This window comes from Streptomyces sp. NPDC014734 (assembly GCF_043083325.1).
Taxonomy (GTDB): domain Bacteria; phylum Actinomycetota; class Actinomycetes; order Streptomycetales; family Streptomycetaceae; genus Streptomyces.
In genome coordinates this window covers 592560-650230 of record NZ_JBIBYN010000001.1, presented here as the reverse complement: position 1 = coordinate 650230, position 57671 = coordinate 592560, and the positions used below count along the sequence as shown (strand labels likewise).

44 protein-coding genes are annotated in these 57671 nt (G+C 71.5%); 31 read left to right on the top strand and 13 right to left on the bottom strand.

What is annotated here, in order from left to right; all coding sequences use genetic code 11:
- Positions 1-455: 455 nt before the first annotated feature.
- Positions 456-1190 carry a ferritin-like fold-containing protein gene (locus tag ACF1CT_RS02805; RefSeq protein ID WP_391781936.1) on the top strand — a complete coding sequence of 245 codons (735 nt, stop codon included), beginning with the start codon at positions 456-458 and terminating at the stop codon, positions 1188-1190.
- 44 nt (positions 1191-1234) lie between these two features.
- Here the strand turns inward: ACF1CT_RS02805 and ACF1CT_RS02800 are convergent, their stop codons facing one another.
- The 4 genes from ACF1CT_RS02800 to ACF1CT_RS02785 form a co-directional block, all read right to left on the bottom strand.
- Positions 1235-1507, bottom strand: coding sequence for a hypothetical protein (locus ACF1CT_RS02800; protein WP_391781935.1), 273 nt, complete (start codon positions 1505-1507; stop codon positions 1235-1237).
- A gap of 308 nt (positions 1508-1815) precedes the next feature.
- Positions 1816-2043 (bottom strand): DUF3107 domain-containing protein, encoded by a 228-nt coding sequence (locus tag ACF1CT_RS02795; RefSeq protein WP_391781934.1) that lies wholly within the window; start codon positions 2041-2043, stop codon positions 1816-1818.
- 142 nt (positions 2044-2185) lie between these two features.
- On the bottom strand, positions 2186-2827 hold the full coding sequence (locus ACF1CT_RS02790; protein ID WP_391781933.1) for a TetR/AcrR family transcriptional regulator: 642 nt from the start codon (positions 2825-2827) through the stop codon (positions 2186-2188).
- 168 nt (positions 2828-2995) lie between these two features.
- A complete protein-coding gene (locus tag ACF1CT_RS02785; RefSeq protein WP_391781932.1) occupies positions 2996-3211 on the bottom strand; it encodes a hypothetical protein in 216 nt (71 codons plus the stop codon).
- A 109-nt stretch (positions 3212-3320) separates the two neighbouring features.
- On the opposite strand from ACF1CT_RS02785, the gene ACF1CT_RS02780 reads away from it, so the two are divergent.
- From ACF1CT_RS02780 to moeZ, 12 genes are all read left to right on the top strand, one after another.
- Complete coding sequence (locus tag ACF1CT_RS02780) at positions 3321-4283, top strand: alpha/beta fold hydrolase (RefSeq protein ID WP_391781931.1); 963 nt, start codon at positions 3321-3323, stop codon at positions 4281-4283.
- Positions 4268-5638, top strand: a complete 1371-nt coding sequence (locus tag ACF1CT_RS02775) for a DUF3152 domain-containing protein (RefSeq protein ID WP_391781930.1) — start codon at positions 4268-4270, stop codon at positions 5636-5638. The genes ACF1CT_RS02780 and ACF1CT_RS02775 overlap by 16 nt, the downstream gene beginning before the upstream one ends.
- 168 nt (positions 5639-5806) lie before the next feature.
- Positions 5807-5902, top strand: coding sequence for an Ms4533A family Cys-rich leader peptide (locus ACF1CT_RS02770; RefSeq protein ID WP_391781929.1), 96 nt, complete (start codon positions 5807-5809; stop codon positions 5900-5902).
- Positions 5903-6242: 340 nt separating this feature from the next.
- On the top strand, positions 6243-7967 hold the full coding sequence (locus ACF1CT_RS02765) for an ABC transporter substrate-binding protein (RefSeq protein ID WP_391781928.1): 1725 nt from the start codon (positions 6243-6245) through the stop codon (positions 7965-7967).
- A gap of 2 nt (positions 7968-7969) precedes the next feature.
- Positions 7970-8953, top strand: coding sequence for an ABC transporter permease (locus ACF1CT_RS02760; RefSeq protein ID WP_391781927.1), 984 nt, complete (start codon positions 7970-7972; stop codon positions 8951-8953).
- Positions 8950-9939 (top strand): ABC transporter permease, encoded by a 990-nt coding sequence (locus ACF1CT_RS02755; RefSeq protein WP_391781926.1) that lies wholly within the window; start codon positions 8950-8952, stop codon positions 9937-9939. The genes ACF1CT_RS02760 and ACF1CT_RS02755 overlap by 4 nt, the downstream gene beginning before the upstream one ends.
- The gene (locus ACF1CT_RS02750) at positions 9936-11750 is read left to right on the top strand and encodes a dipeptide ABC transporter ATP-binding protein (RefSeq protein WP_391781925.1); all 1815 of its coding nucleotides are present in this window, start codon (positions 9936-9938) and stop codon (positions 11748-11750) included. The genes ACF1CT_RS02755 and ACF1CT_RS02750 overlap by 4 nt, the downstream gene beginning before the upstream one ends.
- 190 nt (positions 11751-11940) lie before the next feature.
- On the top strand, positions 11941-13821 hold the full coding sequence (locus ACF1CT_RS02745) for a DUF3492 domain-containing protein (RefSeq protein ID WP_391781924.1): 1881 nt from the start codon (positions 11941-11943) through the stop codon (positions 13819-13821).
- 79 nt (positions 13822-13900) lie between these two features.
- Positions 13901-15187 carry a hypothetical protein gene (locus ACF1CT_RS02740; protein ID WP_391781923.1) on the top strand — a complete coding sequence of 429 codons (1287 nt, stop codon included), beginning with the start codon at positions 13901-13903 and terminating at the stop codon, positions 15185-15187.
- Between the two features lie 200 nt (positions 15188-15387).
- On the top strand, positions 15388-16353 hold the full coding sequence (locus ACF1CT_RS02735) for an NAD-dependent epimerase/dehydratase family protein (protein WP_391781922.1): 966 nt from the start codon (positions 15388-15390) through the stop codon (positions 16351-16353).
- Positions 16341-17285, top strand: coding sequence for a spherulation-specific family 4 protein (locus ACF1CT_RS02730; RefSeq protein ID WP_391781921.1), 945 nt, complete (start codon positions 16341-16343; stop codon positions 17283-17285). Before ACF1CT_RS02735 ends, ACF1CT_RS02730 begins: the two co-directional genes overlap by 13 nt.
- Before the next feature lie 85 nt (positions 17286-17370).
- A complete protein-coding gene (gene moeZ / locus ACF1CT_RS02725; protein WP_391781920.1) occupies positions 17371-18549 on the top strand; it encodes an adenylyltransferase/sulfurtransferase MoeZ in 1179 nt (392 codons plus the stop codon).
- 210 nt (positions 18550-18759) lie between these two features.
- Here moeZ and ACF1CT_RS02720 read toward each other — a convergent pair whose 3' ends face one another.
- The 3 genes from ACF1CT_RS02720 to ACF1CT_RS02710 all read right to left on the bottom strand — a co-directional run bounded on the left by ACF1CT_RS02720 (position 18760) and on the right by ACF1CT_RS02710 (position 25389).
- Complete coding sequence (locus ACF1CT_RS02720; RefSeq protein WP_391781919.1) at positions 18760-20346, bottom strand: alpha/beta hydrolase; 1587 nt, start codon at positions 20344-20346, stop codon at positions 18760-18762.
- Positions 20347-20629: 283 nt separating this feature from the next.
- Positions 20630-22237 (bottom strand): alpha/beta hydrolase, encoded by a 1608-nt coding sequence (locus tag ACF1CT_RS02715; RefSeq protein WP_391781918.1) that lies wholly within the window; start codon positions 22235-22237, stop codon positions 20630-20632.
- Positions 22238-22569: 332 nt separating this feature from the next.
- Entirely contained in the window at positions 22570-25389 is a 2820-nt protein-coding gene (locus tag ACF1CT_RS02710) for a lysylphosphatidylglycerol synthase domain-containing protein (protein ID WP_391781917.1), read from the bottom strand.
- 371 nt (positions 25390-25760) lie between these two features.
- Between ACF1CT_RS02710 and ACF1CT_RS02705 the strand changes: the two genes are divergently transcribed.
- From ACF1CT_RS02705 to nudC, 5 genes are all read left to right on the top strand, one after another.
- Positions 25761-26132 carry an MGMT family protein gene (locus ACF1CT_RS02705; RefSeq protein ID WP_391782171.1) on the top strand — a complete coding sequence of 124 codons (372 nt, stop codon included), beginning with the start codon at positions 25761-25763 and terminating at the stop codon, positions 26130-26132.
- Between the two features lie 550 nt (positions 26133-26682).
- The gene (locus ACF1CT_RS02700) at positions 26683-30189 is read left to right on the top strand and encodes an ATP-dependent helicase (protein ID WP_391781916.1); all 3507 of its coding nucleotides are present in this window, start codon (positions 26683-26685) and stop codon (positions 30187-30189) included.
- A 170-nt stretch (positions 30190-30359) separates the two neighbouring features.
- Complete coding sequence (locus ACF1CT_RS02695; protein ID WP_391781915.1) at positions 30360-34193, top strand: ATP-dependent helicase; 3834 nt, start codon at positions 30360-30362, stop codon at positions 34191-34193.
- Between the two features lie 10 nt (positions 34194-34203).
- On the top strand, positions 34204-35598 hold the full coding sequence (locus tag ACF1CT_RS02690) for a dipeptidase (RefSeq protein ID WP_391781914.1): 1395 nt from the start codon (positions 34204-34206) through the stop codon (positions 35596-35598).
- 43 nt (positions 35599-35641) lie between these two features.
- Positions 35642-36589, top strand: a complete 948-nt coding sequence (nudC, locus tag ACF1CT_RS02685) for an NAD(+) diphosphatase (protein ID WP_391781913.1) — start codon at positions 35642-35644, stop codon at positions 36587-36589.
- A 76-nt stretch (positions 36590-36665) separates the two neighbouring features.
- Here the strand turns inward: nudC and ACF1CT_RS02680 are convergent, their stop codons facing one another.
- A complete protein-coding gene (locus ACF1CT_RS02680; protein WP_391781912.1) occupies positions 36666-36920 on the bottom strand; it encodes a mycoredoxin in 255 nt (84 codons plus the stop codon).
- 406 nt (positions 36921-37326) lie between these two features.
- Here ACF1CT_RS02680 and ACF1CT_RS02675 point away from each other — a divergent pair, with 406 nt between their 5' ends.
- From ACF1CT_RS02675 to ACF1CT_RS02660, 4 genes are all read left to right on the top strand, one after another.
- A complete protein-coding gene (locus ACF1CT_RS02675; protein WP_391781911.1) occupies positions 37327-39525 on the top strand; it encodes an ATP-dependent DNA helicase UvrD2 in 2199 nt (732 codons plus the stop codon).
- Positions 39526-39689: 164 nt separating this feature from the next.
- Positions 39690-40025, top strand: coding sequence for a hypothetical protein (locus ACF1CT_RS02670; protein ID WP_391781910.1), 336 nt, complete (start codon positions 39690-39692; stop codon positions 40023-40025).
- Between the two features lie 173 nt (positions 40026-40198).
- The gene (locus ACF1CT_RS02665) at positions 40199-40567 is read left to right on the top strand and encodes a WhiB family transcriptional regulator (RefSeq protein ID WP_391781909.1); all 369 of its coding nucleotides are present in this window, start codon (positions 40199-40201) and stop codon (positions 40565-40567) included.
- Positions 40564-40923 (top strand): hypothetical protein, encoded by a 360-nt coding sequence (locus tag ACF1CT_RS02660; RefSeq protein WP_391781908.1) that lies wholly within the window; start codon positions 40564-40566, stop codon positions 40921-40923. Before ACF1CT_RS02665 ends, ACF1CT_RS02660 begins: the two co-directional genes overlap by 4 nt.
- Positions 40924-41209: 286 nt before the next feature.
- On the opposite strand, the gene ACF1CT_RS02655 is transcribed toward ACF1CT_RS02660, so the two are convergent.
- Both ACF1CT_RS02655 and ACF1CT_RS02650 read right to left on the bottom strand, forming a co-directional pair.
- Complete coding sequence (locus ACF1CT_RS02655) at positions 41210-42670, bottom strand: ABC1 kinase family protein (RefSeq protein WP_391781907.1); 1461 nt, start codon at positions 42668-42670, stop codon at positions 41210-41212.
- Positions 42671-42711: 41 nt separating this feature from the next.
- Positions 42712-43857 carry a ThiF family adenylyltransferase gene (locus ACF1CT_RS02650; RefSeq protein WP_391781906.1) on the bottom strand — a complete coding sequence of 382 codons (1146 nt, stop codon included), beginning with the start codon at positions 43855-43857 and terminating at the stop codon, positions 42712-42714.
- Between the two features lie 409 nt (positions 43858-44266).
- On the opposite strand from ACF1CT_RS02650, the gene ACF1CT_RS02645 reads away from it, so the two are divergent.
- The 4 genes from ACF1CT_RS02645 to ACF1CT_RS02630 all read left to right on the top strand — a co-directional run bounded on the left by ACF1CT_RS02645 (position 44267) and on the right by ACF1CT_RS02630 (position 48231).
- On the top strand, positions 44267-44890 hold the full coding sequence (locus tag ACF1CT_RS02645) for a M48 family metallopeptidase (RefSeq protein WP_391781905.1): 624 nt from the start codon (positions 44267-44269) through the stop codon (positions 44888-44890).
- A gap of 209 nt (positions 44891-45099) precedes the next feature.
- Positions 45100-46764: a TerD family protein gene (locus ACF1CT_RS02640; protein ID WP_391781904.1), complete on the top strand. Its 1665-nt coding sequence runs from the start codon at positions 45100-45102 to the stop codon at positions 46762-46764.
- A 12-nt stretch (positions 46765-46776) separates the two neighbouring features.
- Complete coding sequence (locus tag ACF1CT_RS02635) at positions 46777-47457, top strand: AIM24 family protein (protein WP_391781903.1); 681 nt, start codon at positions 46777-46779, stop codon at positions 47455-47457.
- Positions 47458-47475: 18 nt separating this feature from the next.
- Entirely contained in the window at positions 47476-48231 is a 756-nt protein-coding gene (locus ACF1CT_RS02630; protein WP_391781902.1) for an AIM24 family protein, read from the top strand.
- A gap of 163 nt (positions 48232-48394) precedes the next feature.
- On the opposite strand, the gene ACF1CT_RS02625 is transcribed toward ACF1CT_RS02630, so the two are convergent.
- The gene (locus tag ACF1CT_RS02625; RefSeq protein ID WP_391781901.1) at positions 48395-48940 is read right to left on the bottom strand and encodes an NUDIX hydrolase; all 546 of its coding nucleotides are present in this window, start codon (positions 48938-48940) and stop codon (positions 48395-48397) included.
- A complete protein-coding gene (locus ACF1CT_RS02620; protein ID WP_391781900.1) occupies positions 48937-50406 on the bottom strand; it encodes a zinc-dependent metalloprotease in 1470 nt (489 codons plus the stop codon). The genes ACF1CT_RS02625 and ACF1CT_RS02620 overlap by 4 nt, the downstream gene beginning before the upstream one ends.
- Before the next feature lie 191 nt (positions 50407-50597).
- On the opposite strand from ACF1CT_RS02620, the gene ACF1CT_RS02615 reads away from it, so the two are divergent.
- From ACF1CT_RS02615 to ACF1CT_RS02600, 4 genes are all read left to right on the top strand, one after another.
- Positions 50598-51740, top strand: a complete 1143-nt coding sequence (locus tag ACF1CT_RS02615) for an SDR family oxidoreductase (RefSeq protein ID WP_391781899.1) — start codon at positions 50598-50600, stop codon at positions 51738-51740.
- Positions 51741-51949: 209 nt separating this feature from the next.
- Positions 51950-52411, top strand: coding sequence for a molybdenum cofactor biosynthesis protein MoaE (locus ACF1CT_RS02610; RefSeq protein ID WP_391781898.1), 462 nt, complete (start codon positions 51950-51952; stop codon positions 52409-52411).
- Between the two features lie 128 nt (positions 52412-52539).
- Complete coding sequence (locus ACF1CT_RS02605; protein ID WP_391781897.1) at positions 52540-52710, top strand: hypothetical protein; 171 nt, start codon at positions 52540-52542, stop codon at positions 52708-52710.
- Positions 52711-52886: 176 nt separating this feature from the next.
- Positions 52887-53975 carry a PDZ domain-containing protein gene (locus tag ACF1CT_RS02600; protein WP_391781896.1) on the top strand — a complete coding sequence of 363 codons (1089 nt, stop codon included), beginning with the start codon at positions 52887-52889 and terminating at the stop codon, positions 53973-53975.
- A 19-nt stretch (positions 53976-53994) separates the two neighbouring features.
- Here ACF1CT_RS02600 and ACF1CT_RS02595 read toward each other — a convergent pair whose 3' ends face one another.
- Positions 53995-54564 carry a PPA1309 family protein gene (locus tag ACF1CT_RS02595; RefSeq protein ID WP_391781895.1) on the bottom strand — a complete coding sequence of 190 codons (570 nt, stop codon included), beginning with the start codon at positions 54562-54564 and terminating at the stop codon, positions 53995-53997.
- 128 nt (positions 54565-54692) lie between these two features.
- On the opposite strand from ACF1CT_RS02595, the gene ACF1CT_RS02590 reads away from it, so the two are divergent.
- The gene (locus ACF1CT_RS02590; protein WP_391782170.1) at positions 54693-57668 is read left to right on the top strand and encodes a UPF0182 family protein; all 2976 of its coding nucleotides are present in this window, start codon (positions 54693-54695) and stop codon (positions 57666-57668) included.
- Positions 57669-57671: the final 3 nt, after the last annotated feature.

Sequence of the window (57671 nt, the reverse complement as noted above, 5' to 3'; positions counted from 1 at the left end):
GCCTCGGCCGTCTCGGGAAGAATCCCGAGTTCTCGAAACGTAGTCAGGGTGCTGCCTCTTCTGTGAGACGCGGTCCGAGGCGAACGAAGGGGGTCGTACCGTGCCGGGGTTGGTCATCCGGCCGCAGATGGGCCGGGTGGCGCGGGACCACTGCCGTCGCTCGAGCGCTCGTGCCGCTGAGGGGGCCCCTCATCTGCGGTCGTACGTGTCGTACGCCTCGCACGGAGGGCTGTCGGGTCGGAGCCGATCGGGCCACCGACCGGGCATCCTCATTTCAATTTCACCAGGGCTTTCACCGAGGTCTGCGCCGCAGGTACGTCCAAAATACTCACTAGGCGCAATACCACTGTACCCCGGATTCGCGCATGTGTGTTGAGTGAATTCGTCGGAACGGTGGGATGTCACTGGTCGGCCAGGCCCTTCCGTCCCTCGGCAGGCGGGCTATTCTGCGCTTCATGGAGACGCCTGACAACGCCAACGAAGCCCCCGTTCTCACCAGAATCGCCGCCCAGGACTGGGCCACCGCGTCCGCGGAGCCGCAGTACCGAGCGGCGGTCGTGGATCTGTTGGGAGCGCTGGCGTACGGGGAGCTGGCGGCCTTCGAGCGGCTTGCCGACGACGCCAAACTCGCGCCGACACTCGCCGACAAGGCCGAGCTGGCGAAGATGGCCTCCGCGGAATTCCAGCACTTCGAGCGGTTGACGGAGCGGCTGACCGCGATCGAGGTGGAGCCCACGGGCGCGATGGAGCCGTTCGCCAGGGCGCTCGACGAATTCCACCGCCAGACCGCCCCCTCCGACTGGCTGGAGGGCCTGGTCAAGGCGTACGTCGGTGATTCGATCGCCAGTGACTTCTACCGTGAGGTCGCCGCCCGGCTGGACTCGGACACCCGCTCCCTCGTCCTCGCCGTCCTCGACGACACGGGCCACGGCAACTTCGCCGTCGAGAAGGTCCGTGCCGCGATCGAGGCCGACCCCCGGGTCGGCGGTCGGCTCGCGCTGTGGGCGCGCCGCCTGATGGGAGAGGCCCTCTCGCAGGCGCAGCGGGTCGTGGCCGACCGCGACGCACTGTCGACGATGCTGGTGGGCGGGGTGGCGGACGGCTTCGACCTCGCGGAGGTCGGGCGGATGTTCTCCCGCATCACCGAGGCGCACACCAAGCGGATGGCCGCGCTGGGCCTCGCCGCGTAGTCGGTTCACCGCCGCCGCCCGGGCCCGCGCGCGCCGGGCGGCCCTCAGGCCGCGGCCGAGCGGCTCAGTCCACGGTGGCTCCGTGGACGGACCAGCAACGAGAGCGTGACCGTCCCGATCAGCGCCGAGCCGACCAGGGCGGCCACCACATGTCCCGGACCCAGCACCGAATGCATGAGGAACACGCCGAACAGAGCTCCCAGCGCGCCGGTGGTGAGGACGGTACGGCGGGACGGGAGCCGGGCCGGCAGCGCGCGGAGCGCCGCCCAGGCCAGGGCGAGTCCGAGCACGACGGAGCCGAGGGGTTCCAGGATCACAGCTGATCACCTCGCGGGTTGCGGGGCGGGTAGAACGGTCATGGCCGTACTACCCGAGGCGCGGTGATCACAACCCTCCCCGGCCGCATCCTCCTGGTGCCGTGACCGGAAGGTCCACCGGCCCGCCGGCCACCCGGCGAACCCTTCCCGTCACGCCGCCGGCGGGTGCACGCCCCGGTGGGCGCACGCGCCCCCGGACACCGGTGCACCCGTGCGGGCGGCGTCGCCCGGGAACGGACCGCACGCGTGACGACGGCCCGGTGGGAAACCCCACCGGGCCGTCGTCACGCCCACGCCGGGCGGAGCGTCTACAGCGCGCCGAAACCCACACGCCGGGTGCTGGGCTCGCCGATCTCCACATACGCGATCCGGTCGGCCGGTACCAGGACCTTCCGGCCCTTCTCGTCCGTGAGGCTGAGCAGCCGCGCCTTACCGGTGAGAGCCTCGGCGACCGCGCTCTCGACCTCTTCGGCGGAAAGCCCGCTCTCCAGAACGATCTCCCGGGGCGTGTGCTGCACCCCGATCTTGACCTCCACGGCTATGTCCCTCCGACGGTCAGTCCCTGCGCGGTCAGCCGCGCCGTACGCAGCACACATTAGCCCGGTGAGGGGAGCCCTCACCGGTCGGCGGGCAACGCCCGCAGCGAACACGGGCGCCGCGGGCACCCCGGTCCTGTGCTCAGTGCTGGTCGATACCGTGCAGCGGGAAGCCCGCGATGCCGCGCCAGGCCAGCGACGTCAGCAGCTGTACCGCCGTGTCGCGCGGGATGGACGACTGGCTGGAGAGCCAGTAGCGGGCGACCACCTGGGAGACCCCGCCCAGGCCGACCGCGAGCAGCATGGACTCGTCCTTCGACAGCCCGGTGTCACCCGCGATCACGTCGGAGATCGCCTCGGCGCACTGCAACGAGACCCGGTCCACGCGCTCGCGCACGGCGGGCTCGTTGGTCAGGTCCGACTCGAAGACCAGCCGGAAGGCGCCGCCCTCGTCCTCGACGTACGCGAAGTACGCGTCCATCGTCGCGGCGACGCGCTGCTTGTTGTCGGTCGTCGACGCCAGTGCCGTACGGACGGCCTGGAGCAGCGACTCGCAGTGCTGGTCGAGCAGCGCCAGATAGAGTTCCAGCTTGCCCGGAAAGTGCTGGTAGAGCACCGGCTTGCTGACCCCGGCGCGCTCCGCGATGTCGTCCATGGCGGCGGAGTGGTACCCCTGCGCCACGAACACCTCCTGCGCGGCGCCCAGCAGCTGGTTGCGTCGGGCGCGGCGAGGCAGTCGGGTGCCTCGTGGACGCGCCGCCTCGGTCTGCTCGATGGCTGTCACGCCGCCTCCCAAAATCGTGATCGGACACGGCCCTTCCGTGCACGCCGCGCCGTACGGCCATCGTACTTTTGGGTAACCCGGGCACGCGCGGCGCGGACGCAGAATTTCACGTACCGGACGACTGCGGTAGCCGCAGGTTCCCAGGTCGTCCGGGCAAATCTGGGCGTACTAGCGGTAATCGTCCTCATCCTGTGTCACAACACGGGCCTGTTCCGCCGCATCCGCCTCGTTGACGCTCTCCCGGTCGATGTCCGTGAGCGGTGCGTCGCGCCGCTGCTGGAGATCGGTCCGCTGCTCGGCGGCGTCCGCGCGGGGTGTCTCCTGGTCCGGTTCGTCCGGCTGGACGTCCTCGAAGGTCTCGGGGTCGCTGGGGTCGACCGTCATGGTGACTCCCTTCCTCGCTCAAAGCGTAGAAGCCGTCCTCCGAAGCCGCTACACGGTCTGTGACCGCGAACACATGAATCGGGGTGTGATCGTCTCGTAACATTGCCGCATGTCTTCGACCGAGCTGCCGGGAGTCCGTGCCGCCGCCGCGGCGGTCCCCACGGTGAGTGTCGTCAGGGCCGCGGAGGGGGAGGAACTGCGCTCCGTCGCGCTGCCCGGGCTGACGCTGACCGTCAGACGTCGGCCGCCGGAGCGGACCGGGCTGCCGCCCGCGCTGTTCGTGCACGGGCTGGGCGGCTCCTCGCAGAACTGGTCGGCGCTGATGCCGCTGCTCCAGGACGTGGTGGACGGCGAGGCGCTCGATCTGCCCGGCTTCGGTGACTCGCCGCCGCCGGACGACGGCAACTACTCGGTCACCGGTCATGCCCGGGCCGTGATCCGCTTCCTGGACGCGGCGGAGCGCGGGCCGGTCCATCTGTTCGGGAACTCGCTCGGCGGCGCCGTCGTCACCCGGGTCGCCGCGGTCCGTTCCGACCTGGTGCGCACCCTCACCCTGGTCTCGCCCGCGCTGCCCGAGATCCGGGTGCAGCGCACTGCCGTGCCCACCGGACTGCTCGCCGTCCCCGGCGTGGTGACGCTGTTCGCCCGGATGACCAGGGACTGGAGCGCGGAGGACCGCACCCGGGGGGTGATGGCGCTCTGCTACGGCGATCCGGCGCGGGTGTCCGAGGCGGGTTTCCGTGCCGCGGTGGCCGAAATGGAGCACCGGCAGGGGTTGCCGTACTTCTGGGACGCGATGGCGCGCTCGGCACGTGGCATCGTCGACGCGTACACGCTCGGCGGGCAGCACGGACTGTGGCGCCAGGCCGAGCGGGTGCTCGCCCCGACCCAGCTCGTGTACGGCGGGCGGGACCAGCTCGTCTCGTACCGGATGGCGCGCAGGGCGTCCGCGGCCTTCCGCGATTCCCGGCTGCTGACCCTGCCCGACGCCGGGCACGTGGCGATGATGGAGTACCCGGAGGCGGTCGCCCAGGCCTTCCGGGATCTGCTCGACGAATGCGGCGGGAGCTGATCCGGGGCGTGGGACGACATAGCCGAAAGGGCCCCAAGCCCGCGGAGGCGGATACCGGGGCCGAACCGGTCGGTGCGGGCATCGGCCGGGAGGGAACCCGCCACGGGCCCGGCAGCGGGCGTCGTCGCAGGGCGGCCGAGGCCCCGGCCGGCGCGGACGGGCACACCCCGTTCGAGCAGACCGGACACGTACGGGGCGGCCATCCCGAACAGCGGGAACCCGGCGGTGGCTGGGGGGCGGGTCCGCAGGCCGGACCGGCCGCCGACGGCGGACGCCCCGCCCCGCGACAGTCGGCGGACCGGGCGCAGGGGGCGCGGCGCGGCGGGCAGTCCGCGGAGCCCGGGCCGCTGATACCGGGCCCGCGGCGCGAGTTCGTCGAGGCCTTCGACGCCCCTCCCGCCCCAACCGGCTCTTCCGTGCCTCCCGCACCGCGAGGACCCGCTGGCCCGTCGGCCGGTGCGAACGCTCCGAAGGGCGCGAACGGCTCCGCCGAGGGGCGGGCCGACGCCACCGAACCGGTCCCCGAGGGGGCATCCGGGGGCGACGACGCCAGGGGCATCAGGGGCCGTACCTTCACCGGCATCGCGGCCGCCGCGGTGACCACCGTGCTCGCGGTGATCGTCGCCGGGCAGGTCGCCCACGACGACGGTGCGAACAGCACCGCGCGGGCCGCGGGCGTCGACCGGGACCAGGGCCGTGACGCGTCCCGCTCGGACGACCGGCCGACCCCGAAGACGGCCGTGGTCAAGCCCCTCTCGTACGAGCAGAAGATGGCAAGGTCCTACCCGCTCGCGGCGAAACTGCAGGGCTCGGGGAAGTTCGACGCCGTTCCGGGAGCGGCGAAGGCGCCGGGCAAGGGACACAAGTACCGCTACCGGATCGATGTCGAGCAGGGTCTCGGGCTCGACGCGCAGCTCTTCGCCCGTGCCGTCCAGGAGACGCTCAACGACGACCGCAGCTGGGCGCACGACGGGGAGATGACGTTCGAGCGGATCTCCTCCGGCGACCCCGACTTCGTGATCACCCTGGCCAGCCCCGGGACCACCGCCGACTGGTGTCGCAAATCGGGCCTGGACACGACCGAGGACAACGTCTCGTGCGACTCCGCCGCGACCGAACGCGTGATGATCAACGCCTATCGCTGGGCGCAGGGGTCGTCGACGTTCGGTCCGGACAAACTCTTCGCCTACCGCCAGATGCTGATCAACCATGAGGTCGGTCACCGGCTGGGGCACAACCATGTGAGTTGCCGCACGCCGGGGAAGCTCGCACCGGTGATGCAGCAACAGACCAAGTCCCTGGACATCGACGGGATCAAGTGTCTTCCCAACCCCTGGGTGCATCCCAGTAGTTGAGGCGACGGGGTGGCGGTCGGCGGATGCGTCGGCCGGCCTCCCCGGGGTGTGCCGGACTCTGCGGGGGCTCGTCCGGACCGTGTCGTCACTCCGAGTGGTGTCCGTATGGTGAGATCGGCGTCTCGAATCGCGTTGACATCCCCCGGACGGTGTTTCATATTTCTCGACATGTCACGCAGCCCCGTCACCGTCGAGCGCGCCGCCATCGAGCTGGCGCTCATCGGCGTGGCCGGGCACAGCGTCGCCGACATCCACTGTTGCTGACGCCCGCCCGCGTGCGCGTCCGCCCGCCGTCCGAGCCCCGAAGCGGCTCGCGCGGCCCCGCCTGACCGTCGCACCCGGGCCCCTTCCGTCCGCGGACGCGGCGGTGGCGGTGTGTTCCGGTCGTTCTTCCCGTACGAAAGTTCCGTACGAATCCCCGTGGCCTGTCGGACCTGTACGAATACCCGTACGGGCCGCAGGGGCTGTACGGATTCCCGTGCGGACCGCAGGGCCCTGCGGATTCCTCGTACGGACCGGTCGTGTGTGCCCGTCTGCCGTTGCCGATCGCGCGGACGTCTTCCCGCCCTCTGCTCCAGGCAGCACACCGAGAGGTCATCTTCCGATGCGTCAACCGTCCGTCATATCGCGCCGCGCGGCAGCGGCCACCGCAGTACTCCTCGTGGTCGCGGGCGCCGCGGCCTGCGGGCCCGAGAAGAAGGAGGTCGGTGACGGCGGCTCCGGCGCGTCGGGGAAGCCCGTCAGGGGCGGCACGCTCACCGTCCTCAACAGCAAGCCGCAGTCGGACTTCGACCCCGCCCGGCTCTACACCTCCGGCGGCGGCAACGTCCCGTCCCTCGTCTTCCGCACCCTCACCACCCGCAACCGCGCGGACGGGGCGGCCGGGGCGAAGGTCGTCCCCGACCTGGCGACCGACCTCGGCACACCGAGCAAGAACGCCACCGTGTGGACGTACACCCTCAAGGACGGCCTGAAGTACGAGGACGGGACCGCGATCACGAGCGCCGACATCAAGTACGGCATCGAGCGCTCCTTCGCCGCCGAACTCTCCGGCGGCGCCCCGTACCTGCGCGACTGGCTGATCGGCGGCGCCGACTACCAGGGCCCGTACAAGGACAAGAAGGGGCTCGACTCGATCGAGACGCCCGACGCGAAGACGATCGTCTTCCACCTCGACAAGCCGGAGGGCGAATTCCCCTTCCTGGCCACCCAGACCCAGACCACCCCGGTCCCGAGGGCCAAGGACACCGGCACGAAGTACGAGGAGCACCCGGTCTCCTCGGGGCCGTACAAGGTCGTGAGGAACGAGGGCGACGGCGAACGCCTCGTCCTGGAGCGCAACCCGCACTGGTCGGCCGACACCGACGAACAGCGCAAGGCGTACCCCGACCGGATCGACGTGCGTTCCGGACTCGACTCCGCCGTCATCAACCAGCGCCTGTCCGCCTCGCGGGGCGCCGACGCCGCCGCCGTCACCACCGACACCAACCTCGGCCCGGCCGAACTCGCCAGGGTCACCGGCGACAAGAAGCTCGCCGCCCGCGTCGGCACCGGCCACTTCGGCTACACCAACTACATCGCCTTCAACCCGAAGGTGAAGCCGTTCGACAACCCGAAGGTGCGTCAGGCGATCGCCTACGCCGTCGACCGCTCCTCCGTGGTCAACGCGGCAGGGGGCTCCTCGCTCGCCGAGCCCGCCACCACCTTCCTGCCCGACCAGGCGGCCTTCGGGCACACGCCGTACGACCACTTCCCGGCCGGGAAGTCCGGCAACCCGGACAAGGCGCGCGAACTGCTCAAGGAGGCCGGATACGCCGACGGGCTTACCGTCACCCTGACGCACTCCAACGACAAGGACTTCGCGACCGGCCCGGAGATCGCCACCGCGCTCCAGGAGGCGCTGCGGAAGGCAGGAATCACCGTCCGGCTCAAGGGTCTGGAGGCCAATGACTACTCCGACACCGTCTACGACGTGAAGAGCGAGCCCGGCTTCTTCCTCGGCGGCTGGGGTGCCGACTGGCCGTCCGGCGGACCGTTCTTCGCTCCGGTCTTCGACGGGCGCCAGATCGTCACCGCCGGGTACAACTTCAACTCCGGCCGGCTGAACGACCCCGCGGTCAACAAGGAGATCGACGAGATCAACAAGCTGACCGACCTGGAGGCCGCCGCCGAGCGCTGGGGCGCGCTCGACAAGAAGGTCGGCGAGCAGGCGCTGACCGTGCCGCTGTTCCACCCCGTCTACAAGCGCCTGTACGGCGAGGCCGTCAAGAACGTCGTGATCAGCGACTGGACCGGCGTGCTCGACGTGTCCCAGGTCGCGGTCAAGTAGCCATGGCCGAAGCACTTCCGGCCGAGGGGGCGGGGACCGTCGCGGTCCCCGCCCCCGGGGCCCATCCGTTCTGGCGGCGGCTGCGCGAGCGGCGCGCCGCACCGGTGGCGGCCGTCGTCGTCGCCCTGCTGGTCCTCGTCGCGCTCGCCGCACCGCTGCTCGCGGGCATCGAGGGCCAGGACCCCACCACGTACCACCCGGACCTCGTCGACTCCGCCACCGGCGGTGTGCCGGTCGGCCCCTTCGGCGGGATCGGGGCCGAGCACTGGCTCGGCGTCGAACCGCTCACCGGACGCGACCTGTTCGCCCGCGTCGTGTACGGCGCCCGGGTCTCCCTCGGGGTCGCGCTCGCCGCGACCCTGCTCCAGGTGGTCATCGGGGTCGTCGTCGGCCTCGCGGCGGGGCTCGGCAACCGCTTCGTCGACCAGGTGCTCAGCCGGGTCACCGATGTCGTGGTCGCGCTCCCCGTCATGGTGATCGCGCTCGGCGCGCTCGCCGTCGTGCCCGCGGGCTTCCCGCGACCGGTCCTGATCTCCGTGATCATCGGCCTGGTCGGCTGGTCCGGCATCTCGAAGATCGTGCGCGCCCGGACGCTCGCGCTCAAGTCCCTCGACCACGTCGCCGCCGCCCGGCTCAGCGGCTGGGGCTCCTGGCAGATCGCCCGGCGCGAACTGCTGCCCGCGCTCGCCGCGCCCGTCATCACCTACGCCGTGCTGCTCTTCCCCGGCAACATCGTCGTCGAGGCGGCCCTGTCCTTCCTCGGGGTCGGCATCAAGCCGCCCACCCCGTCCTGGGGACAGATGCTCAGCGACGCCGACACCTGGTACCAGGCGGCGCCCACGTATCTGCTGATCCCGGCCCTGCTGCTGTTCGTCACCGTGCTGGCGCTCACCGTTCTCGGCGACGGCGTGCGCACCGCGCTGGACCCGCGCGCCGCGTCCCGGCTGAGGATCGGCACCGGCCGGAAGAGGGAGGCCGGAGCATGAGGTGGTTCCTGCTCAGACGCCTGGGCGGGGCGGTCTTCGTCCTGCTCGCGCTCAGCGTCGTCGTGTACGCGGCCTTCTACGTCGCCCCCGGCAACGTCGCACAGATCGCCTGCGGCCCGCGCTGCTCGCCCGCGCAGGTGGCGCAGGTCAGCGAGCAACTGCACCTGGGCGACCCGTTGTACACGCAGTACGCGCACTTCCTCCAGGGCATCTTCGCCGGCCGCGACTACTCGACAGGGACCGGGACGCTGCACTGCCAGGCACCCTGCCTCGGGCTCTCCTACCAGAGCGACCAGCAGGTCACCCGGCTGATCCTGGCCAAGCTCCCGGCCACCGCCTCGCTCGCCGTCGGCGCCTTCGTCCTGTGGATGCTGCTGGGCGTCGGCACCGGACTGCTCTCGGTGTGGCGACGCGGCAGGTTCACCGAGCGCGTGCTCACCGGGATCACCCTGGCCGGCATGGCCACTCCGGTCTTCGTCATCGGGCTGCTGCTGATCATCATCCTGGTCACGGCGCTCCAGGTCCTGCCGTTCCCGGACTACGTCCCGCTCACCGAGGACCCGGAGCAGTGGGCGTGGAACCTGCTGCTGCCGTGGGTCTCGCTGGCCCTGGTGTCCGCCGCCCCGTACGCCCGGATGACCCGGGCGTCGATGCTGGAGACCCTCGCCGAGGACCACGTACGGACCTTCCGGGCGTACGGGGTCGGCGAACGGGCGCTCGTCGGACGGCACGCGCTGCGCGGTGCGCTGGCGCCGGTGATCGCGCTCGGCGCACTGGACATCGGCTCGATGTTCGGCGGCGCCGTCCTCACCGAGTCGCTCTTCGGGATTCCGGGCGTCGGACGCGAACTCGTCGACGCCGTCAAACACGTGGACCTTCCGGTGGTCGTGGGGCTGGTCCTCGTCACCGGACTCTTCGTCGTCCTCGCCAACGCCGTCGCGGACGTTCTCCAGGCGATGGCCGACCGACGGGTGGTACTGGCATGAGCCTTGTCGAAGTCTCCGGACTCTCGATCGCGTTCGGTGACGTGCGCGCGGTGACCGACCTGTCGTTCTCGCTGGAGGCGGGCGGCGCGCTCGGCGTGGTCGGCGAGTCCGGCTCCGGCAAGAGCGCCTCGGCGTACGCCCTGCTCGGGCTGCACCGGGGGACCGGGGCCCGGGTCGACGGCTCGGTCAGGGTCGCCGGGGTCGACGTGAACGCGGCGGACGACGCGGAACTGTGGGCGCTGCGCGGGGCGAGGGCCGCCATGGTCTTCCAGGACCCGCTGTCCTCGCTTGACCCGTACTACGCGGTGGGCGACCAGATCGCCGAGGTGTACCGGGTGCACCACCGGACTTCCCGGCGGGCTGCGCGGGCCCGGGCCGTCGAGGTGCTGGACCGGGTCGGGATTCCCGGCGCGGCACGGCGGTCCCGGTCCCGGCCCCACGAGTTCTCCGGCGGGATGCGCCAGCGGGCACTGATCGCGATGGCCCTGGCCTGCGAGCCCCGGCTGCTGATCGCCGACGAGCCGACGACCGCCCTCGACGTCACCGTCCAGGCCCAGATCCTGGACCTGCTGCACGACCTGCGGCGGGAGACGGGCATGGGGCTGCTGCTGGTCACCCACGACGTGGGGGTGGCCGCCGAATCGGTCGACGAGGTGCTGGTGATGCGGGCGGGGCGGGCGGTCGAACGGGGACCGGTGGGCGAGGTGCTGGTCGCACCGCGCGAGCCGTACACCCGGGCCCTGCTGGCGGCGGTTCCGCGCATCCCGGCCGGTCCGGCGGGCGCGGGCCGGGGGCCGGGGCGGGGCGGGGGTGCCGAGGCCGGTGCTGAGGCCGGTGCTGATTCGGGCGCTCGTTCCGGGGCCGGGGCCGGGGTCGGTTCCGGGGGCGGGGTGGCTTCGGGCGCGGGTGCGAGTGGTGTCACTTCCGGTACGACCGGGGCCGGTGTTGATTCCGGTACGGGTACGGGTGCGGGTACGGGTGCGGGTACGGGCGTCGCTGTCGGCGCCGGTGCGGGGGACGGGTCCGGAGGCCCGCCCGACGGTCCGCCGCTCGTGGAGGCCGTCGACGTCCGGCAGGTCTTCGGCAGAGGCGCGTCCGCACTCGCCGCCGTCGACGGAGTCTCGCTCGTCGTCCGCCGGGGCGAGACGCTCGGCATCGTCGGCGAGAGCGGCAGCGGCAAGACCACCCTCGGGCGGATGCTCGTCGGGCTGCTGGAGCCCACTTCCGGGCGGATCGTCCGCCGTGCCCGGGTGCAGATGGTGTTCCAGGACCCCGTCTCCTCCCTCAACCCCCGCCGTTCGGTCGGTGAATCGGTCGCCGACCCGCTGCGCGCCTCCGGGCGACGTGACGAGGCGGCGATCCGGGCCCGGGTCCGGGACCTGCTGGAGCGGGTGGGGCTCGACCCCGAGCAGTACGACCGCTATCCGCACGAGTTCAGCGGCGGGCAGCGGCAGCGCGTGGGGATCGCGCGGGCGCTCGCCGCCGAACCGGAACTGATCGTCTGCGACGAGGCGGTCTCCGCCCTCGACGTGACGACCCAGGCCCAGGTGACCGACCTGCTGGCCCGGCTCCAGCGGGAACTCGGGCTGGCGCTGGTCTTCATCGCGCACGATCTCGCCGTAGTACGGCAGGTCAGCGACCGGGTCGCCGTCATGCGGCGGGGCCGGATCGTCGAGGAGGGGGACGCCGGCCGGGTGTACACCGACCCACGGGACCCGTACACCAAGCAGCTCCTGGCGGCCGTTCCGGCCCTCGATCCGGCGCTCGCCGCGGTGCGGCGCGCAGCCCGTAAGGAACTGACCTCCGCTTGACCCTGAGTGACGAACCGCTCCCTTAGCGCGATAAAACGCCGTCGTGGAGGGAAAGTTACGACGGTTCACCCCTTTCGGTGGCGCGATGGACAACCGTCCGTCGCGCCACCGGCGTATCCGCTTACGGTCGTGCCGCTGTGAGCCGCCGGGTCGACGGTGGCCGTCCACAAGGGAGATCGGGGGTGCGCTCGTGCGGATCGGATTCCTCACCGACGGTGGCTATCCGTACGCGTCCGGTGAGTCCGGGCTCTGGTGCGACCGCTTGGTGCGCGGCCTCGACCGACACGAGTTCGATCTCTTCGTGCTCAGCCGCTCCGCCGACCAGGAAGAACGCTGCCGGGTCCCGCTCCCGGCGCACGTCGGCCGGGTGCGGACGGCGCCGCTGTGGGCGGCCGGTGAGAACGTCCCGGGCATCCGGACCCCCGGGAGGCCGCTCGTCCGGATGGCGACGGGCCGACGCCCGCGCGGGTACGGACGGCGTGAACGACGGCGCTTCACGGCGCACTTCACGGCACTCGCCACGTCGATCTGCGCGGCGAGTACACCGGGTGGGGACGCGGACGCCCGGCGTACGCGCGGGAGTGCGACCGGAGCGAACGGGCCGGGGCGCGCCGTCGGTGCCGGACTGCCCGGCGCGGGGACCGTCCCCGACGGGACCGCCGACGCGCGGTTCGCGGAGGCGCGGTTCGCCGAGGGGCTGTACGGACTCGCCGACCTGGCCCGGGAACGCGGGGGGCTGAGCGCGGCGCTCCGCTCGGAAAGCGCCCTGCGCACCCTCGAAGCCGCCTGCCGCGCGCCGGAAAGTACCGGCGCCGTCCGCACCGCTGTCGTCGCGGACCTCCTCCATCTCGCCCACGGAATCGAGGAGTTGCTGCGCCCGCTCTCGTTCGACTGGTACGACGAACGGGGCCTCGGCGCGGTCGACCTCTGTCATGCCGCGTCCGGCGGAGCGGCGGCGCTGCCGGGACTGCTGGCCAAACGCTTCTTCGGGGTGCCGCTCCTGGTCACCGAGCACAGCGTGCGGCTGCGGGCCCACTATCTCGACGCGGCAGGCACACCCCTGCGCGCGCCGGTGCGCGCCGTGCTCTCCGCCTTCCACCGCCTGCTCGCCATCGAGGTGTACCGGCAGGCCGCGCTCATCACGCCCGGCGACGCCGACGCCCGCCGTTGGCAGGAACGGTGCGGTGCCGGACGCGAGAAGCTGCGCACCGTCCACCCCGGTCTGGAGGCGGGCCGGTTCGCGATGCTCGGGGAGGGCGGCGGCAGCGGTCCCGACGACACACTCGTCTGGATCGGCCGGATCGACCCCGCCAAGGACCTGATCACGCTGCTGCACGCCTTCGCGCGGGTGCGCCGGGCCGCACCGGCGGTCCGGCTGCGGATCATCGGCACTGCCGAGCCGGATCCGGCGGGCGCCGGTCACCTCGCTCGCTGCCGGGCGCTGGCCGCCCGGCTGTTCCCGGACGAGGCCGACGCCCCGCGCACCGGATACGGCAGTCCGGTCTCCTTCGAGGCCGTCGGCGGGGCCGGGGCCGCGGACGTCGTGGAGGCGTACGCCGCGGCCGGGGTCGTCGTCCTGTCCGGTACGGGCGAGCACTTCCCCGTCGGTCTCGTCGAGGCGATGCTCTGCGGACGGGCCACGGTGTCGGTGGACATCGGCGCGGTGGTCGACGTCATCGGCGGCGCCGGGCTCGTCGTCCCCCCGCGCAACCCCGAGGCGCTCGCCGACGCATGCCTCGCGCTGTTGCGCGCCCCCGAACGCCGTGCACGGCTCGGTGCTGCGGCGCGCGCCCGCGCGCTCGAACTCTTCACGGTGGAGCAGAACCTCGCGGCATTCCGCGGCATCTACCTGGAACTGATCTCACGGGTGCCGGTGCGCAGGGAGGCCGACACGGTGGACGCCGACGGCGGGCCGCGCCCGTTCGCCACTCCGCCTGAGGCGCGTGTCCCGGGCCCGTGGACGGCCTCCGGGGCCACTTCGCGGGGACCGGCCGCGCGTACCCCCAGCTGGGCCGTCGGGTCCCGGCCCGTCTGCGCGGGAGCGCTGGGAGCGGGTGGCGGCGATGTGTGACCGGGAGACGGACCCGCGGGCCCACGACGGCCGGACCGGACCGGCCGACACGGTGGGCGACGAACACGGAGGAGAGACGATGGGCCGCCCGATCGAGGTGTCCGGCGCACCCGCCACGCCCATGACGGGCGGAGACCGGGAACCGCGCCGGCGGGCGCGGACCACCGGCCCCGCCGAGCAACCGGCCGCCGAGGCCGAGGGCGTGGCCGTCGCACCCCGCGCCCCCGAGATCGCCCACCCCGTTCCGGCACGGGCGCGTACGGTCGCGCGCCGCGGCCCGACGGACCCCGTGACCTCGCTGATGCACCGGCACCGCGAACTGTGCGAGCGGGCCGTGGATCCGCTGGAGATCGCCGCCGGGCTGGAGAGCCGCGGCATGACCGATCGCGTGGCCGCCCGCTACCGGCATCGCGATGTCTTCTCGCTCGCCGAGGAACTCTTCGCCCGGGTACCCGCCGTCGCGGAGAATCCCGCAGCCGCGCGCCGCGCGCCGGGGCGCGACACCACGACGCGCGCCGCCTGGTCGCTCCGGGCGCTCGTACCGGGGGTCGTCTGCCTCGCCACCCTCGGCGCGCTGAAGCTCACCGAGGGGGCTCTCGGAGGCCGGACGAGACTCGCCATCGGACTCGCCGGAACGCTCCTCGCGCTGTCCGGCCTCGCCCTCTGTCTGCGCAGCGGGCCCCTGCGGGCGGTCGGCGGCTCCACGATCGCCGTCCATGCGTACGGCTGCTGGCTGCTCGGCTACGTCCTGTACGGCGACGCCCTGCTCGACCAGGTGCTCAGCGGCGGCCCCGAAGGCCCCTGGGCCCTCACCCCCGCGCCCCTGCTGGGGCTGGCACTCTCCGTCGCCCCTGCCGCCTGGTGTGTACACCTCCTCTCCCTGCGGGCGCACCGCGCGCTCGTCGGCAGCCGGGCGCTGGAGGAGTTCGCCGCGCGCATGCGCCCCCTGCTGTTCGCGGCCGTCGCCGTCCACCTCTGCGTCCTCGCCGTGCTGCTGCACCTCGCGGGCCTGGTCCAGGGCGGCGGCGGAAGCCTCGCCGGTGCCGCCGCGCTCGGTGTGCTGCTCCTGCTGGCCCGGCTGCTGACGGTGCGCGGGTTCCCCGGACCCGCCGCCGCGGGGCTCGCCGCCGCCTGTGCCGTCGAGGCGTTGGCACCCGCCCTCGTCCTGGCCGGACGACTGCCCGGCCTGCACGGACTCGCCCGCCCCGTCGACCTCCTGGTCGCGGCGGCCGGCATCGGAGCCGTACCCGTTCTCGCCTGCGGCGCCCCCGCGCTCGGGCTGCTGATCACCGCCCATCTCACCCTCTCCCGGGCGTCCGCCCATGCCCCGGGCCGACCGGGAGACGAGGCCCATCCCACCGTGTGACCCGCGCGACCGAGACCCCCGGCCCCCACGAGGGAGCCGGGCCACCGAACCATCCGCCACGCACGAACCACCGCATGCCCCGCGGAGCCGACGCCGCGGGTCCTGCGCACCCACCACATTCACCTCCCGAAGGAGACATCGGACATGACCCCCCAATTCCCCGCACCGGCAGCCGGCCGTCGGCACCCAGGGGGCGCGCGATGAGGGTGCTGCTGCTCGGAGCCAACGGATTCCTCGGCCGATTCGTCGCCGACCGCCTGCTCGCCGACCCGGCCGTGCACCTCACGGCGCTCGGCCGCGGCGACGACGCCGACGTACGGTTCGACCTCGCCACCGGCAGCCCCGGTGCGCTCACCCGTTTCCTCGACGCCGTCCATCCCGGAGTCGTCGTCAACTGCGCGGGTGCCACCCGCGGCGGGGCGCGCGACCTCACCCGGCACAACACCGTCGCCGTCGCCACCGTCTGCGAGGCGATGCGGCGCAGCGGTTGCACGGCCCGGCTCGTCCAGGTCGGCTGCGCGTCGGAGTACGGGCCCTCGCAGCCCGGCTCGTCGACCGCCGAGGACGCGCTCCCGCGTCCCGGAGGCCCGTACGGCGTCAGCAAGCTCGCCGCCACCGAACTGGTCCTCGGCTCCGGTCTCGACGCGGTCGTGCTGCGTGTCTTCTCCCCGGTGGGCCCCGGCACCCCGGCCGGTTCCCCGCTCGGCAGGCTCGCCGAGGCGATGCGTCGGGCCATGCAGTCCGGCGACGGAGAGCTGAAGCTCAGCGGTCTCGGCGTGCAGCGCGACTTCGTCGACGTGCGCGATGTCGCGCGCGCCGTGCACGCCGCCTCGCTCTCCGCGGCACAGGGCGTCGTCAACATCGGTACCGGCCGTGCCGTGCGCCTCCGGGACGCCGCCGCGGTCCTCGCCAGGGTCGCCGGATACGCGGGCGCGCTCCACGAACTGGACGCGCCCCCGCCCCGGCTGCCCATCGGCGCCCCCCGCACCTCGAACGAATCGGTCATCGAGCACCTCTCGGCGACCCCGTCCCCCTACCCGGACGGCTGCGGGGCCTGGCAGCAGGCCGATGTCCGCACCGCAAGGGACCGGCTCGGCTGGCGCCCCCGGATCAATCTGGAGGAGTCCCTCGCCGATATCTGGATGGAGGCGGCGTGCCGTATCTGACCTCCACCGGCACCACCCGCCGGACCGGCGGGGCCGCACAACTCGGCTTCGGCGTCCCCGGGTACGCGCACCCCCTGCTCGCCCCCACGGAGTGGGCGGAGCTCACCCGCCCCGGCACCCCGCTGCACTGGGCCGTTCTCAACATCGACGACGGCCCCGGTGCCCGCCCCGACCCGCACTGTCTGGAGGCCGCGGGCCGGCTCCGCAACGCACGGCGGCGCGCGCTGTGCGGTGACGTTCCGCACGACACGGTCCGCGCGGCGGGCGGGCGGCTGCTCGGCCACCTCGACCTGGCCTTCGGCAGCCGCCCCTTCGGGGAACTGATGGCCGACGCGCAGTCCTTCCTGGACTGGTACCGCGTCGACGGGTTCTACCTCGGCCGGTGCCCGGCCGAACGGGCCCATCTTCCTGCGGTCCGCCGTCTCACCAGCACCCTCGCCACCGTTCTCGAACACGGCGAACACAGCGAACACGGCGAACGAGGGGAGCGCGGCGAAGGCGGTGAGTACGGCGGCCGACGTGGCGAGCCCGGAGGTTCCGGAGGTCCCGGCGGTCGCGAAAGTCACGGCGGTTCCGACGGTCCCGGCGACGGGGTCGGGCCGCTGGTGCTGGGGCTGGGCAGGCATCCTCACCCCGGCTACGCCGAGGCCGCCGACCAACTTGTCACGTTCTGCGGCCCGTGGACGGACTACCGCTGGTCGCAGGTGGCGGAGTGGACCGCCGGCTATCCGCCGGAGCGGTTCGTGCACTTCGTGCACGGTGTTCCGCGCACCCACCTCGACGAGGCAACGCGCATCGCGCGTTGGCAGGGCGCGGGCACCATCTTCTTCACGGACCGGGACGGGCAACACGGACAGAGCGACCCATTCGCGGCGCTGCCCAGTTACTGGGACGAAATTGTCTCGCGGATCGGACCTGGTATCTCGGAATGAGAAGGGGCGTGGCAGTGTTACTGGAAGAACAACCGTACGCAGATGAAGTACGTAGAAACCGACCACCTGCATTGTTGAGGTTCCTGTGTCGCTGCCACCCCTGGTCGAGCCAGCTGCTGAGCTCACCGTCGACGAGGTCCGCAGGTACTCCCGCCACCTGATCATCCCGGATGTCGGGATGGACGGACAGAAGCGGCTGAAGAACGCGAAGGTGCTCTGTGTCGGCGCCGGTGGCCTCGGCTCGCCGGCTCTGATGTACCTGGCCGCCGCCGGTGTCGGCACGCTCGGCATCGTGGAGTTCGACGAGGTCGACGAGTCGAACCTGCAGCGTCAGATCATCCACAGCCAGGCCGACATCGGCCGCTCCAAGGCCCAGTCCGCCAAGGACTCGGTGCTGGGCATCAACCCGTACGTGAACGTGGTCCTCCACGAGGGTCGGCTGGAGGCCGACAACGTGATGGACATCTTCGCGCAGTACGACCTGATCGTGGACGGCACGGACAACTTCGCCACCCGCTATCTGGTCAACGACGCGGCGGTCCTGCTGAACAAGCCGTACATCTGGGGCTCGATCTACCGGTTCGACGGTCAGGCGTCCATCTTCTGGTCCGAGCACGGTCCCTGCTACCGCTGCCTCTACCCGGAGCCGCCGCCGCCCGGCATGGTTCCGTCGTGCGCCGAGGGCGGCGTGCTCGGGGTGCTCTGCGCCTCGATCGGCTCCATCCAGGTCAACGAGGCCATCAAGCTGATCGCCGGCATCGGCGACCCGCTGGTCGGCCGACTGATGATCTACGACGCCCTGGAGATGCAGTACCGCCAGGTCAAGGTCCGCAAGGACCCCGACTGCGCGGTCTGCGGCCCGAACCCGACCGTCACCGAACTCATCGACTACGAGGCGTTCTGCGGCGTCGTGTCCGAAGAGGCCCAGGAGGCGGCGGCCGGTTCCACGATCACTCCCAAGCAGCTCAAGGAGTGGATCGACACGGACGAGAAGATCGAGATCATCGACGTCCGCGAGCCGAACGAGTTCGAGATCGTGTCGATTCCCGGTGCCAAGCTGATCCCGAAGAACGAGTTCCTGATGGGCAACGCCCTCCAGGACCTTCCGCAGGACAGGCGCATCGTCCTGCACTGCAAGACCGGTGTCCGCAGCGCCGAGGTCCTCGCGGTCCTCAAGTCGGCGGGCTTCGCCGACGCGGTGCACGTGGGCGGCGGCGTGATCGGCTGGGTCAACCAGATCGAGCCCGAGAAGCCGGTGTACTGAGCACGAGCGCTTCGAAGGGGCCGGTCCGCGCGGGTGCGGGACCGGCCCCTTCGCCGTGCGCTCCCGTTCGGGTGAGGAGCAGGTTCTTACCTGACGTTCGGGTGAGGAGCAGGTTCTTACCTGAACGGGAGCATCTCCCGGCTTGAACGGAGCAGGTCCTCACCCGAACGGAGCGGAACCTTCCCGCGTCAGGGGCAGAGCCTGTCCGTATCAGGAGCAGGTCTTGCCGTTCGTCGGGACCTTGCCGTCGAGGAAGTACGCGTCGACGGTCGACGTCACGCACGCGCTCTCACCGTAAGAGCCGTGTCCCTCGCCCTTGTTGGTGAGCAGGATCCCGACACCGCTGCCGAGCTCGTCCGCCATCTTCCGCGCCCCCTCGTAGGGTGTGGCCGGGTCGCCGGTCGTGCCGACGACCAGGATCGGACCGGCGCCCGGGGCGCTCGCCTCCGGGTGGTCGCGCTCACCCGCCACCGGCCACTGCGCGCACCAGCCCGCCGTGTCCCACGCCAGGAACGGGCCGAACACCGGGGACAGCTTCCGGAACTCGGGCAGCAGCGCCCTCGCCTCGGCCACCGTCGGCCGGAGCCTGCTGTCGGCGCAGGAGATGGCGCGCTGCGCGTGGCTCTGGGTGTCGTAGTGCCCCTTCTCGTCACGGCCGTTGTACGAGTCGGCCATCTGGAGCAGCATGGTGCCGGTGCCGCGGTTCTCCGCCTCGTCCAGCGCCTGCGTCAGGTAGGGCCAGCTGCTCTTCGAGTAGAGCGGCATGACGATGCCGGTGACGGCCATGGACTCGTTGAGCTTCCGGCCGGAGGCGGTCGGCAGCGGCTTCTTGTCGATCCGCTCCAGCAGCCGGGCGATGCGCCGGGTGCCGGCCTTCGGGTCCTGGCCCCGGTCCTTGAAGTAGTTCTCCAGCGCCCGCTGGAACCCGGTCGCCTGGTTGCGGGCGTGCCCGACGGCGTCGGCGGTCGGGTCGACGACGGCGTCCAGCACGGTGCGTCCGACCTTCGTGGGGAAGAGATGGGCGTAGGTGCCGCCCAGCTCGGTGCCGTACGAGATGCCGAAGTAGGTGAGTTTCTCGTCGCCGAGCACCTGACGGATCAGGTCCATGTCGCGGGCGGCGTTGCTCGTGCCGACGTGCGGCAGGATCGTGCCGGAGCGGCGCGCGCAGCCGGCTCCGAAGTCCGCTGCGTCCTTCATGAACGCCGCTTCCTCCGCAGCCGTGTCCGGGGTCAGGTCGATCTTCCGGACGGCTTCCTCCTGCTCCTTGTCGGTGCGGCAGCTGACGCCTTCGCTGAGCGCGACCCCGCGCGGGTCGAAACTCACCAGGTCGTAGCGGGAGTTGAGCTTCTCGTAGGAGTACGCCTCGGCGGCACGCGGCAGCATCGAGACCCCGGAACCACCGGGGCCGCCGAAGTTGAAGAGCATCGAGCCGAGACGTCGGCCCTTGTCCCGGGCCTCCTTGCGGATCAGCGCGATCCCGATCGTGCTGCCCTCCGGCTTCGCGTAGTCCAGGGGCACGTCGACGGTCGCGCACCGCCAGTCGCCGCCGGGGGCCTCGCCGCCCTCGGGGGCCTTGCAGCGCTTCCAGTCCGGCCGCTGGGAGGTGAGGGCGGCGGGCAGCGGAGGGGGTCCGGACGGTTTGGTCGCGGTGGCGGAAGGCGTCCCGGTCGCGGACGCCGCACCGGGGGCCGCCCGGTCGGCCGGCTTGTCGTCCTGGCCCCCGCCGCAGCCGGCGAGCAGCCCCGTCAGCAGCAGCGCGGCACCGGTGAGAGCCCCGGCGCGTGCGTGTCCCGTCACGTTGTATGTCCTCCCCGACGGGCGCCGCCCGTCCGTGTTCGCCCCGGCCCGTGCGCGGGCGGGCCCTCCGTACGGCATACGCCCGGAAAGCGCCTTGTACATACGGAAGGTGCGCCCATGCTAACGATCTCGCCCACGCCGGGCGGGGGATGAAGGAGCGGTGGCCGGGGCCCTGACTCCAGGACGGAGGTCCCGGGCGCCGTGACGTCCGGGACCTCGTGGCCGACCGAGGCCGTCGGGGGCGTGACGGGCACCGGCCGTTCGCGCGTGGCGAGGTCCGCTGCTACGCGCAGACGGTTCCGGCCGCCGGAACCTTCCCGTCCATCAGGTAGTCGCCCACGGCCCTCTGCACGCAGGCGTTGCCGCTGTTGTACGCGCCGTGCCCCTGGCCCTTGTACGTCATCTGCACGCCGACGCCCTTGCCCAGCGCGTCGGCCATCGCCCGCGCGCCCGCGTACGGGGTGGCCGGGTCGCCGGTGTTGCCGATGACCAGGACCGGCGCGGCGCCCGGGGCGCTGACGTCCGGGGTCTCCCAGGCGCCCGCCACCGGCCAGCCGGTGCAGGACATCAGCCCCCAGCCGAGGTAGTCGCCGAAGACCGGCGACGCCGCCCGGAATTCGGGGAGCTTCGCCTTGGTCTGCTCCACGGTGAACCGCTGCTTGGAGTCGGCACAGCTGATGGCGGTGTTGGCGGCCATCGAGTTGTCGTAACGACCGTCCTGGGAACGGCCGTTGAGAGAGTCGGCGAGGGCGAGGAGCAGTGCGCCGTTGCCGCCGTCGGCCTCGTCCACCCCCTCCTCCAGCAGGGGCCAGGTCTCCTTGGAGTACAGGGCCGCGGCGATGCCGGTGGTGGCGAGGGTCTGCGTCAGTTGCCGGTCGCCGAGCCCGGTGACGGGCTTCTTCTCCAGCCGGGTGAGCAGATCGGAGATCCCCTGCTCGACCTCCTTCCCGGTGGAACCGGGAAGCTTGCAGGCGTCGCCGCGCTCCGCGCAGTCCTTGGTGAAGTTGTCCAGCGCGAGCTGGAACCCCTTGGCCTGGCCGAGCGAGGCCTGTTCGATGTTCTGGGTCGGGTTGACCACCGCGTCCAGCACCGACCTGCCGACGTTCTGCGGGAACAGGTGGGCGTAGACGCCACCGAGTTCGGTCCCGTACGAGATGCCGAAGTAGTACAGCTTCCGGTCGCCGAGCACCTGGCGCATCAGGTCCATGTCGCGGGCGGCCTCGGTGGTGCCGACGTGGGGGAGCACCCGGCCGGAGTTGTTCTCGCAGGCCGCCGCGAACGCCTTGGTGTCCTTGACGAAGGCGTTCACCTCGGCGCCGGTGTCCGGGGTGCCGTCGGTCTCGTAACGGGCGTCGAGCTGCCGGTCCGACTCGCACTCCACGCCGGCGCTGCGGCCGACTCCGCGCGGATCGAAGCTGACCAGGTCGTAGCGGGCACGGAGCTTGTCGTAGTCGGTGCCGAACGCGGGCAGGGTGGCGACACCCGAGGCGCCGGGACCGCCGAAGTTGAAGATGAGGGAGCCGATCCGCCGGGCCGGTTCCTTGGCCCGGGCCCGGATGAGCGCCAGGTCGATCGTGCCGCTGCCGGGCTTCGCGTAGTCGAGCGGGGCCTTCATGAAGGAGCATTCCCACCGCGCACCGCCGGGCAGGGGTGTCGGGGCCTTTCCGCTGCCCTGGGCGGGGGACGGGGCGGGGCAGGGTTTCCACGTCAGTCTCTGGGACGCGAGGCCGCCGGGACCGCTGCTCGCCTCGGCCGCGTTCGCCGCCAGCGGGGAGCTGCGGGGTCCTTCCGGGCCGGCGCCGTCGCCGCTCCCCGAGCAGGCGGTGAGGGGAAGGAGCACGGTGGCGGTGGCGGCGAGAGCGGCGGCGCGCAGGGCGGGGGAGGTCCTCATGGTGCCCATCGTGCGGTGCGGGCCGGGTCCGTGCACGGGACACCGGTCCAAGCGGGTGGTGGTGGGGGCGGTACCGGTCGCGCGGACGGTCGCCCCACCGGTCGCGCGGACGGGGCGACGGATGCATGAGGGACCGTCAGGAGACGGCGGCCGGCGGGACTCGTTCTTCGGGACCCGTTCTCGGGAGCCGGGAGCCGGGAGCCCGGAAGCGGCGGAGCAGCGGAGTGGCGGAGTGGCGGAGTGGCGGAGTGGGGAAGCGGCGGAGCAGGGAAGTGGGGGGCGTCCTTGTTGTCCGGAGCTCGCTCCGGTCCGTTAGAGGTCGCCCGAGCGGGTCAGAGTTCGCCCTTGCGGGACAGATGGTTGAAGCAGAGCCAGCCCGGAAGCACCGGCAGCCACAGCGTCAGCAGCCGGTACAGCAGGACGGCCGGTGCCGCGACCTCCTTCGGCAGTCCGACCGCGATCAGCCCCAGCGTCAGCGCGCCCTCGACCGCTCCCATACCGCCCGGGGTGGGAGCCGCCGACCCCAGCGCGTTGCCCGCCAGGAAGACCACCGCGACACTCGCGTAACTGAGATGCGGCACATCAGGTCCGCTGAACGCCCGGATCGAGGCGTCCAGACACATCACGAACAGGCCGGTCAGCAGCAGCATTCCGCCGATGCCGGTCAGCAGCTTCTGCGGGCGCTGCACCACGTCGAGCATGCGCGGAACGACCCCGGCGAACAGCGACCGCACCCGCGTCACCACGAACTTCCGCAGGAACGGGACCGCCGTCACCACCAGCACCAGCACGGCGACCGTCAGCAGTCCGGCGATCACGGTTCGGGACGGGGTGAGCGAGGACGGGGTCTTCTCCGTGCCGGTCAGATAGCCGAATGCCGCGAGCAGCAGGATGTGGCAGCCGAGACCGAACAACTGGGAGGCGCCGACACTCGCCACGGCGAGCCCCGGACGCACCCCGGCCCGCTGAAGGAAGCGCGTGTTCAACGCCACGCCGCCGACCGCCGCCGGAGCGACGATCTTCACGAAGGAGCCGGCCACCTGTGCCAGCACGGTCTTGCCGAACGGCACCCGTTCCGGTACGAAACCCAGCAGGCTCATCGCCGCCGCGACGTAGCTGAGGGCCGAGAAGCCGATCGCGGCCGCCACCCAGCCCCACTCCGCCTGCTCGGCGACGGCACCGAAATCGGGCTGGGTCACCTGGGAGATGAGGAAGTACGCGGCGATCGCGCCGGCGATGCAGCTGACCAGGGTGCGCGGTTTGATGCGTTCCAGCCTGACCGGTTCGACCGGTGCCTGCGGCCGGATGCGCAGCACCTGCTGCCGCATCTGGGAGAGCAGGTCCTCCTCGCGGGCCCCTTCCAGGGCCTCGTCCATGGCCCGTTTCTCGGCCTGTTTCTGGACCCGCAGCGACTTCCGGTCCGCTTTGCGGTCGGGGGCGGTGGAGGCCGTTTCCGGGTCCGCGACGTGTTCCGGCGTCCGGGCCCGTTTGGCCGCGTCCGACGCCTCCAGCACCGCCTCGCGCTCGCGCTGCGAACGCTCCCGGGCGAGGCGCCGCAGCGCGGCCCGGGTCGAGCGGCTCAGCGCGATCGGCTGGAGCAGCGGCAGACAGTCCGCGACGGCGTCGGGGCCGAGCACGTCCAGCGCGCCGGCGACGGCCCGCTCGGCACCCACCCGCAGTCCGGTGGTGGTCAGCAGCTGGGCCACGTCCATCCGCAGCACCAGATCACCGGCCGCGATCTCGCCGCCGCGCAGATCGGTGACGAACACCGTGCCCGTACGATCCACCAGGATGGCGTCTCCGGTGAGCCTGCGGTGCGCGATCCGCCGTGACTGCAGCGCCCTCACCTGACGCCAGGCACCGTGCAGCAGTGCGTCGGTGATCTCCGCGTCCTCCAGCGCGTCCAGGGAACGGCCGCCGATGCGCTCGTAGACCAGCATCACGGCGTCGGGCCCGAGCTCGGAGGTGGCGATCAGCTTGGGCGCGTTGGCCCCGGCGGCGATGGCCGCGTACGCGAGCAGGGCCTCCTGTTCCAGTGCCTGGCGCAGCGACTGGATCGAGCGGCGCTGGGTGATGCCGCGCAGGGTGAGCCTGCGCCACACCCGGTAGAAGAAGCCCTGGGCCTGCTGTTCGCGGTCGACGACCGTCACGTCCAGCGGTGGACCGTCCTCCAGGGTGACCACGTAGCGGCGTCCCCGGTCGCCCTGGTCGCCGGAGTCGGGGGCGTCCTCCGCGCGCATCGCGTTGACGGGGTGGAAGCCGACCCGGCGCAGACCGGCCATCAGGTGCTGCCCGGTCGGCCGCACGTTGGGCGAGCCGACCGCGTACACCGTGCCGTACGCCACGGTCCAGCCGATCAGCACGGTGAGGACGATGGAGAACGGTGTGGTGTAACCGCCGACCAGCATGGCGAACGCGTCGAGCAGCAGCACCACCCACAGCACGACGCGCCAGCGCGGCCGTCTCGCCATCCCGACCGCCGTCATGTAGGCGATCACGGGGGCGAGGTAGCCGTGCACGGGGTCGGTGAGCGCGTCGCCCGGTTGCGGCTGGGTCAGCGCGTCCTTGATGGTGCCGGGCGCCGATTCGGCCACCCAGAGATCGGCGGCGAGCGTGACACCGTGCGCCAGTACGGCGGCGAGCACACCGTCCGCGATCCGCAGCCCGTCACGTTTGATCAGCCGCTCGATCGCGAAGACGACCGGCACGAGGAGCACGGCGATGCTGGAGACCAGACCGGCGAGTTTGATCAGGATGTCGGGCGCCTGACCGGTGCCCTTGTTGATGTCCTGTTCGAGACCGGCGGTCGTGCCGTGGGCGAACGCTGCGATCGTGAACAGGACGACGACCGCCAGCACGCCGATGAGCAGCCGCATGAGGTCGGAGGGGCGGTGCACCCGGGCGGGGAGCAGCGGCTCGTCGCCCGAGACGCGTTCGGCCCGTTCCGCCGCGGTGGTCGAGAGCGTCGCCCCTTCCGGGCGTCCCGGCGTCTCGGGGTGTTCGGGGGGTGTGGCGGGTGCGGGGTGTCCGGCCGCCTCCGCGGGCTCGCCGCCGGGCGTCGCGCGGTCACCGGGGGACGGATCGACGGGACCGTCCGACGCCTCCGGGTACGGATGGGCACCAGGGGCGTCCGCCGCCTTCGGTGGCTGCACGCCCTGCTCCTTCGTCGCCTCGGAATGGTCTTCGTGTTCTCGTATCACCGGTCACCGCCTGCACGATGGTGGCACGGCCCGGCGACGGAGAAGGGCATCAGGGTGTACCGCGCGGACACGCGAAGCGCAACATACGCTCCTTTGCGCCCACACGCACGCCTCACGGAGCGGTGTGCGCGGATCGGGCCGGGCTGTCGGTGGCGTACGGCAGGATGGACGGGATGAGCCAGTACCGGACGGGTGCCGAGGGCACGGGCACCGAGGCAATCCACGACGACGGAACGCGCGGAACGCGCGGAACGCGCGGTGCGAACAGCGCCGGAACGCGCGGTGCCGGGACGACCAGCGGCGGGACGAGCGGCGGCGGGACGGTGGACGCGCTGCCGGAGTACGCGGAGCGGGTCCTCGACGTCGCCGACCTGATCCCGCCCGGTCGTATCATGACGTACGGAGACGTCGCGGAGTGGCTGGGCGACGGCGGCCCGCGTCAGGTGGGCCGGGTCATGGCGCTGTACGGGGCCGCCGTTCCGTGGTGGCGCGTGGTGCGCGCCGACGGCGCGCTGCTGCCGGGCCACGAACTGCGGGCGCTGGACCACTACCGGGCCGAGAGCACCCCGCTGCGCGAGGCATCGCGCGGCGCCCAGGGCCATCTGCCGCGCCTCGACATGAGGCGGGCGCGGTGGGACGGGGTCATCGGCGAGGCCGGCGCGGACCGGGACGCGGGCGGAGGTGCTCACACCTGACAGCTTCCGCCATCCGGAGGCGCGGTGGGCGGAGCCGGGCCCGTACGACGTGCCCGAGATCCGGTAAGGGACCCGCGCCGAGGTCCGAAAGCACCGGGGGCGCGCGGGATGTTCCCCCGCGTACGACGGCGCGCGTGATGTGCGACACGGTGGGGCGGACGAGCCGGTGGGCACCGCCGCCCCGGCCGACGCACCCGACGGCGCGGCCGGCCCCGCGTACGACGGGCCGCCCGGGACGGTACGCGACACCCCTCGGTACGCGGGCCGTGCGGACCAGCACACGGAACGTGACGGGAAGCGGGGCATCGAACGTGACGCGTCACGCAGCGGACTCGCCCCGCGCCGCGCCCTCGCTGGCGTAGCGTCGTCAGTTCGCGGCACGCACCGCACCTCTCTCACCCGTACACCCGTCCACCGCACCGCAATCTCGCTCGTACACCGCAGCCTCACCCGCACACCCACCCTCACCCGTACATCCACCCTCACCCGCACACCCAGTTCTCCCGTACACCCAGCCTCACCCGCACACCCACCAGGACCGGCGATCCACGTGAGTTCCTCCACCACCCGGCACAGTCCGCACCGTCAGGCACGGTCGCGGACCGCGGGCGCGTACCGGTTGGTGCGTACGCCGCCGGGCTCCGTGGACCCCCCTCTCCTGGACGCGGCCCAGCGCGCCGTGGTTGAGCATCCCGGCGGCCCGCTCCTGGTGCTCGCCGGGCCCGGCACCGGCAAGACGACCACGCTCGTCGAGGCGGTCGCGGCACGGGTGGCACGCGGCGCCGACCCGGCCCGCATCCTGGTCCTCACCTTCAGCCGCAAGGCCGCCGTGGAACTGCGCGACCGGATGGCCACCCGGCTCGGCGCCGCCCGCGGACCGCAGGCCACCACGTTCCACTCCTTCTGCTACGCACTGGTCCGCGCCCACCAGGACGCCGACCTCTTCGCCGAACCGATGCGGCTGCTCTCCGGACCGGAGCAGGACGTCACGGTCCGCGAGCTGCTCGCCGGCCAGCTCGAACTGGAACGGGACGGCTTCCCCCACATCCGCTGGCCCGACGAACTGCGTGCCTGCCTGACCACACGTGGTTTCGCCGACGAGGTGCGGGCGGTGCTCGCCCGGAGCCGCGAGCTGGGCCTCGGCCCGGACGCCCTGGCGGCCTTCGCCCGCCGCACCGGCCGGCCGGACTGGGGCGCCGCGGCCGGGTTCCTCGCCGAGTACCTGGACGTGCTGGACGCGCAGGGGGTGCTGGACTACGCGGAACTGGTCCACCGGGCGGTTCTGCTCGCGGAGCGCCCCGAGGTGTCGGCGGAGCTGGCAGGACAGTACGACGCGGTGTTCGTGGACGAGTACCAGGACACCGACCCGGCCCAGGTGCGGCTGCTGCACGCACTGGCCGGCAACCGGGGGACCGCCCCGGGCGGTGGGGGCGGCGGCCGGGACCTCATCGCCTTCGGCGACCCGGATCAGTCGATCTACGCGTTCCGGGGCGCCGACGTGAACGGCATCCTCGACTTCCCCGAGACGTTCCGCCGGGCGGACGGCGCCCCGGCCCCGGTCGGCGTCCTCACCACCTCGCGCCGTTCCGGCGGGCGGTTGCTGGCCGCCACCCGGCTGCTCACCCGCCGCATGCCCCTGAACCGGCTGCCCGGGGCGAAGGTACGCGCCCACCGGGAGCTCGCCGCGGTCCGGGAGGGCGGCGGCGTGGAGGTGTACACCTATCCGACCCCCTCCGCCGAACTCGACAACATCGCCGACCTGCTGCGCCGGGCGCATCTGGAGGACGGCGTCCCGTGGAACGAGATGGCGGTGCTGGTGCGCGCCGGGGGGCGCACGATTCCTTCCGTGCGCCGCGCCCTGACCTCGGCGGGGGTTCCCCTGGAGATCGACGGTGACGACCTCCCGCTGCGCCACGAACCGGCGGTGGCACCGCTCCTGGCGGCCCTCCGCGCGGTCGCCACGGCGGCCCTGCGCCGGGGCACGCCGGTGGTGGGATCGTCGACCCCGGACGCTCCGGTGGTGGGATCGTCGACCCCGGACGCTCCGGTGGTGGGATCGCCGACCCCGGACGTCCCGGAGGCGGGACCCGCGGGTTCGGGAACAGTGGAGGCGGGGTTCGAGGACTCGGAAACAGCGGAGGCGGGGTTCGAAGGGCCGGGGGCGGAAGCGGAGGGCATCACCTCCTGGCTGGACACCGAAACCGCCCTGGCCCTCCTCACCTCCCCCCTCGGTTCCATGGACGCCGCGGACCTGCGACGGCTCGGACGCGCCCTGCGCGACGAGGAACGGGCCGCGGGGAACCGGGTGCCGCCCCCCTCCGGCGACCTGCTGGCCCGCGCACTCGCCGAGCCGGAACGGCTCGTCACGCACGACCCGGCGTACGCCCGTGGCGCCCAGCGTCTCGGTGCGCTCCTGCGCACGGCGCGCGAGACCCTCGAAGGGGGCGGCACCGCGGAGGAGGCGCTGTGGGCGCTGTGGGCCGGCACCCCCTGGCCGGGACGGCTGGAACGTGCAGCGCTGCGCGGGGGAGCGGCCGGTCGCAACGCCGACCGCGACCTCGACGCCGTGTGCGCACTCTTCGACACCGCGGCCCGCGCCGAGGAACGCACGGGCGGGCGCGGCGCGCTCAACTTCCTGGAGGAGGTCGACGCCCAGGACATCGCCGCCGACACCCTCTCCCGGCGCGCGCTGCGCCCCGACGCCGTACGGCTGATGACCGCGCACCGGTCGAAGGGGCTGGAATGGCGCCTCGTCGTCGTCGCGGGTGTGCAGGAAGGACTCTGGCCGGACCTGCGCCGTCGTGGTTCGCTGCTCGAAGCGGACCGGATCGGCCACGACGGGCTGGCCGAGCCGCTCACCCCCGGCGCCCTGCTCGCCGAGGAGCGCCGTCTCTTCTACGTCGCGGCGACCCGAGCCCGCGAGCGCCTCGTCGTCACCGCGGTCAAGGCGCCCGCCGACGACGGTGACCAGCCGTCCCGCTTCCTCGCCGAACTCGGGGCCGAACCTCGCGACGTCACCGGCCGCCCGCGCCGCCCGCTCGCCGTCGCCGCGCTCGTCGCCGAACTCCGCGCCACCACGGTCGACCCCGAGGCGTCCGACGCCCTGCGCGAGGAGGCCGCCCACCGCCTCGCCCGGCTGGCCGCGCTCACCGACGACGAGGGGCAGCCGCTCGTGCCCGCGGCCCACCCCCAGCGCTGGTGGGGCCTGTACGAACCGACCCGTTCCGCCGTTCCGCTCCGCGACCGGGACATGCCCGTGACCCTCTCCGGCAGCGCCCTGGACCAGCTCGCCAACACCTGCGCGCTCCAGTGGTTCCTCGGCCGCGAGGTCAAGGCGGACGCCCCGGCGACCGCCGCCCAGGGCTTCGGCAATGTCGTCCACGTACTCGCCGACGAGGTGGCCTCCGGCCGCACCCCCGCCGACCTCGCCGTCCTGATGGAGCGGCTGGACTCGGTCTGGGACGGGCTCGCCTTCGACGCCCCCTGGAAGTCCCGGCAGGAGAAGGAACAGGCCCGGATCGCCCTCGAACGCTTCCTGCGCTGGCACGTCATGGACCGTGCGGGTCGCACGGCCGCCGCGACCGAGCACGACTTCGACGTGACGCTGGAGGCGGGGGAGTACCGGGTCCGCATCCGGGGCTCCATGGACCGGGTCGAGCAGGACGCCGAGGGCCGGGCGTACGTCGTCGACTTCAAGACCGGCAAGCAGTCCCCCACCACGGACGAGGTGGCCCACCACCCCCAGCTCGCCGTGTACCAGTTGGCGGTGCGGGAAGGGGCGGTCGACGAGGTCTTCGACGGGCGGCGCCCCGAACCGGGCGGCGCCGAACTCGTACAGCTGCGCCGACCCGCCCCCAAGAAGGAGGGCGGCGACGCCCTTCCCAAGGTGCAGGCGCAGGAACCGCTCTCCGGAGCGTGGGTGTCCGACCTGCTGGCCACGGCCGCCGGCCGGGTCCTGGACGAACGCTTCACCCCCACGACGGGCGGGCACTGCGGGCACTGCGCCTTCCGCGCCGCGTGCAGCGCCCGGCCGGAGGGCCGACACGTCCTGGAGTGACGTACGGGACACGGACCGGACCGGACCGTAAGCACCGGCCGGGCGGGGTCCCGCGGTCCCGGAATCCGGGGATCCGGGGGTGCGGGGGTCCGGGGACCCGGGAGCTCGGCGGGCCTCGGCGGACCTCGGCGGCTCCCACGTTGTCGGTCCGGGCGGTTAGCCTCGATCGGGTGTCCTCACCTCTCACCGATCCCGAGCAGCTGAAGGAGCTTCTCGGGATCCCGTTCACCCCGGAGCAGACTGCCTGCATCACGGCCCCGCCCGCTCCGCAGGTGATCGTCGCCGGAGCCGGATCGGGGAAGACCACGGTGATGGCAGCACGCGTGGTGTGGCTGGTGGGGACGGGGCAAGTGGCCCCCGAACAGGTTCTCGGCCTCACCTTCACCAACAAGGCGGCGGGCGAGCTCGCGGAGCGCGTCCGCAAGGCCCTGATCGCGGCCGGGGTCACCGACCCGGACACCATCGATCCGGACCACCCGCCGGGTGAGCCCAGCATCTCGACGTATCACGCCTTCGCCGGCCGGCTCCTCACCGAGCACGGGCTGCGCATCGGCCTGGAGCCCACCACCCGGCTCCTCGCCGACGCCACCCGCTACCAGCTCGCCGCCCGCGTGCTGCGCGAGGCCCCCGGCCCGTATCCGGCCCTGACCAGGTCGTTCCCCACACTGGTCAGCGATCTGCTGGCCCTCGACGCCGAGCTGGCCGAGCACCTCGTACGCCCCGAAACACTCGCGGAGTACGACACCGACCTGCTCCGCACGCTCGAATCGGCCCGGCTCAGCAACGCCGAACTGCGCAAGATACCCGAGACCTCCCGGGCCCGACGCGAACTGCTGGACCTGACCCGGCGCTACCGCGAGGCCAAGCGGAACCGCGACCTCCTTGACTTCGGTGACCAGATCGCCCTCTCCGCCGAGCTGGCGCTCACCCGGCCGGAGGTCGGCGCGATCCTGCGCGACGAGTTCCGGGTCGTGCTGCTCGACGAGTACCAGGACACCTCGGTCGCCCAGCGTCTCCTGCTGTCCGCCCTCTTCGGCCGCGGCCCCGAGTCCGCCACCGAGGAACACGGACCGAACGCGGATGGACCGGATGGACCGGGCGGCAGCGCTCCGACCGCTCCGACCAGGCCGTACGGGCCGACCGGACACGCGGTCACCGCCGTCGGCGACCCCTGCCAGGCGATCTACGGCTGGCGCGGAGCCTCCGTGGCCAACCTCGACGACTTCCCGTTCCACTTCCCGCACGCGGACGGCACGCCCGCCACCCGTTACTCCCTCAGCGAGAACCGCCGCAGCGGCGGCCGGCTCCTCCACCTCGCCAATGGCCTCGCCGCACCCCTGCGAGCCATGCACGAGGGCGTCGAGGCGCTGCGGCCCGCCCCGGGCGCCGAGCGGGACGGCACCGTCCGCTGCGCCCTGCTCCCTACCCACGCCGAGGAGATCGACTGGCTCGCCGACTCGATCGCCCATCTGGTGCGGACCGGCACGGAACCCGGCGGGGTCGCCGTCCTGTGCCGCACCGCGGGCGACTTCCCGGAGATCCAGGCCGCGCTGGTGGCCCGCGACATCCCGGTCGAGGTCGTCGGGCTGTCCGGGCTGCTGCACCTGCCCGAGGTCGCCGACCTGGTCGCGGTCTGCGAGGTGCTCCAGGACCCCGGCGCCAACGCCTCCCTGGTCCGGCTGCTCACCGGCCCGCGCTGGCGGATCGGCCCCCGGGACCTGGCCCTGCTCGGCCGCCGTGCCCGTCTCCTCGTGCACCGGGCGACCCACGCCGACGAGGACGACCACGACCCGGACCGGCGTCTGGCCGAGGCCGTCGAAGGCACCGACCCGGCCGAGGTGGTCTCGCTCGCCGACGCGTTGGACACCTTCCTCGAATCGGGCGGCGAGGCGGACGACGGGCTGCCGTTCTCCACCGGGGCCCGGGTCCGCTTCGCGCGCCTGGCGGCCGAACTGCGCGATCTGCGCCGCGCACTGGCCGACCCCCTGATGGACGTGCTGCACCGCGTCCTCGCCACCACCGGCCTGGAGGTCGAGCTCTCCGCGTCGCCCCACGCCCTGGCCGCACGCCGCCGTGAGACCCTCGCCAACTTCCTCGATGTGGCGGCCCGCTTCGCCACCGTCGACGGTGAGGCCACCCTCCTCGCCTTCCTGGGTTTCCTGCGCACCGCCGTCCAGTACGAGAAGGGCCTGGACAACGCCCTCCCCGGTGGCGAGAACACCGTCAAGGTCCTCACCGCCCACAAGTCCAAGGGCCTGGAATGGGACGTCGTCGCGGTGCCCGGTCTGGTCACCGGCCAGTTCCCCAGCACCCAGTCCCGCGATGCCTGGACGTCCCAGCCGCAGGTCCTCCCGCACGCACTGCGCGGGGACACGGTCACCCTCCCCGACCCCGACTCCTGGGACGCCAAGGGACTCAAAGGGTTCAAGGAGGCGATGAAGGAGCACCAGTACACCGAGGAGTTGCGCCTCGGATACGTCACCTTCACCAGGCCCCGAGGCCTGCTGCTCGGCTCCGGCCATTGGTGGGGGCCGACGCAGAAGAAGCCGCGCGGCCCGTCCGCCTTCCTGCACGCGCTGTACGAGCACTGCGCCGCCGGACACGGCGAGATCGAGGCATGGGCGGACGAACCGGCCGAGAGCGAGGAGAACCCGGCGCTCGCGGAACAGCAGGCCGATCAGGCATGGCCACTTCCGCTCGACGACACCGCGCTGGCCCGCCGCAGGGCCGCCGCGGACACGGTGACGGCACATCTGGAGGCCCTGGCCGCCGAGGGCGGCACGTCGAACGCGTACGTGTCCCCGCCCGTTCCTCCGGACCCGTACGACACCTCCGGGCCGTACGACACCTCCGGACCGTACGACGGCACCGGACCGTACGACGGCACCGGCGACGCGTTGTACGACGACGACCTGTTCCCCGAGGGGGCCGAGTTTTCCGACCAGGACCCGTTTTCCGACCAGGACCCGTTCCCGGACGACTACGCGTACCCGGGCGAGGCCGGGGACCGGGCCGGTGACGGCAACAGCAAGAGCGACAAGGACAGGGACAGGGACGAGGACAGGGACAGGAGGGACAGGGACGGGGACGGGGACAAGGACGGGAACGGCGACCGGAGCGGCCACGCGTCCCGGGCATCCGCAGTCGACCCGGACGAGCAGCCGACGCGTCCCCGGCCGACGCCCGTTCCCGCACCGCGGCCGTCGGCGCCCAGCGTTCCGTCGGCCCGGGCCCCGGAGCGTGCCGGGCACCCCCCGTCCCCCGAGCCCCCGTCCCCCGAGCGCCCGTCCCCCGAGCACCTGACCCCCGAGGAGGCCCGCACCCTGGCCTCCTGGGACCGCGACCTCGACGCCCTCACCGGCGAGCTGCGCCGCGCCCGCGCCACCGTGCGCGAGGTCCTCGTCCCCCCCGCGCTCTCCGCCACCCAGCTGCTGCGGCTTGCCGACGACCCCGACGGCTTCGCCCGGGAGCTGGCCCGCCCCATGCCGCGGCCCCCGCAGCCCGCCGCCCGACGCGGCACCCGTTTCCACGCCTGGGTGGAGTCGCGCTTCGAGGAGGTCCCGCTGCCCCTGCTCGGCCCGGACGAGTTGCCCGGCGGCGACGAGAACGACGCCGAGATCGCCGACGAGCGGGACCTCGCCGCGCTCAAGGAGGCGTTCGAGCGCACCCCCTACGCCCGCCGCACACCCCACCGGGTGGAGACGCCCTTCCAGATCGCCCTCGCGGGCCGCGTGATCAGGGGACGCATCGACGCCGTCTACCGCACCGGGGACGACACCTACGAGATCGTCGACTGGAAGACCGCCCGGACCCATACCGCCGACCCGCTCCAGCTCGCGGTCTACCGCCTGGCCTGGGCCGAACTGCACGGCCTGCCGCTCACCGCCGTCACCGCCACGTTCCTGTACGTGCGCAGCGGGGAGACCGTCCGTCCCACGCGCCTTCCGGGCCGGGCGGAGCTGGAGCGGATCCTGCTGGACGAGCCACCTCCCGCGGGCCGATAGGCTCGACTGCATGAGCGACACCCCGGACAGCGCCGTCCGTACGTACATCGAACAGCACCGCACAGCCTTCCTCGACGACCTCGCCGCCTGGCTGCGCATCCCGTCCGTGTCCGCTCAGCCGGAGCACGCCGGGGACGTACGGCGCAGTGCCGAGTGGCTGTCCGCCGAACTCGGGAGGACCGGCTTCCCCGTCACCGAGATCTGGGACACCCCCGGCGCCCCCGCGGTGTTCGCCGAATGGCCGTCCGGCGACCCGGACGCACCGACCGTCCTCGTCTACGGGCACCACGACGTGCAGCCCGCCGCCCGCGAGGACGGCTGGGGCACCGAACCCTTCGAGCCCGTGATCCGGGACGGTCGTCTGTACGGACGGGGCGCCGCCGACGACAAGGGACAGGTGTTCTTCCACACTCTCGGCGTCCGGGCCCACCTCGCCCTCACCGGCCGCACCGCCCCCGCCGTCAACCTCAAGCTACTGATCGAGGGCGAGGAGGAGTCCGGTTCGCCGCACTTCCGCGCGCTGGTCGAGGAGCGTGCCGACCGGCTCTCCGCCGATGCCGTGATCGTCTCCGACACGGGCATGTGGGACGAGACGACCCCCACGGTCTGCACCGGCATGCGTGGCCTCGCCGAGTGCGAGATCGAGCTGTACGGCCCCGAACAGGACATTCACTCCGGTTCGTTCGGCGGCGCGGTCCCCAACCCCGCGACCGCCGTCGCCCGGCTCGTCGCCGCGCTGCACGACGCGGACGGCCGGATCGCGATCCCCGGTTTCTACGACGGCGTGAGCGAACTCACCGATGTCGAGCGCGCGCTCTTCGCCGAGCTGCCCTTCGACGAGGAGACCTGGCTGCGCACCGCCAGGTCCCAGGTCGCGTCCGGCGAGGCCGGCTACTCCACGCTGGAGCGCGTCTGGGCCCGTCCCACCGCCGAGGTCAACGGCATCGGCGGCGGCTACCAGGGCGCCGGAAGCAAGACGATCATTCCCTCCTCGGCCCTGGTGAAGATCAGCTTCCGGCTGGTCGCGGGCCAGGACCCCGACCGGATCCAACAGACCGTCCAAGCCTGGGCCGAGGAGCGGATCCCGGCCGGGATCCGGCACCGGATCACCTTCTCCCCGGCCACCCGCCCCTGTCTCACCCCGCTGGACCACCCCGCGCTGCAAGCCGTCGCCCGGGCCATGGGGCGCGCCTTCGGCCGGAAGATTCTCTTCACCCGCGAGGGGGGCTCGGGACCCGCCGCCGACCTGCAGGACGTGCTCGGTGCCCCCGTCCTCTTCCTGGGCATCTCCGTACCCTCCGACGGCTGGCACGCCCCCAACGAGAAGGTCGAACTCGACCTGCTGTTCAAGGGCGTGGAGACGACCGCCCACCTCTGGGGCGAGCTGGCCGCCGCACTCCGCTGAATCCTCAGAACACCCGAACCATCCGGGGGAGTAGGAAGCACCTGTGAGCACCTTCGACAACGCCACCACGGACCGGCCCATCGGCCTCACGGCGCCCAGCGGCATCGACCGCGCGGCGCACCACCGCCTCGACGAGGCATGGCTGGCCGCCGCGTGGAGCCACCCGACCACGCGTGTGTTCGTCGTCTCCGGCGGACAGGTGCTGATCGACGACACCGCCGACGGCGGCACGGAGATCGTCATGACCCCGGCCTTCGAGGCCCCGCTCACCGAGACCCACCGCTACTTCCTGGGTACCGACGCGGACGGCGTCCGCTACTTCGCCCTCCAGAAGGACTCCCTGCCCGGCCGTATGGACCAGCCGGCCCGCCCGGCCGGACTGCGCGAGGCCGGTCTGCTGCTCGGCCCCCGCGACGCCGGTCTGCTGGTGCACGCGGTGGCCCTGGAGAACTGGCAGCGCCTGCACCGCTTCTGCTCGCGTTGCGGGGAGCGCACCGTCATCGCGGCGGCCGGCCACATCCGGCGCTGCCCGGTCTGCGGTGCCGAGCACTACCCGCGCACCGATCCGGCGGTCATCATGCTGGTGACGGACGACCACGACCGCGCCCTGCTGGGCCGCCAGGTGCACTGGCCCGAGGGCCGCTTCTCGACGCTCGCGGGCTTCGTCGAGCCCGGAGAGTCGATCGAGCAGTCCGTGGCCCGGGAGGTCTTCGAGGAAGCGGGCGTCACGATCGGCGAGGTCGAGTACGTCGCCAGCCAGCCCTGGCCGTTCCCGTCAAGTCTGATGCTCGGCTTCATGGCACGGGCGTCCTCCTCCGAGATCAACGTCGACGGCGAGGAGATCGAGGAGGCCCGTTGGTTCTCCCGCGAGGAACTGACGGCTGCCTTCGAGTCGGGTGAGGTCATGCCTCCGTACGGCATCTCGATCGCGGCCCGGCTGATCGAACTCTGGTACGGCAAGCCGCTTCCGAAGCCGGGCGGTAACGGCTGACCCCAAGGACAAGGAGCGTCCCTCGCCAGCGGTGGCGGGGGACGCTCCTTCGTGCCGAGACCGCAGGAGCGGTGCGTCAGGCGGCGAGTGCCTGCTTCACCTGGGCCAGGGACGGGTTCGTCATGACGGCCTCGGTACCCGTGGAACCGACCACCAGGACGGTCGGCACGGTCTGGTTGCCCCCATTGGCCTTCTCGACGAACGCGGCGGACTCCGGGTCGTGCTCGATGTTGATCTCGTTGTACGCGATGCCCTCGCGGTCCATCTGGCTCTTGAGCCGACGGCAGTAGCCGCACCAGGTGGTGCTGTACATCGTCACAGTGCCCGGCATTTCTTCCCGCTCCTCTGTTTCGTGCGTCTGTCGGTGTCGGTCTCGTCCCTCGTGCATCCGTCACGTGCGTTACGTGCGTCACGTGCAGAACACGGGAGGTGCGTCGCCGCACGAATAGGCAACGTACGTGAGCCGACCGCCATTCCCCGCGCCACCCCCGTGCCCGTTCACCCCCGTTCCGGGCACGGCCGTCCCCACGCCATCGCCGTCATGGTCGGCTCGCGTCAGGCCGTGGGCGACTCACCCCCCCCACACCGACTCACACCGACTCACACCGACTCACACCGGCTCGGACCGACTCACACCGGCTCGGGTCGACTCGCACCGACTCGGATTAATACGAAGGACGAGGCACCCCTGTGGACAACCTCCGCGTCTGCCCTGTGCGACCTGGCAGCATGGCGGGGTGACAGCAGCAACGCATTCCTCCCTCTACCCGCAGGTCCCCGAGTCGGCCGACGCCGTGCTCGACGGACTGGACCCCGAGCAGCGCGCGGTCGCCACGACCCTGCACGGCCCGGTGTGTGTGCTGGCCGGAGCCGGTACGGGCAAGACGCGTGCGATCACCCATCGCATCGCCTACGGAGTGCGTGCCGGGATACTCCAGCCGACGAGCGTGCTCGCCGTCACCTTCACCAACCGGGCCGCGGGTGAGATGCGCGGACGCCTGCGCCAGCTCGGCGCGGGAGGGGTCCAGGCGCGCACGTTCCACTCCGCCGCCCTGCGTCAGCTCCAGTACTTCTGGCCGAAAGCCGTCGGTGGAGAGCTTCCGCGGCTGTTGGAACGCAAGGTCCAACTGGTCGCGGAGGCCGCGGTCCGCTGTCGCATCCGGCTCGATCGCAACGAGCTGCGTGACGTCACCAGCGAGATCGAATGGTCCAAGGTCACCCAGACGGTTCCCGCCGACTACCCGGCCGTGGTCGCCAAGACCCATCGGGACGCCCCGCGCGACACGGCAGAGATCTCCCAGATCTACGCCATGTACGAGCAGCTGAAGCGCGACCGTTCGGTGATCGACTTCGAGGACGTGCTGCTGCTGACCGTCGCCATCCTCCAGGACCGCCACGACATCGCCGACCACGTCCGCCGCCAGTACCAGCACTTCGTTGTCGACGAGTACCAGGACGTGAGCCCGCTCCAGCAGCGACTGCTCGATCTCTGGCTCGGTGACCGGGACAACCTGTGCGTCGTCGGTGACGCCGGTCAGACGATCTACTCCTTCACCGGAGCCACCCCCGACCATCTGCTGAACTTCCGCACCCGTCACCCCGGCGCGACCGTGGTCAAACTCGTCCGGGACTACCGCTCCACCCCTCAGGTCGTCCACCTGGCCAACGGACTGCTCGGCCAGGCCCGCGGCCGGGCCGCCGAGCACCGGCTCGAACTGGTCTCGCAGCGCGAGTCCGGCCCCGAGCCCGTCCACACCGAGTACCCGGACGAGCCCGCCGAGGCGGAGGGCACCGCCCGCCGCATCCGCGAGCTGATCGCCGCAGGCGTTCCGGCGGGCGAGATCGCCGTGCTCTACCGGGTCAACTCGCAGTCCGAGGTCTACGAACAGGCCCTGGCCGACGCGGGCGTCCCCTACCAGCTGCGCGGCGCGGAGCGCTTCTTCGAACGCGCGGAGGTGCGTGAGGCGGGTGTGGCCCTGCGCGGCGCGGCCCGCGCGGGCGGCAACGACTCCCTGCTCGACGACGCGGAGGGGCTCCCGGCACAGGTGCGGGCGGTGCTCTCCACCAAGGGCTGGACCCCGGAGCCCCCTGCGGGCTCCGGAGCGGTGCGGGACCGCTGGGAGTCCCTCGCCGCGCTGGCCCGGCTCGCCGAGGACTTCGAGCGGGCCAAACCGGGGGCGACGCTCGCCGACCTGGTGGCCGAGCTCGACGAACGGGCCGCGGCCCAGCACGCCCCCACGGTTCAGGGCGTCACGCTCGCCTCGCTGCACTCGGCGAAGGGCCTGGAATGGGACGCGGTGTTCCTTGTCGGGCTCACCGAGGGCATGCTGCCGATCGCGTACGCCAAGACCGACGAGCAGATCGAGGAGGAGCGCCGACTGCTGTACGTCGGCATCACCAGGGCCCGCGTACACCTCTCGCTGTCGTGGTCGCTCTCCCGGTCGCCCGGCGGACGTGCCGGACGTCGGCCGAGCCGATTCCTGACCGGACTGCGCCCGGGAACGGTGGCACACGGTGCCCGCGGCACGGTCGTCGGACGGGGTGACGGTGCGGAGCGGCGCCCCGGGGCAGCCGCCAAGCGTGTCCGCCGCGGGCCGGCGCGATGCCGGGTCTGCGGAAAGACCCTCACCGACCCGGGCGAGATGAAACTGATGCGCTGCGACGACTGCCCGTCCGACATGGACGAGGGACTCTACGAGCGGCTGCGCGACTGGCGGGCGGTCCGCGCGGAGGAGATCGGCCAGCCCGCGTATTGCGTGTTCACGGACAAGACACTGATGGCGATCGCCGAGGCGGTACCGGGCAGTGCGGGTGAGCTGGCGGTGATCTCCGGCGTCGGCGCGCGGAAGCTGGACCGGTTCGGGACCGCGGTTCTCGCCATTTGCGCAGGTGGGACAGGGGAGGAGGAGGGTGGCGACCGCACTGACGAGGCGTGAGAAAAACTCGTCGGAAAAATAGTTTGCGCCCGCCCCAGTCATCACCATAGGTTCTTAACCACAGGAACAGCGGCTTCTTCGAAGCCCGGGTTCTGTGCTGTACTTATCCGAATACGCAGGACCGGCCCGCCGGTCCCCAGAGACGCCGAGAGGAGGCGATTGAAGTGATCAGCATCATTCAGACGAAGAGCATGACCGATCTCTCGGTCGTCTCCGCCTGCTCGCTCGGCCTCGCGTGCTCCTCCGAGTCCTCGCTCCGTGGCACCGGTCTGTCCGGCGTTTCTGCCGCCCGTCCGCTGTCCCTGGCGAGCTTCCCCGTGCGGGAGCGCAATGAGCGACCGGCTCAGGCACCGGCAGCAGCAGTAGCGAAGGGACAGGCCCAGGCCTATGCCTTTGCCGCCGTCGGTGCGGGAGCGGAAGCCGGCGCCAAGAAGCAGATGACGCACCACCACACGATGTGGGCCTTCCGTGGGCCTGAACCCTGGAGTGATCCAGCCTGATCCACCATCAGGCCGGCGCCTTCAGGGCCGCGGAACCCCACTCGGGATCCGCGGCCCTTTTGTTTTGCCCGAACGGGCAGGACGCCACGAAGGAGCCTCGGGACAAGCAGTACCCGGTACCAGCCGCCCCCCGGCCAACAGGCCGGAACGACCAGACGAGGACACCACCCACCGTGCAACTCGAAGCGCACGCCCCGTCCGTACCGCTTTCCGACACGATCCCGCCGCCCGGCTCCACGGAGGACCCCACCTTGACCCCCCTTACCGCGCTCACCGCGCTCGACGACGCCATCGAGAACCTCGGCGTATCCGTCCCCTGCCGCTCCTACGACCCGGAGGTCTTCTTCGCCGAGTCGCCGGCCGACGTCGAATACGCCAAGTCCCTCTGCCGCACCTGCCCGCTCGTCGAGGCCTGCCTCGCGGGTGCCAAGGAGCGTCGCGAGCCGTGGGGCGTCTGGGGCGGTGAGCTCTTCATCCAGGGTGTTGTCGTCGCTCGCAAGCGGCCCCGGGGCCGCCCGCGCAAGAACCCGGTCGCGGCGTGATCGCCGGACTGGGGGGCACAGCCCTCAAACCCGCGAAACGCATCGGCACCATCGACCGTCCCCACACCCACGATCCCCGAAATCAGGCACCAATGTCCGTCCCCACACATGAGCCCGTCGGCTCCGCAACACCGAACGTCACGATCATCGGTGCGAACGATTCGCGCCAGAACAGGACCCGCGAAATGCAACTCATCCCAGAAGCCCTGGCGCGTGCCCATATGCACGACCGCCTGAGGGAGGCCGACACGCAGCGCCGGGCCGTGCGCCTGGTCAATGCGCGCCGGATGCAGCGCAGAGCGGAGCGCGTCTCGATGCGTGCCCGCCGTGCGCTGGCCATGGCGGTCATGAACTAGGACCGTGTCACACCCGCTGCCGGGCTCCCGCTCCGCCCGTCGGCAACACCCACCGACAGTTCAGTACCCCTTCCGCGGGGCCGGTCCGAACGGACCGGCCCCGCGGTCGTTCAGCACATCCGTGCCCTGCCCCGACTACCCACGACGAATCCGGCCGCGACGGAGTCCCGACCGCCGTGGAGTCCCGACCGCCGTGGAGTCCCGTGACCGTGGAGTCCGGAGGGCGGTGCCCAGCGCTGTGGACGCGACGGGGCAGGGACCCGTTGTCCGGACCGACGGCTGCTGTCTATCCCCCGGCGACGGGCTCGCCCGCCATCTCCTCCTCGCCCGCCATCTCCTCGCCCGCAGGCACCTCCTGGACTCGGGGTTCCTCCTCGTACTCCTCCTCCAGGAATCCCGGCAGCCAGGATTCGAGCTCGTCGCGCAGTCGCACCGTCGCTCCCAGCTGACACAGCACACCGATCGTGCTCAACGTCACCCGATGTATCAGCAGATAGGAGGGCGGAAGATTCAGTTGCTTGCCGAGCTGATGGGCGGGGGAGCGGGGGTCCGCGAGCCGTGCCGCCTGATTGCGCATCCAGCCGCGGGTGAAGGTGAATTCCTCCACCCGCGCGGGCTCGATGATCGGAAGGAGATAGTCGAGCACCGCGTCCGCATCGAGATCGATCGAGTCCTTGACGAAACCCTCCTCGCGCAAGTGCTCGTACACCGACCTGGCATCGTCGGCCAGCGCCAGCCGCAAGGAGTCCCCGATCGTCCGCGGGAGACCACCCGGGAGCCGGTCCACCGTTCCGAAGTCCAGCACTCCGAGCCGCCACTGCCCGGTTCCACCGATGCCCTCCTCCTCGTCGGCCTCAGCGGGCGATCCGGGAGGTGGCAGCAGCCTGAAATTGCCCGGATGCGGGTCCGCGTGCAACAGCCCCGTGCGGGCAGGCCCCGAGAAGAGGAACCGGGCCAGCAACTGACCGGCACGGTCACGCTGCTCGGGGGTGCCTTGCGCGATCACGTCGGCCAGGGGCACACCGTCCATCCACTCCGTCACCAGAACCTGGTCGGACTGGTGCACCACGCCCGGGATCACGACATCCGGATCGGCCGCGAACTCCTCGGCATGATCCTGCTGCGAGCGCGCCTCCTGCTCGTAGTCCAGCTCCTCCGAGACACGGTCCCGCAGCTCCGTGATGAGTGGCTTGATGTCCATGCCGGGAATCAGCGGACCGAGAAGCCTGGCGAACCTGCTGAGCTGGGTCAGATCCGAGAGCAACGCGTCTCCGGCGCCCGGGTATTGCACCTTCACGGCGACATCCCGCCCGTCGTGCCACACCGCCCGGTGCACCTGACCGATCGACGCGGCGGCCGACGGCTTGTCCTCGAATGAGCGGAACAGCTCCCGCCAGTCCTCACCGAGCCGCTGCGCCAGTACCTCGTGCACCGTGCCGCTGGGCATGGGCGGCGCGGCATCCTGCAGTTTGGTGAGCGCCGCCCGGTACGGCCCGGCGATTTCCTCGGGCAGCGCCGATTCGAAGACGGACAGGGCCTGGCCCAGCTTCATCGCCCCGCCCTTCAACTCTCCCAAAACCTTGAAGAGCTGATCGGCTGTGCGCTGCTGAACCTCCCGGGCGACTAACTCCGCGGACTTTCCGCCGATCCGCTTGCCCAGGCCCCAGGTGGCGCGGCCCGCGAAGCCCAAGGGCAGGGCGGCCAACTTGGCGGTACGCGTGACCGCTTTCCGGGGAAGATCAGACATGAGCCCCTCCAAATCCCAGACTGCCGTACCGCGCGCGGCGGCTACCCGGCCATTGTGTCGTGCGCCGCGTCGACCCCGGAGACGCGCTCCCTGACAGTGTGCCCAGCCGCCCCGCAGTAACAGTCGCTATGCGCCGTGATCCGTTCGGAGCGCCAGTCCAACAGCGGCAGGGCGGTCTCCCAGCGGGTTCCCGTACTGCCGGGCAGATCCCCGTCCAGAAAGGACAGCGCGTGTGCGGCCGCGAGTCCGGCCACCGCCGTCGCCAGTCCCAGATCGCAGGCCTGTACGGCGTTTCGTCGTCCGGAGCGCCACTGGGACAGCATCCTGGTCCACTCCTCGTCCCCCTCCGCACGGTTCAGCGCCAGACATCCCGCGCACGCTGTTCCCCCGGGCAGCACCAGAGGCCCCACCAGCCCTGTGGCCTCCACCACTCCGGCGTAGAGATGGGGAGTTCCGGAAGCAATCCACTGCTCCGCCGACCGCGGGTCCGGGGCATACACGGTGATCCCGTCACGAGGAGCCACCACGACCAGCGACAGGCCCGGAACCCCGCTCTCCGACGAGCCGGATGTCTCCGCCGCCCTGGGAGCCGACCCCGCCGCAGATCTGCGCACCAACTGCCGGGCCGCCGTGTCCCTGCGCTCGCCGACCGCCGCCGGTGGGAGCCCGGCGGGTGAGACGTCCCAGGGCTCGGCGTGCCCGCCGTCCAGCACCTCCACGTGGCCCACCCCGGACCCGGACAGCACCGCCGCGATCGCGGCGCCCACCCGGCCGGCCCCTCGGACCTGGACCCGCATCGCCCGACGGGCGGCCAGTCGGCGCATACCGGCGCCCGGCTCGGGGTGGACGACCGAGAGGGACGCCAGATCAGGACGGTGTCTCTCCAGGGCATGAGGACGGTTGGACAAGGCGTCGGCCTGCGCGCCGATGGACCGTACGTCGTCGATCAGACCGGCGTCGGTCAACCTTTGGATCAGGGTGTCGACTTGATGGTTGGACAGGTCGAGAGCCCGTGCCTCTTCGCGCAGCAACGGCAGGCCGCGCGTGCCGTCGAGCAGTTCCAGGAAACTGCCCGTGGCGATATCGACCGGGCCGAGCGTCACCGCGTGGGCGGGAGTCACCCCGAACTGCACGGTGCCTCGGCCACGCCAGGCGCGGCGCAGCGCGGGCTTCAACATCGGATACACGATTTCCCCCGGTCTGTGTTCCCTGATCTCCGTGAGGTGATCTTCGTCGGGTGTTCTCTGTCGGGTGTTCTCTGTCAGGTGTTCGCTGCGCGATGGTCTCTGTGCGGTGTTCTCTGTGCGGTGTTCTTGGTGTTCTCGGTGTTCTCCGCGTGGTGTTCTCTCGTCGCGATCATTGGGTGCGACCTCGTGCTGTCCCGTCGAATGCCGTGGTGGCCGCGGTCCGGCTCATCGATCACGCCCCGGATCCTCGCGAGACGAGTTTCAGAATGCGGGAGAGTGTCGAATCCTGCGGAAAGTTATCCACAGGTGTGGCGCATTAGTCGTTCAAATGGCGCACGTCGTGGAGTGGATCAAGCGCGAACCGTCCGGAGGCGGGACTTCTCCCACCGCTACCGGGTAACGTCTGGGCGTGCCCGCCGACCCGCCACCCGGAATCGCCGGGGAGACCCCTGTGCGCAGCGCCCGAACCCGTCGGCGTACCGCGTCGGAGCGTCCGCCCCGTGCCTCGGCGACGAGCGCCGTCGAGGTCCGCAGGAGCAACCGTCGCAGCAGAACGGTTTCCGCGTACCGGGAGGGGGACCGCACCATCGTGCTCATTCCGGCCCGGATGTCGAAGGCCGAGGAGCAGCGATGGGTGAACGTGATGCTCGACAAGCTCGCGGCCCAGGAGAGCAGGCACATCCTCGGCGACGGCGAACTCGCCGAGCGGGCGGAACGGCTCTCCGCCGAGTTCCTCGACGGTCGGGCCAGGCCCCTGTCCGTGCGATGGGTGACGAACCAGAACACCCGGTGGGGTTCCTGCACCCCCGCGGAGGGGAGCATTCGGCTCTCGCACCGGTTGCAGGGCATGCCCGAGTACGTCGTCGACTACGTGCTGCTGCATGAGCTGGCGCATCTCCTCGTCCCCGGCCACGGACCGCGGTTCTGGCTGTTGCTGGAGGCGTATCCCCGTACCGAACGGGCCCGCGGCTACCTGGAGGGCGTGGTCGCGGCGGATCGCCTGCCGCACCTGCCCGCCGCGCGTGGTGAGTGACCGCCCGTACCTGCCCGCCGCGTGCGGTGGGTGGCCGTCGGTGCCCGTCGGCCGAGCGTGGTGAGCGGCGGCCGGTGCCCGCCCGATGCGCCTGATGAGCGGTAGTCGGTGATTCTGTACCGGATGTGTACCGGCTTGGCCCAATGTCGGAGATTGCGGTTAGCCTGGCGCGACGCATTCACCTTCGGGATGGGGGACGGTCGTTACGCATGGCCAGGGAATTCCAACGCGGCCACAAGGCCAGGATCGGCGATCTCACACCCGGGACGGACCTGTACGTAGGGGTGCAGATCGGCGGCCCGGGGCTGACCTTCGACATCAGTTGCTTCGGTCTGGATGCCGACGAACAGCTCTCCGACGACCGGTATTTCATCTTCTTCAATCAGCCCAAATCGCCCGAGGAGTCGATTCAGCTCCTCGGTGCCCAGGCCGGTGACACCGAGTCGTTCCGCGTCACCCTGGACCGTATTCCGGCTCATATCCACAAGTTGTCGTTCACCGCGACGGTCGACGGTGCCGGTCAGATGTCCCAGGTCGGCCCCGGTTACATCCGCATCGTCGCGGGCGGTGAGGAAGTCGCCAGGTACGCCTTCAACGGTTCGGAGTTCACCACCGAGCGTGCGGTGATGCTGGGCGACTTCTACCTGAAGGACGTCTGGCGGTTCGCCGCCGTCGGCCAGGGCTTCGACGGCGGTCTCGAAGCGTTGCTGAAGAACTTCGGCGGCGAGGTCCTGGAGGAGGAGCCCGCCGCTTCCCAGCCGCAGCCGGCCGCACCGCCGTTCGCCCCGCCCGCGCAGGTGACCGCACCGGCTCCCGCCCCGTCGTTCGGAGTCCCGGCCGCGCCACAAGCCCCCGCGCCGCAGGTGTCGCCGGTCCCTCAGGCGCCGACTCCCGCCCCCTCGTTCGGCACCCCGGCGCCGCAGGTGCCCCAGCCCGCTCCTTCCTACGACACCCCCACCCCGTCGCAGCAGCAGATTCACAACGCGCCGACGATGGTGGCACCGATGGCGCCCATGGTGCCGCCGGGTGGCACGGTCCCGCCGCCCGGACCGGTGCCCGCCCCCTACGGGCAGCCGGGCCGGCCGCAGTTCGGCCAGGTCCCGGGCCCGCCCGCACCCCCGGGCCCGCCCGGACAGCAGTACCCCGCTCCGTACGGCCAGCCGGCACCGGGCATGGTCCCGGGGATGCCCCCGGGCGGTGTGCCGCAGTCCGGCGGCGGGCTCCAGGCGGCCGTCAACCTCTACAAGGAGGTGGCGACCGGGCAGCGCTGGACCGCCCAGAACAAGCAACTGGTCAGGGTGGACCTCGGCCAGGACGGTGCCCCCGTCCTCGCCCGCCAGGGCAGCATGGTCATGTACCAGGGCAAGGTCGACTTCGGCTACAAGGGCGCGGGCTTCGCGGGCCGCATCGTGGGGAACGCCACCGGCCAGGAAATGCAGCTGATGCGGTGCACCGGCCGCGGCCAGGTCTTCCTCGCCGAGAACAGCGCCCATCTGCACCCCATCGAACTGCAGGGCGACAGCATCTGCGTCTCCGCCGAGCGCGTCCTCGCCTTCGACGAATCCCTCCAGTACGAGGTACGGCGGATCGAGGGGCACGGAATCCCCGGTGGGGCGTTGTTCACGATGCTCTTCCAGGGGACCGGGACGGTGGTCGTGATGACGCACGGCACCCCGGTGGTCCTGCCCGTCACGCCGACGACCTTCGCCGACAGTGACGCGATCGTGGCCTGGTCCGCCGCGTCCCAGGTGATCGTCTCCAGCCAGGTGCGGCTGCGCTACAACGCCTACCCGGGACACAGCGGGGAGTCGGTGAACCTTCAGTTCCGGGGCGCACCGGGCAACTTCATCGTCGTCCAGCCGTACGAGGTCTGAGGAAGCCGAAGCATGAACCAGCAGCTCGCGGGGTACGCCCCCGCACCGGTCACCGCCCGTATGGAGAATCACGGCAGCGCCATGCTGAAGGTGGCGATGGCCACCGGGCAGGACCTGTTCGCACGGGTGGGCTCGATGGTCGCGTACGAGGGTTTCATCCAGTACGAGCCGAACCCGTCCGCCGTCCGCCAGATCGCCCGTGACTGGATCACCGGCGAGGGGGCCCCGCTCATGAAGTGCAGCGGGGACGGACTGCTCTACCTCGCCGACTACGGGGCGAACGTCGTCGTGGTCCACCTCGACAACGAGGCGCTGTCGGTGAACGGGACCAACGTCCTCGCCTTCGACGCCCAGCTCCAGTGGGGAGTCGAGCGGGTGAAGGGGCTCGCCAAGTTCGCCGGGCAGGGCCTGTGGAACGTGTCCATCTCCGGTACCGGCTGGGTCGCCCTGACGTCCCGCGGTGTTCCCGTCGTCGTCAACTGCGGCAGCGGCGAGGACGAGACGTACGTCGATCCCGACGCGCTCGTCGCCTGGTCCACGAATCTCAAGGTGAAGGGCAAGCGCAGCTTCAAGGCGGCCTCCCTGATCGGCCGCGGCAGCGGCGAGGCCTTCCAGATGGCCTTCTCCGGCCAGGGCATCGTGGTCGTACAGCCCAGTGAGGACAGCACCGACCGCCTGCGGGCCCGGGGCTGAGGGGAGCGAGAGGACATCATGCAGAGCCCGCTTTTCCAGCACACCGAACAGCAGTCCGCGGACCGCTATGCCCTGCAGAACGCGCAGATGCTCCGGGTGACGCTCGGCGGCCACGACGACATCCTCGCCCGCAAGGGCAGCATGGTCGCGTACCAGGGCCTCGTCGAGTTCGACGGGGAGTACCAGTCGCACGGCCAGAGCCGGTCCCGTGCCCACACGGGCGAGGGCCTCGACCTCATGCGGTGCTCCGGCCAGGGCACCGTGTTCCTCGCCAACCTCGCGCAGTACGTGCACGTGGTGGACGTCGACCACGACGGACTGACCGTGGACAGCGCCTACGTCCTCGCGCTGGACTCCGGGCTGCATCACGAGGTCATCGCCGTGGACAGCCAGTACGGGATCTCCGGCACCGGGAAGTACCAGCTCAACATCACCGGCACCGGCAAGGTCGCGCTGATGACCTCGGGCCGGCCACTGATGATGCAGGTCACGCCCGACAAGTACGTCAACGCCGATGCCGACGCGGTCGTCGCCTGGTCCAGCTCACTGCGGGTGCAGATGCAGGCCCAGACCCACTCCTCGGGCGTCTGGCGACGTCGCGGGAACACCGGTGAGGGGTGGGAGCTCAGCTTCCTCGGCCAGGGCTATGCCCTGGTCCAGCCGAGCGAGGTGCTGCCGCCGCAGAACGCGCAGATCGGTCAGGGCATCCGCGCGCAGTACGGAATGGGCCAGCAGGGCGCCCACGGCCAGAACCAGAACAACGCCTGGAACTGAACCACGGGCTTCCGGGGCGGATCCACGCGGCTCGCCGACGGACCTCGGACGCGGCGGACGCGAAAGCGGGCCGCCGACACCGACGACCGGGCCCGCCGACACCGACGGCACCGGGGGCGGCCTCCGCGGAGACCGCCCCCTGCCCATTCCCGCGGAACGGTGCTCAGCGCCGCTCCAGCGCGGCGCGCACACGCGCGACAAGGCGTACGACCGAGGTGTCCGCCACCGAGGGCACCTCGTCGTACGTGAACCAGCGCAGATCGAGTGACTCGTCGCTGATCTGCTCCGTCGCACCCACGGGCGCCAGCGCGGCGTACTGCACGTCGAGGTGCCAGTGACAGGGCGCCGGGATCCGGTGGCGGTCCAGCGTCACCGGCCCGCCCGGGAGCAGGGCCAGACCGCTGATCCCGGACTCCTCGGTGGCCTCGCGCAGCGCCGCGGCGGCCAGCGTGCCGTCCTGCGGCTCGCAGTGACCGCCCATCTGCAACCACATGCGCAGCTTGCGGTGCAGCGTGAGCAGGACCCTGCCGCGCTCCGGATCGACGACCAGCGCGCTGGCCGTCAGATGCCCGGCCCCGCACGCCTTCCATATGCCGTCGGGGTGCTGGGCCAGGTGGTCCAGATAGACCTGTCGCAGCCCCTGTTGGACCTGATCCGCCGGATTCTCGTACTTCTTCAGCACGAGAACGGCGTCGTCGTGCAGGCTCACCGGTCGGTCTCGTCCTCGCCGTCGCTCTTCGGGCCGCCGGTCTCCCCGGAGCCCGGACCGTCGGTCCCGCCGGCTTCGCCCGGGCCGCTCGCGGACGGCCGCGGTCCGTTCGCGGCCTCCCCGAGCATCTTGTCCAGCTCCGAGAAGTCCAGCTGCTCGCGGTGGACGAATCCGTCCGGATCGTCCAGGTCCTGCGCCGTCGGCAGCATGTCCGGGTGCTCCCAGAGCGCGTCCCGCCCGTCCAGACCGCGCGCGTCGGTGAGCGACGCCCACAGGCGCGAGGCGTCACGCAGCCGCCGGGGACGCAACTGGAGCCCGATGAGCGTGGCGAACGTCTGCTCCGCGGGGCCGCCGGACGCACGGCGTCGGCGCATCGTCTCGCGCAGCGCGTCCGCCGAGGTCAGGCGGGACTTCGCCGCCTCGTGGACCACGGCGTCCACCCAGCCCTCGACCAGCGCGAGCGCCGTTTCCAGCCGGGCCAGGGCGGCCTTCTGCTCCGGGGTGTCCTCCGGCTGGAACATGCCCTGCTGAAGCGCGTCCTGCAACTGCTCGGGCTGCGACGGGTCGAACTGGCCGACCACGTCCTCCAGCTTGCTGGTGTCGACCTTGATGCCGCGGGCGTACCCCTCGACGGCTCCGAACAGATGCCCGCGCAGCCACGGCACGTGGGCGAAGAGCCGCTGGTGGGCGGCCTCGCGCAGGGCGAGGTACAGCCGCACCTCGTCCTGCGGCACGCCGAGGTCCTTGCCGAATCGCTCGACGTTCAACGGAAGGAGGGCGGCCTTGCCCGCCGGGCCCAGCGGCAGTCCGATGTCGGTCGAGCCGACGACCTCACCGGCCAGTACCCCGACGGCCTGCCCGATCTGCTGGCCGAACATCGCGCCGCCCATCGACCGCATCATGCCGATCAGCGGGCCCGCCATCGCCTGCATCTCCTCGGGCAGCACATCGCCCATCGCGAGCCCGACGCGCTCGGCCACCGGGTCGACAAGCTTCTGCCACGCCGGAAGGGACGCCTCGACCCACTCCGCACGGCTCCACGCGACCGTCGAGACCGAACCGGAGGGCAGCGACGTCGAGCCGTCCAGCCAGAGGTCGGCCAGGCGCAGCGCCTCGTCGACGGCGGACCGCTCGGACGGGCCGACACTGGCGTCCTTGGAGCCGTCGGAGGTGCCCTGCGCGACCGTCTGGCGGGCGATCTGCTTGGCCATGTCCCAGTTCACGGGACCGCCCTCGTAGCTCAGCATCTGTCCGAGCTGCTGGAAGGCCGCCCCGAGGTCGTTGGGGTTCATCGTGCCGAACATCGCCGCGAACGGGTTGTCCCCGCCCGCGCCCGGCCCGAAGCCGAACGGGTTCGCCGGCCCGCCCGAACCCTGCCCACCTCCGGTGGGGTCCTTCTTCTTGCCCTCGTCGCCGTTCTCCGGCTCCTCCGGCGGAAGGCCGAATCCGAATGGGGTGTCACTCACGGGTTTCCTCGGCTCCTAGGGCCGCCGGCGCGAACCGACGGCGACTGCCCGACATCACCATCCAGCGTAGACACCAAAAGCCCGCACGGGGCCTCGGTGCTCCTCGGCCCCCGGCCTGCGGCAGGATGGACGCCACCTGGTACGTACGCGTCATTCGGGTACGTACTGAAGACAACCGCTGGAGACGCCCGGTGAGTTCCCCAGATCCTCAGGTTCGCGCAGCGCGAAACCTGCCCGACCCCTCGACCGAGAGCAATCCCGTGAAGAGCCGTTCCGGGAGCCGTGGCCCCGTCGTCGCCGTCACCGGAGCCGCGCGCGGTGTCGGTGAGCTGCTCACCGCACGCCTCGCGGCATCCGAGGCGATCAAGCAGGTCATCGCCATCGACGAGCGCCGCGGGGAGGTCTCCGAGGCGACCTGGCACATCCTCGACGTCCGGGACCCCGCCATCGCGGAGAAGCTCCGCGGCGCGGATGTCGTGGTGCACCTGGCACTCGACCTCGACCTGGAGACCGACCCCGCCGCCCGCACCGCCTACAACGTGCGCGGCACCCAGACCGTGCTCACGGCCGCCGCCGCCGTGGGCGTCCACCGGGTCGTGCTGTGCACCTCGGCCATGGTCTACGGGGCGCTGCCCGACAACGACCTCCCGCTCGCCGAGGACGCCGAGCTGCGCGCCACGGCGGAGGCCACCGGCGTCGGCGACCTCCTGGAGATCGAACGGCTCGGCCGCCGCGCGCCCCGCGCCCACCCCGGACTCAACGTGACCGTGGTCCGGCCCACCGTCCTGGTCGGCGGTACGGACACCGCGCTGACCCGGTACTTCGAGTCGCCGCGCCTCCTGGTCGTCGCCGGATCACGTCCCGCCTGGCAGTTCTGCCATGTCGAGGACCTGGTCACGGCCCTGGAGTACGCCGCCCTGGAGAAGATCGACGGCGAGTTCGCGGTCGGCTGCGACGGCTGGCTGGAGCAGGAGGAGGTCGAGGAGCTGAGCGGTGTCCGCCGGATGGAGCTGCCCTCCGCGGTGGCCCTGGGCGCCGCGGCCCGGCTGCACCGGATCGGCCTCACCCCGTCCCCGGCCGGAGACCTCGCCTACACGATGCATCCCTGGGTGGTCAGCGTGAGCCGACTCCACGACGTGGGCTGGCGCCCGCGCTGGACCAACGAGGAGGTGCTCGCCGCCCTCCTCGAAGAGGTGGAGGGCCGGCACACCGTCGCCGGACGCCGTCTCGGCCGCAAGGACGCGACAGCGGCGGGTGCCGCCGGCGCGACGGTGGCCCTGCTCGGCACCGCCGCCCTGGTCCGCCGCGCCCGCAGGGCCCGTCGCCGCCTCTGACCGGCCTCCGGCCCGCGCGGACGGCCGCACCCGCGCGACGGGCCGGCACGGCGCGGGCGGGGGCGGTTCTGGCGGCCCGTACGGCTCGCGACGGCCCGCACGAGGTCCGCGAAGGGCCCGGGGCTTGTAGAAGGCTCCAGGAGCGGACACGGCCCACCGGTGGAAAACGCTATTCGTCCCTGTCGGTGCGGTGCGGCACCATGGGCCTCATGGTTCCCATGCACGACCATCCCGGCGAGTGGGCGGCGGCCGACCCGATCCGGCTGCTGGCGATTCGCGACACACCACTGTCGGTCGACGAGATCATCCGGGCCGTCGGGGACGACGCCGCGGGTGGTACGGCGTTCTTCGTCGGCACGGTGCGCAACCACGACGGCGGCCAGGACGTCGACGCCCTCGGATACTCCTGCCATCCGTCGGCGCAGGTCGAACTGCGCCGGGTGGCCGAGAAGGTAGTGGCGGACTTCCCCGTTCGGGCGCTCGCCGCCGTCCACCGGGTGGGGGACCTTCGGGTGGGCGACACCGCGGTCGTGGTCGCGGTCTCCTGCCCCCACCGCGCGGAGGCGTTCGAGGCGTGCCGCAAGCTCATCGACGACCTCAAGCACGAGGTCCCGATCTGGAAACACCAGCGGTTTTCGGACGGTACCGAGGAGTGGGTCGGCGCCTGCTGAACGCAGGCCGTTCGGGTGGTCGTCCGCCCCGATTTGCGTAACCGTCCCCCGGACGTGAGCGTTGGTCCTGCAGACGGATAATCTGCTGATCGGTCGGTTGCGGTCGCTCATGGGGCAGGGAGGTCGTCATGGCAGCACTCGCCTGGCTGTTGATTCCGCTTTTCGCTGCGTTCGGCGCTGGGATATGGGGAAGCTGGGCCACCCGTAATCGCACAGCCGGTGATGTTTCGGAGCTGGCCGGCTATGCGCGGTTCCGCGAGGCGATGGAGAAGTCGGACTCCGGTTCCGACACCGTCTGACAGTTCGCGCACATGTGCAGTCGCCAATCCACAAGGACTGCGAAGCGCCGACGCCCTCCGGGCCCCGTTGGGTCCCGGTTCCCGGCGCCCTCCGGGCCCCGCGGGGGCACCGGTTCCCGGCGCACGGGGATCGGGCCCGACGGCGCACTCACAGACAGTTCCCGTACTGTCGTTCCATGCCACGCCGCACCGCGACGATGCTCGCCTCGACCCTGATCCTCATCGCGCTGCTGTGCGCGGTACTGCTGATCAAGGTGCCTTATTCGGAGATGTCGCCCGGTCCGACCGTGAACACTCTCGGCAAGGCCAAGGGCGAGCCGGTCCTGCAGATCTCCGGGCACAAGACGTATCCCACGTCCGGCAATCTCAACATGACCACGGTCAGGGTCACCGGCGCCGACTACCGGATGAACCTCGTCGGGGCCGTGTACGGCTGGCTGTCGCACGACAGCGTGGTGGTGCCGCACGACACGCTCTACCCCGACGGGAAGACCGAGCAGCAGTCCACCCAGGAGAACGCCGAGGAGTTCAGCCAGTCGCAGGAGAGCGCCAAGGTCGCCGCCCTGAAGGAGCTGAACATCCCGGTGTCGTCGCGGGTCGTGGTCTCCGCGGTCGTCAAGGACAGCCCCGCCCAGGGCAGACTGCACGCGGGCGACGTGATCGAGCAGGTCGACGGAACGCGCGTCGGGCAGCCCGCGGACGTGGCGAAGCTCGTCACCCGGCACAAGCCCGGTGAGGACGTCACCTTCACGATCATCCCGGCAAAGACGGCGCAGGCGGCCGAGAAGGCGGGCAAGGAGCCCGAGGGCAGCCGGAAGATCGTCCTCACCACCGCGAAGGCGCCCGGGGAGGACCGTGCGATCGTCGGTATCCAGGCAGGGGCGGACCACACGTTCCCGTTCAAGATCGACATCAGGCTCGCCGATGTCGGCGGGCCGAGCGCCGGCCTGATGTTCTCGCTGGGCATCATCGACAAACTGACACCCACCGATCTGACCGGCGGCAAATTCATCGCGGGGACCGGCACCATCGACGACGAGGGCAAGGTCGGCCCGATCGGCGGCATCACCATGAAGCTCGTCGGCGCGCGCGACGCGGGCGCCCGCTACTTCCTGACGCCGACCGAGAACTGCAAGGCCGCGGCCTCCGACACCCCGGACGGACTCACCCTGGTCAGGGTGAAGACGATCGACGACGCGAAGAAGTCGCTGGAGAAGATCCGGACGGGGGACACGGCCGGCCTGCCGAGCTGTTCGGCGGGCTGACCGCGCCCCGACCGGCCGGTCACGCCTCGAAGGTCGCCGCCAGCGCGTCGGCCAGGCCGGGCACCAGACCCGCACCGGTCCGCACCTCGTTCGGGGAGTCCTTCTCCCTGAGACGTACGGCACACTCGCGCGAGCCGTCCCGGAGGACGGCAACGGTCATCCGCACCTCCTGGCGCTCCGGGTGCTTCGCGACCCACTTGGCGAGCTGGGCCTCGTCGAGCCCCTCGGGCACGGAGGCCTCGGCGGACGGCGGCAGCATCAGCCGTTCCACCGTCATCGCACAACCGATCACCGCGTCGGGCCAGGCGATCGTGGCGAGGAACTCGTCAAGGGCGGTGCCCGGTGACAGCTCCTCCTGTTCGATGGGGGTGAGCTGGGCGGCCGGGGCGTCGGAGGAGTCCAGTCCGAGCTGGGCGGCCAGGCCGGGCTCCTGGGTACGCAGCCGCTCCGTGTCGACGAGAGCGAAGAGCCGGGCGGGCTGATCCCAGCCGAGGCTGGAGACATATGTGTCGATTTCGAGCACGGCGACCGTGAGAGGGCTCGCGGCCATCGGGGGACTTGAGGGGGAAACGTTGGGCATGGCCAACATCCTGCCTCCTTCCGCCCCGGTATCGGGAACTAGGTAAAGCTTCAGTAAGTTGCATAGATGGGCTCTACGATCGCTGGGCCCGCTTCATACGACCCGCGAACTACGAGGTGCGCACGTTGGCTTTCCAGATGCCGGACCGCGGCGGAGGCCCGACCGGGCCACGGATCAGAGTCGGCCGCCCGTCCCGGCGCGCCCGTACCCTGCTCATGACACTGGGCGTCCTGGCGGTTCTCGCCATGGCGTTCGTCATGTTCGCCGGGTTCTGGACGGACTGGCTCTGGTACCGGTCGGTCTCGTACTCGTCCGTCTTCACCACCACCCTGTGGACCAAGATCGGGCTGTTCCTCGTCTTCGGACTGCTGATGGCGGTCGTCGTCGGCCTGAACATCTGGCTCGCGCACCGGCTCCGGCCGCCGCTGAGCGCGATGTCGCTGGAGCAGCAGAGCCTGGACCGTTACCGCATGAGCCTCGCCCCGTACAAGAAGTGGGTGCTGCTCGCGATCACCGCGCTCGTCGGACTGATCGCCGGAGCCTCCGCCTCCGGGCAGTGGCGCACCTGGCTGATGTACGTCAACGGCGTGGCCTTCGGGCAGAAGGACCCCCAGTTCCATCTGGATGTCTCCTTCTACGCCTTCGACCTGCCCTGGTACCGCTTCCTGCTGGGATTCGGCTTCGCGGCCACGGTCCTCTCGCTGATCGCCGCCGCACTGACCCACTACCTCTACGGCGGGCTGCGCGTCACCAGCCCCGGAGCGCGGGCGACCGGCGCCGCCACCGGCCACCTGTCGGTGCTGCTCGGCGTCTTCGTCTCGCTCAAGGCCGTGGCGTACTGGCTCGACCGGTACGGCCTTGCCGTGAAGTCCAGTGACTTCAAGGCCACGGACAACTGGACGGGCCTCAGGTACGTCGACGCCAACGCCTACCTGCCGGCGAAGACCATCCTGTTCTGCATCGCCGCGATCTGCGCCGTGCTCTTCTTCGCGACGCTCTGGCGGCGCACCTGGCAGCTTCCGGTGATCGGCTTCGGCCTGATGGTGCTCTCGGCGATCCTGATCGGCGGGCTCTACCCGGCGATCGTGCAGAAGTTCCAGGTCCAGCCGAACGAGCAGGCCAAGGAAGCCCCGTTCATCCGGAAGAACATCGAGGCCACGCGCGACGCGTACGACATCAACCGGGCGCAGGTCCAGGACTACTCGGGCAAGAGCACGACGGACGACGACGCGAAACTGCGCGCCAGCGCGGACGACGCCGCCAGCTACCGGGTGATGGACCCCAACGTCGTCTCCCCGGCCTTCCAGCAGCTCCAGCAGAAGAGGAACTACTACCAGTTCCCCAAGACGCTGGACGTGGACCGCTACAAGGACGCCGACGGCAAGGACCAGGACACCGTCATCGGTCTGCGCGAGCTGAACCTCAACGGCATCCCCAAGCGCAACTGGATCAACGACCACTTCACCTACACCCACGGCTACGGCGCCATCGCCGCCCGGGGCACGACGACGGGAAAGAACCCGAAGGGTTCCCCGGACTTCACCGAGTCCGGCCTGCCGACGACGGGTGACCTCGGCTCGTACGAGCAGCGGATCTACTACGGCGAGAAGACCGAGCAGTACTCCATCGTCGGCGGGCCCCAGAAGGAGCTCGACTACGAGGAGGACGGCGAGAAGACCACGAGCTACAAGGGCGACAGCGGGGTCAGTCTCTCCAACACCTTCAACCGCGCCGCGTACGCGGTGGCGTTCAGCGAGCCGCAGATCCTCTACTCGGGAGCCATCGGCGACGGTTCGCGGATCCTCTACAACCGCACGCCCAAGGAGCGCGTCGAGGCGGTCGCCCCGTGGCTGACCATCGACGGCGACGCCTACCCGGCCGTGGTGAACAAGCGGATCCAGTGGGTCGTCGACGCCTACACCACCACCAACGGCTACCCGTACGCCTCGCGGACGACGCTCGGCGACACCACGGCCGACTCGCTGACCACCAACCAGCGCGCGGTGGTCGCCCAGCAGAACCAGGTCAACTACATCCGCAACTCCGTGAAGGCCACCGTCGACGCCTACGACGGCAAGGTCACGCTCTACGAGTGGGACACCAAGGACCCGGTCCTCAAGACCTGGCGCAAGGCCTTCCCCGGAACGGTGCAGCCGCGGTCGGACATCCCGCAGGAGCTCATGGAGCACCTGCGCTACCCGCAGGACCTGTTCAAGGTGCAGCGCGAGCTGCTCACCCGCTACCACGTCACCAACCCCGCCCAGTTCTACAGCGGCAGTGACGCGTGGCAGGTCCCGGACGACCCGACCAACAAGGAGTCCGGCTCCGTCCCGCCGTACTACCTGAGCATAAAAATGCCGGACCAGGCGGCTCAGAAGTTCTCGCTGACCACCACGTTCACCCCGAAGGGGCGTCCCGACCTCGGGGCGTTCATGGCGGTGGACGCGGACGCGGCCAGCAAGGACTACGGCACGATAAGACTGCTCAGAGTCACCAGCACGGTGAAGGGCCCCGGCCAGGTGCAGAGTGAGCTCAACGGCAACGACGACGTCGCCGAGTTCGTGAGGAACCTCAAGGGCACCGACTCCGACATCGAGTACGGCAACCTGCTGACCGTGCCGCTCGAAGGCGGGTTCCTCTACATCGAGCCGGTGTACACCCGCGGTGGCACGCAGAACTACCCGCTGCTGCGCAAGGTCGCCGCCTCGTACGGGTCGAAGACCGTCTTCAAGAACAGCCTCGGCGAGGCGCTCAACGAGGTCTTCGGGGTGACCGGCGCCGAGCCGCCGGAGGAGACCACCCGGCCACCGGGTGAGACCCAGCCGCCGGCCACCGGTGACGCGGCGCTGAAGAAGGCGATCGCCGACGCGCAGAAGGCCTACTCGGAGAGCGAGGCGGCCCTGAAGAAGCCGGACTGGGACGCCTACGGCAAGGCCCAGGCGGCCCTGCAGGACGCGTTGCAGCGTGCGGCGGCGGCCCAGCCCACGTCGGACGGGAAGACCCCGGACGGGAAGACCCCGGACGGGAAGAAGTCGAACGGGGCGAACGGGGCCGATGCACCGAGTGGTTCGGGCGACAAGGCGAAGGAGCCCGAGGGCACGGAAAGCGGCTGAGCG

Coding starts and splice junctions, on each gene's coding strand:
- ACF1CT_RS02760 (WP_391781927.1), top strand. CDS start 7,970: ATGGCCGAAGCACTTCCGGCCGAGGGGGCGGGGACCGTCGCGGTCCCC.
- ACF1CT_RS02605 (WP_391781897.1), top strand. CDS start 52,540: ATGGCAGCACTCGCCTGGCTGTTGATTCCGCTTTTCGCTGCGTTCGGC.
- ACF1CT_RS02735 (WP_391781922.1), top strand. CDS start 15,388: ATGAGGGTGCTGCTGCTCGGAGCCAACGGATTCCTCGGCCGATTCGTC.
- ACF1CT_RS02765 (WP_391781928.1), top strand. CDS start 6,243: ATGCGTCAACCGTCCGTCATATCGCGCCGCGCGGCAGCGGCCACCGCA.
- ACF1CT_RS02610 (WP_391781898.1), top strand. CDS start 51,950: ATGGTTCCCATGCACGACCATCCCGGCGAGTGGGCGGCGGCCGACCCG.
- ACF1CT_RS02775 (WP_391781930.1), top strand. CDS start 4,268: ATGCGGCGGGAGCTGATCCGGGGCGTGGGACGACATAGCCGAAAGGGC.
- ACF1CT_RS02590 (WP_391782170.1), top strand. CDS start 54,693: ATGCCGGACCGCGGCGGAGGCCCGACCGGGCCACGGATCAGAGTCGGC.
- ACF1CT_RS02630 (WP_391781902.1), top strand. CDS start 47,476: ATGCAGAGCCCGCTTTTCCAGCACACCGAACAGCAGTCCGCGGACCGC.
- ACF1CT_RS02600 (WP_391781896.1), top strand. CDS start 52,887: ATGCCACGCCGCACCGCGACGATGCTCGCCTCGACCCTGATCCTCATC.
- ACF1CT_RS02680 (WP_391781912.1), bottom strand. CDS start 36,920: ATGCCGGGCACTGTGACGATGTACAGCACCACCTGGTGCGGCTACTGC.
- ACF1CT_RS02750 (WP_391781925.1), top strand. CDS start 9,936: ATGAGCCTTGTCGAAGTCTCCGGACTCTCGATCGCGTTCGGTGACGTG.
- ACF1CT_RS02595 (WP_391781895.1), bottom strand. CDS start 54,564: ATGTTGGCCATGCCCAACGTTTCCCCCTCAAGTCCCCCGATGGCCGCG.
- ACF1CT_RS02780 (WP_391781931.1), top strand. CDS start 3,321: ATGTCTTCGACCGAGCTGCCGGGAGTCCGTGCCGCCGCCGCGGCGGTC.
- ACF1CT_RS02655 (WP_391781907.1), bottom strand. CDS start 42,670: ATGTCTGATCTTCCCCGGAAAGCGGTCACGCGTACCGCCAAGTTGGCC.
- ACF1CT_RS02740 (WP_391781923.1), top strand. CDS start 13,901: ATGGGCCGCCCGATCGAGGTGTCCGGCGCACCCGCCACGCCCATGACG.
- ACF1CT_RS02785 (WP_391781932.1), bottom strand. CDS start 3,211: ATGACGGTCGACCCCAGCGACCCCGAGACCTTCGAGGACGTCCAGCCG.
- ACF1CT_RS02755 (WP_391781926.1), top strand. CDS start 8,950: ATGAGGTGGTTCCTGCTCAGACGCCTGGGCGGGGCGGTCTTCGTCCTG.
- ACF1CT_RS02715 (WP_391781918.1), bottom strand. CDS start 22,237: ATGAGGACCTCCCCCGCCCTGCGCGCCGCCGCTCTCGCCGCCACCGCC.
- ACF1CT_RS02770 (WP_391781929.1), top strand. CDS start 5,807: ATGTCACGCAGCCCCGTCACCGTCGAGCGCGCCGCCATCGAGCTGGCG.
- ACF1CT_RS02690 (WP_391781914.1), top strand. CDS start 34,204: ATGAGCGACACCCCGGACAGCGCCGTCCGTACGTACATCGAACAGCAC.
- ACF1CT_RS02640 (WP_391781904.1), top strand. CDS start 45,100: ATGGCCAGGGAATTCCAACGCGGCCACAAGGCCAGGATCGGCGATCTC.
- ACF1CT_RS02635 (WP_391781903.1), top strand. CDS start 46,777: ATGAACCAGCAGCTCGCGGGGTACGCCCCCGCACCGGTCACCGCCCGT.
- ACF1CT_RS02805 (WP_391781936.1), top strand. CDS start 456: ATGGAGACGCCTGACAACGCCAACGAAGCCCCCGTTCTCACCAGAATC.